The 55831-nt window shown below is 73.9% G+C and carries 51 protein-coding genes and 1 pseudogene (2 of these 52 only partly in view); 26 read left to right on the top strand and 26 right to left on the bottom strand.

The window, feature by feature from the left end:
- Positions 1–624, top strand: the 3' portion of a protein-coding gene (locus tag ACIPM1_RS15995) for a sensor histidine kinase (RefSeq protein ID WP_402434399.1). The gene continues 489 nt to the left of window position 1, outside the view; only the last 624 of its 1113 coding nucleotides appear in the window; the start codon falls outside the window, past its left edge; the stop codon is at positions 622–624.
- Positions 625–667: 43 nt separating this feature from the next.
- On the opposite strand, the gene ACIPM1_RS15990 is transcribed toward ACIPM1_RS15995, so the two are convergent.
- The 4 genes from ACIPM1_RS15990 to ACIPM1_RS15975 form a co-directional block, all read right to left on the bottom strand.
- Positions 668–1705, bottom strand: a complete 1038-nt coding sequence (locus tag ACIPM1_RS15990) for an NAD-dependent epimerase/dehydratase family protein (RefSeq protein WP_402434396.1) — start codon at positions 1703–1705, stop codon at positions 668–670.
- A gap of 176 nt (positions 1706–1881) precedes the next feature.
- The gene (locus tag ACIPM1_RS15985) at positions 1882–2394 is read right to left on the bottom strand and encodes an HPP family protein (protein ID WP_402434393.1); all 513 of its coding nucleotides are present in this window, start codon (positions 2392–2394) and stop codon (positions 1882–1884) included.
- A gap of 65 nt (positions 2395–2459) precedes the next feature.
- Complete coding sequence (locus tag ACIPM1_RS15980) at positions 2460–3056, bottom strand: isochorismatase family protein (protein ID WP_356189825.1); 597 nt, start codon at positions 3054–3056, stop codon at positions 2460–2462.
- A 163-nt stretch (positions 3057–3219) separates the two neighbouring features.
- On the bottom strand, positions 3220–3615 hold the full coding sequence (locus tag ACIPM1_RS15975; protein WP_356189823.1) for an Hsp20/alpha crystallin family protein: 396 nt from the start codon (positions 3613–3615) through the stop codon (positions 3220–3222).
- A gap of 283 nt (positions 3616–3898) precedes the next feature.
- Between ACIPM1_RS15975 and acsA the strand changes: the two genes are divergently transcribed.
- The 9 genes from acsA (at position 3899) to ACIPM1_RS15930 (ending at position 13618) form a co-directional block, all read left to right on the top strand.
- Positions 3899–5701 carry an acetate--CoA ligase gene (acsA, locus tag ACIPM1_RS15970; RefSeq protein WP_402434389.1) on the top strand — a complete coding sequence of 601 codons (1803 nt, stop codon included), beginning with the start codon at positions 3899–3901 and terminating at the stop codon, positions 5699–5701.
- Positions 5698–6723 (top strand): pyruvate dehydrogenase (acetyl-transferring) E1 component subunit alpha, encoded by a 1026-nt coding sequence (gene pdhA / locus ACIPM1_RS15965; protein ID WP_402434386.1) that lies wholly within the window; start codon positions 5698–5700, stop codon positions 6721–6723. Before acsA ends, pdhA begins: the two co-directional genes overlap by 4 nt.
- Positions 6720–7856: an alpha-ketoacid dehydrogenase subunit beta gene (locus ACIPM1_RS15960; RefSeq protein ID WP_402434383.1), complete on the top strand. Its 1137-nt coding sequence runs from the start codon at positions 6720–6722 to the stop codon at positions 7854–7856. The genes pdhA and ACIPM1_RS15960 overlap by 4 nt, the downstream gene beginning before the upstream one ends.
- 1 nt (position 7857) lies before the next feature.
- The gene (locus ACIPM1_RS15955; protein ID WP_402434380.1) at positions 7858–9519 is read left to right on the top strand and encodes a 2-oxo acid dehydrogenase subunit E2; all 1662 of its coding nucleotides are present in this window, start codon (positions 7858–7860) and stop codon (positions 9517–9519) included.
- 5 nt (positions 9520–9524) lie between these two features.
- Entirely contained in the window at positions 9525–9779 is a 255-nt protein-coding gene (locus ACIPM1_RS15950; protein ID WP_402434377.1) for an acyl carrier protein, read from the top strand.
- Between the two features lie 211 nt (positions 9780–9990).
- The gene (locus ACIPM1_RS15945; protein WP_402434843.1) at positions 9991–11670 is read left to right on the top strand and encodes a GAF domain-containing protein; all 1680 of its coding nucleotides are present in this window, start codon (positions 9991–9993) and stop codon (positions 11668–11670) included.
- Positions 11671–11916: 246 nt separating this feature from the next.
- Complete coding sequence (locus ACIPM1_RS15940; protein ID WP_356189811.1) at positions 11917–12207, top strand: hypothetical protein; 291 nt, start codon at positions 11917–11919, stop codon at positions 12205–12207.
- Between the two features lie 35 nt (positions 12208–12242).
- Complete coding sequence (locus ACIPM1_RS15935; RefSeq protein ID WP_402434374.1) at positions 12243–12458, top strand: hypothetical protein; 216 nt, start codon at positions 12243–12245, stop codon at positions 12456–12458.
- A gap of 245 nt (positions 12459–12703) precedes the next feature.
- Positions 12704–13618 carry a DUF6424 family protein gene (locus ACIPM1_RS15930; protein ID WP_402434371.1) on the top strand — a complete coding sequence of 305 codons (915 nt, stop codon included), beginning with the start codon at positions 12704–12706 and terminating at the stop codon, positions 13616–13618.
- A gap of 39 nt (positions 13619–13657) precedes the next feature.
- On the opposite strand, the gene ACIPM1_RS15925 is transcribed toward ACIPM1_RS15930, so the two are convergent.
- From ACIPM1_RS15925 to ACIPM1_RS15900, 6 genes are all read right to left on the bottom strand, one after another.
- Positions 13658–14122 carry a hypothetical protein gene (locus ACIPM1_RS15925; RefSeq protein ID WP_402434368.1) on the bottom strand — a complete coding sequence of 155 codons (465 nt, stop codon included), beginning with the start codon at positions 14120–14122 and terminating at the stop codon, positions 13658–13660.
- A gap of 91 nt (positions 14123–14213) precedes the next feature.
- A complete protein-coding gene (locus tag ACIPM1_RS15920) occupies positions 14214–14453 on the bottom strand; it encodes a hypothetical protein (protein WP_402434365.1) in 240 nt (79 codons plus the stop codon).
- 121 nt (positions 14454–14574) lie between these two features.
- A complete protein-coding gene (locus ACIPM1_RS15915) occupies positions 14575–15813 on the bottom strand; it encodes a cytochrome P450 (protein WP_402434362.1) in 1239 nt (412 codons plus the stop codon).
- A 78-nt stretch (positions 15814–15891) separates the two neighbouring features.
- Positions 15892–17286 carry an NAD(P)/FAD-dependent oxidoreductase gene (locus ACIPM1_RS15910; protein ID WP_402434359.1) on the bottom strand — a complete coding sequence of 465 codons (1395 nt, stop codon included), beginning with the start codon at positions 17284–17286 and terminating at the stop codon, positions 15892–15894.
- Positions 17276–17521 carry a ferredoxin gene (locus tag ACIPM1_RS15905; protein ID WP_356189797.1) on the bottom strand — a complete coding sequence of 82 codons (246 nt, stop codon included), beginning with the start codon at positions 17519–17521 and terminating at the stop codon, positions 17276–17278. The genes ACIPM1_RS15910 and ACIPM1_RS15905 overlap by 11 nt, the downstream gene beginning before the upstream one ends.
- 181 nt (positions 17522–17702) lie before the next feature.
- Positions 17703–19442, bottom strand: coding sequence for a multicopper oxidase domain-containing protein (locus tag ACIPM1_RS15900; protein WP_402434356.1), 1740 nt, complete (start codon positions 19440–19442; stop codon positions 17703–17705).
- A gap of 403 nt (positions 19443–19845) precedes the next feature.
- Between ACIPM1_RS15900 and ACIPM1_RS15895 the strand changes: the two genes are divergently transcribed.
- Positions 19846–21924: a DUF1996 domain-containing protein gene (locus tag ACIPM1_RS15895; protein WP_402434353.1), complete on the top strand. Its 2079-nt coding sequence runs from the start codon at positions 19846–19848 to the stop codon at positions 21922–21924.
- 357 nt (positions 21925–22281) lie between these two features.
- Here the strand turns inward: ACIPM1_RS15895 and ACIPM1_RS15890 are convergent, their stop codons facing one another.
- From ACIPM1_RS15890 to ACIPM1_RS15865, 6 genes are all read right to left on the bottom strand, one after another.
- Complete coding sequence (locus ACIPM1_RS15890; protein WP_402434350.1) at positions 22282–23019, bottom strand: SIR2 family NAD-dependent protein deacylase; 738 nt, start codon at positions 23017–23019, stop codon at positions 22282–22284.
- Between the two features lie 121 nt (positions 23020–23140).
- Complete coding sequence (locus ACIPM1_RS15885) at positions 23141–23617, bottom strand: GNAT family N-acetyltransferase (RefSeq protein ID WP_402434348.1); 477 nt, start codon at positions 23615–23617, stop codon at positions 23141–23143.
- Between the two features lie 80 nt (positions 23618–23697).
- Complete coding sequence (locus ACIPM1_RS15880; protein WP_402434345.1) at positions 23698–25197, bottom strand: NAD(P)/FAD-dependent oxidoreductase; 1500 nt, start codon at positions 25195–25197, stop codon at positions 23698–23700.
- Entirely contained in the window at positions 25194–26378 is a 1185-nt protein-coding gene (locus ACIPM1_RS15875) for an MAB_1171c family putative transporter (protein ID WP_402434342.1), read from the bottom strand. The genes ACIPM1_RS15880 and ACIPM1_RS15875 overlap by 4 nt, the downstream gene beginning before the upstream one ends.
- Before the next feature lie 43 nt (positions 26379–26421).
- Complete coding sequence (locus ACIPM1_RS15870; protein WP_402434339.1) at positions 26422–27027, bottom strand: hypothetical protein; 606 nt, start codon at positions 27025–27027, stop codon at positions 26422–26424.
- The gene (locus ACIPM1_RS15865) at positions 27024–27635 is read right to left on the bottom strand and encodes an XRE family transcriptional regulator (protein ID WP_402434336.1); all 612 of its coding nucleotides are present in this window, start codon (positions 27633–27635) and stop codon (positions 27024–27026) included. Before ACIPM1_RS15865 ends, ACIPM1_RS15870 begins: the two co-directional genes overlap by 4 nt.
- A 213-nt stretch (positions 27636–27848) precedes the next feature.
- Between ACIPM1_RS15865 and ACIPM1_RS15860 the strand changes: the two genes are divergently transcribed.
- Together ACIPM1_RS15860 and ACIPM1_RS15855 are read left to right on the top strand one after the other, a co-directional pair.
- On the top strand, positions 27849–28304 hold the full coding sequence (locus tag ACIPM1_RS15860) for a hypothetical protein (protein WP_402434333.1): 456 nt from the start codon (positions 27849–27851) through the stop codon (positions 28302–28304).
- Positions 28305–28644: 340 nt separating this feature from the next.
- Positions 28645–29868 (top strand): RNA-guided endonuclease InsQ/TnpB family protein, encoded by a 1224-nt coding sequence (locus tag ACIPM1_RS15855; protein ID WP_402434330.1) that lies wholly within the window; start codon positions 28645–28647, stop codon positions 29866–29868.
- 56 nt (positions 29869–29924) lie between these two features.
- Here the strand turns inward: ACIPM1_RS15855 and ACIPM1_RS15850 are convergent, their stop codons facing one another.
- On the bottom strand, positions 29925–30797 hold the full coding sequence (locus ACIPM1_RS15850; protein WP_402434327.1) for a trypsin-like serine protease: 873 nt from the start codon (positions 30795–30797) through the stop codon (positions 29925–29927).
- A gap of 175 nt (positions 30798–30972) precedes the next feature.
- Here ACIPM1_RS15850 and ACIPM1_RS15845 point away from each other — a divergent pair, with 175 nt between their 5' ends.
- From ACIPM1_RS15845 to ACIPM1_RS15825, 5 genes are all read left to right on the top strand, one after another.
- Complete coding sequence (locus ACIPM1_RS15845; RefSeq protein ID WP_402434324.1) at positions 30973–31287, top strand: helix-turn-helix domain-containing protein; 315 nt, start codon at positions 30973–30975, stop codon at positions 31285–31287.
- Positions 31284–32963 carry a helix-turn-helix domain-containing protein gene (locus ACIPM1_RS15840; RefSeq protein WP_402434321.1) on the top strand — a complete coding sequence of 560 codons (1680 nt, stop codon included), beginning with the start codon at positions 31284–31286 and terminating at the stop codon, positions 32961–32963. The genes ACIPM1_RS15845 and ACIPM1_RS15840 overlap by 4 nt, the downstream gene beginning before the upstream one ends.
- Positions 32964–32998: 35 nt before the next feature.
- Positions 32999–33574, top strand: a complete 576-nt coding sequence (locus tag ACIPM1_RS15835) for a transcriptional regulator (protein WP_402434318.1) — start codon at positions 32999–33001, stop codon at positions 33572–33574.
- A gap of 309 nt (positions 33575–33883) precedes the next feature.
- Positions 33884–34762 (top strand): aldo/keto reductase, encoded by an 879-nt coding sequence (locus ACIPM1_RS15830; RefSeq protein ID WP_356189769.1) that lies wholly within the window; start codon positions 33884–33886, stop codon positions 34760–34762.
- A 261-nt stretch (positions 34763–35023) separates the two neighbouring features.
- Positions 35024–37738: a SpoIIE family protein phosphatase gene (locus ACIPM1_RS15825; protein WP_402434838.1), complete on the top strand. Its 2715-nt coding sequence runs from the start codon at positions 35024–35026 to the stop codon at positions 37736–37738.
- An 82-nt stretch (positions 37739–37820) separates the two neighbouring features.
- On the opposite strand, the gene ACIPM1_RS15820 is transcribed toward ACIPM1_RS15825, so the two are convergent.
- From ACIPM1_RS15820 to mdlC, 4 genes are all read right to left on the bottom strand, one after another.
- Positions 37821–39005, bottom strand: coding sequence for a phosphatidylserine/phosphatidylglycerophosphate/cardiolipin synthase family protein (locus ACIPM1_RS15820; RefSeq protein WP_402434836.1), 1185 nt, complete (start codon positions 39003–39005; stop codon positions 37821–37823).
- Positions 39006–39332: 327 nt separating this feature from the next.
- Positions 39333–40595, bottom strand: a complete 1263-nt coding sequence (locus ACIPM1_RS15815; protein ID WP_402434315.1) for an MFS transporter — start codon at positions 40593–40595, stop codon at positions 39333–39335.
- Positions 40596–40770: 175 nt separating this feature from the next.
- A complete protein-coding gene (locus ACIPM1_RS15810) occupies positions 40771–42225 on the bottom strand; it encodes a benzaldehyde dehydrogenase (RefSeq protein ID WP_402434313.1) in 1455 nt (484 codons plus the stop codon).
- 43 nt (positions 42226–42268) lie between these two features.
- A complete protein-coding gene (mdlC, locus tag ACIPM1_RS15805; RefSeq protein ID WP_402434310.1) occupies positions 42269–43849 on the bottom strand; it encodes a benzoylformate decarboxylase in 1581 nt (526 codons plus the stop codon).
- A gap of 95 nt (positions 43850–43944) precedes the next feature.
- Between mdlC and ACIPM1_RS15800 the strand changes: the two genes are divergently transcribed.
- On the top strand, positions 43945–44880 hold the full coding sequence (locus ACIPM1_RS15800) for a LysR family transcriptional regulator (protein ID WP_402434307.1): 936 nt from the start codon (positions 43945–43947) through the stop codon (positions 44878–44880).
- A gap of 134 nt (positions 44881–45014) precedes the next feature.
- Positions 45015–45404, top strand: coding sequence for a TraR/DksA family transcriptional regulator (locus ACIPM1_RS15795; RefSeq protein ID WP_402434304.1), 390 nt, complete (start codon positions 45015–45017; stop codon positions 45402–45404).
- 29 nt (positions 45405–45433) lie between these two features.
- On the opposite strand, the gene ACIPM1_RS15790 is transcribed toward ACIPM1_RS15795, so the two are convergent.
- Positions 45434–46060: a hypothetical protein gene (locus ACIPM1_RS15790; protein ID WP_402434301.1), complete on the bottom strand. Its 627-nt coding sequence runs from the start codon at positions 46058–46060 to the stop codon at positions 45434–45436.
- A 100-nt stretch (positions 46061–46160) separates the two neighbouring features.
- Between ACIPM1_RS15790 and ACIPM1_RS15785 the strand changes: the two are divergent.
- Together ACIPM1_RS15785 and pgm are read left to right on the top strand one after the other, a co-directional pair.
- Positions 46161–46826, top strand: a pseudogene (locus ACIPM1_RS15785) (sugar-binding domain-containing protein); the annotation flags it as partial.
- A gap of 53 nt (positions 46827–46879) precedes the next feature.
- Complete coding sequence (gene pgm / locus ACIPM1_RS15780; RefSeq protein ID WP_402434298.1) at positions 46880–48520, top strand: phosphoglucomutase (alpha-D-glucose-1,6-bisphosphate-dependent); 1641 nt, start codon at positions 46880–46882, stop codon at positions 48518–48520.
- Between the two features lie 16 nt (positions 48521–48536).
- Here pgm and ACIPM1_RS15775 read toward each other — a convergent pair whose 3' ends face one another.
- Positions 48537–49742, bottom strand: coding sequence for a globin domain-containing protein (locus ACIPM1_RS15775; RefSeq protein WP_402434295.1), 1206 nt, complete (start codon positions 49740–49742; stop codon positions 48537–48539).
- A gap of 462 nt (positions 49743–50204) precedes the next feature.
- On the opposite strand from ACIPM1_RS15775, the gene ACIPM1_RS15770 reads away from it, so the two are divergent.
- Complete coding sequence (locus ACIPM1_RS15770; RefSeq protein WP_356189750.1) at positions 50205–50636, top strand: hypothetical protein; 432 nt, start codon at positions 50205–50207, stop codon at positions 50634–50636.
- Between the two features lie 96 nt (positions 50637–50732).
- On the opposite strand, the gene ACIPM1_RS15765 is transcribed toward ACIPM1_RS15770, so the two are convergent.
- Positions 50733–51212: a copper-binding protein gene (locus tag ACIPM1_RS15765; protein WP_402434291.1), complete on the bottom strand. Its 480-nt coding sequence runs from the start codon at positions 51210–51212 to the stop codon at positions 50733–50735.
- 191 nt (positions 51213–51403) lie between these two features.
- Between ACIPM1_RS15765 and ACIPM1_RS15760 the strand changes: the two genes are divergently transcribed.
- The 3 genes from ACIPM1_RS15760 to ACIPM1_RS15750 all read left to right on the top strand — a co-directional run bounded on the left by ACIPM1_RS15760 (position 51404) and on the right by ACIPM1_RS15750 (position 54490).
- Positions 51404–51556, top strand: a complete 153-nt coding sequence (locus ACIPM1_RS15760) for a hypothetical protein (RefSeq protein ID WP_402434288.1) — start codon at positions 51404–51406, stop codon at positions 51554–51556.
- A gap of 67 nt (positions 51557–51623) precedes the next feature.
- Positions 51624–53486: an ABC transporter ATP-binding protein gene (locus ACIPM1_RS15755; RefSeq protein WP_402434285.1), complete on the top strand. Its 1863-nt coding sequence runs from the start codon at positions 51624–51626 to the stop codon at positions 53484–53486.
- Entirely contained in the window at positions 53483–54490 is a 1008-nt protein-coding gene (locus ACIPM1_RS15750) for a serine/threonine-protein kinase (protein WP_402434282.1), read from the top strand. The genes ACIPM1_RS15755 and ACIPM1_RS15750 overlap by 4 nt, the downstream gene beginning before the upstream one ends.
- Positions 54491–54599: 109 nt before the next feature.
- Here the strand turns inward: ACIPM1_RS15750 and ACIPM1_RS15745 are convergent, their stop codons facing one another.
- Both ACIPM1_RS15745 and ACIPM1_RS15740 read right to left on the bottom strand, forming a co-directional pair.
- Positions 54600–55376, bottom strand: a complete 777-nt coding sequence (locus tag ACIPM1_RS15745; RefSeq protein ID WP_402434280.1) for an anti-sigma factor family protein — start codon at positions 55374–55376, stop codon at positions 54600–54602.
- Positions 55366–55831: the 3' portion of a sigma-70 family RNA polymerase sigma factor gene (locus ACIPM1_RS15740; protein WP_356189892.1), read on the bottom strand. Its footprint extends 122 nt past the window's final position; 466 of the gene's 588 nt are visible here — the last part of the coding sequence; its start codon lies off the right edge, out of view; its stop codon occupies positions 55366–55368. Before ACIPM1_RS15740 ends, ACIPM1_RS15745 begins: the two co-directional genes overlap by 11 nt.

Here is a 55831-nt window from a genome sequence, read left to right as displayed (position 1 = left end):
ACCCCGCTCGCCGGACTGCGCGCGATGTCCGAGGCGCTGGAGGACGGCGTGGCCGCCGACCCGGCCCGGTACCTGCGGCAGATCCGCACCGAGGTCGAGCGGCTGAACGACATGGTCGGCGACCTGTTCGAGCTCTCCCGCATCCACGCCGGCGCCCTCGCCCTCACCCGCTCCCGGATCTCCCTGTACGACCTCGTCGGCGACGCCCTCGCCGGCGCGGACCCCCTGGCCCGGGAGCTCGGGGTGCGCCTCGTCGGCGACCGCGTCGCGTCGGTACCGGTCGAGGTGGACGGCAAGGAGATGAGCCGGGTGCTCGGGAACCTGCTGGTCAACGCGATCCGCCGGACCCCCGCGGACGGTACGGTCGCCGTCACCGCCGAACGCGCGGCCGAAGGCGTCGTCCTCTCCGTCAGCGACGGCTGCGGAGGCATCCCCGAGGAGGACCTGCCCCGCGTCTTCGACACCGGCTGGCGCGGCACGCACGCCCGCACGCCCCCGGCGGGCGCGGGCCTGGGCCTCGCCATCGTGCGCGGCATCGTGGAGGCCCACCAGGGGCGTGCCGCCGTACACAACATCCCCGGCGGCTGCCGCTTCGAGGTGACGCTGCCCGCGGCCGAGGGCTGACCGCCGGGCTGGCCGCCGGGCGGGCACCCGGGGAACCGCCGGGTCAGCGCCCGCTCGGCTCCTTCGCCGGGGCCGGCGCCCCCTCCTCGCGCAGCCCCGCCCGGGCGAACTCGCGCATCCCGTCCGCGAAACCGACCCGCGGCCGCCAGCCCAGCTCGGCCCGCAGCCGTCCGGAGTCGGCGGTGATGTGGCGTACGTCGCCCAGCCGGTACCCGCCGGTGACGACGGGCTCCGGGCCGCCGTACGCGGCGGCCAGGGCCCGGGCCATCTCGCCCACCGTGCGCGGCTCGCCGCTGCCGGTGTTGTACGCCGTCAGCACGCCCCCGCGCGCGCCGGCCTCCAGGGCCGCCACATCGGCCGCGGCCACGTCCCGCACATGCACGAAGTCGCGCCGCTGCCGGCCGTCCTCGAAGACGCGCGGGGCCTCGCCGCGGGCGAGCGCGGAGCGGAAGAAGGAGGCCACCCCGGCGTACGGGGTGTCGCGGGGCATCCGCGGCCCGTACACGTTGTGGTAGCGCAGGGACACCGCCGACCCTCCCGTCGAGCGGGCCCACGCGGCCGCGAGGTGTTCCTGGGCGAGCTTGGTGGCGGCGTACACGTTGCGGGGGTCGGCCGGGGCGTCCTCGCCGACCAGACCGGGGGTCAGCGGGCGGCCGCACTCCGGGCACCGCGGCTCGAACCGGCCCGCCTCCAGGTCGTGGACGGCCCGGGGGCCGGGACGCACCACCGCGTGCGCCGGGCACTCGTAGCGTCCCTCCCCGTAGACGACCATCGAGCCGGCCAGGACGAAACGCTGCACGCCGGCGTCCGCCATGGCCGAGAGCAGGACGGCGGTGCCGAGGTCGTTGCGGGAGACGTACTCCGCCGCGTCGGCGACCCCGGTGCCCAGACCGACCATCGCCGCCTGGTGGCACACCGCGTCCACGCCGCGCAGCGCCCGGGCCACCGCCTCCCGGTCCCGCACGTCCGCGCCCGCGTCCGCGCGCACGTCGAACACGACGGGCTCGTGCCCGCGCTCCGCCAGCGCCTCGACGACATGGGACCCGATGAACCCGGCACCGCCGGTGACCAGTACACGCATACGGCACACGCTAGGCCCGCGGCACCGCCGCGACGCCCGTACGCGCCCGGCCCGTCACACCTCCGTAAGACGACGGGACGACGACGGGACGAGGCGGACGACGGGACAGCGAGGAGGTGGGACAACGGGACGGCGAGGAGCCGGGACGGCGAGAGGCGGGACGGCGCCCGGGCGTCTCAGGGAATCGTGATGCCGCGATCCGTCCGGCCCGGCCGCGGGGGGAGGCCGGGGAGGCGCACGGAGCGGGGCGCCGCCGACTCCTCGCGGCGCGGCAGGCCCGCGACGGCGGCGGCGACGTCCCGGGCCGTGAGCAGGCCGACCAGGTGCCCGTGCGCGTCGGTGACCGGCAGGGCGTCGGTGCCGCCCTCCCACATCGCGGCCGCGGCCCGGCGCACCGGCTCCTCGCCGTGGACGGTCACGGTCCGGCGGCCGCGGGTCAGCTCGCCCACGGTCCGGCGGGACAGCGCCGACGCCGGAGCCGCACAGGCCACGGCCAGTTCGGCGCGGTCCAGCAGCCCCGCGCAGCAGCCGTCGGCGCGGACCACCGGGAGATGCCGCTGCCCGGACCGCTCCAGGACCTCCCAGGCCAGCAGTACCGACTCGGCCTCGCCCACCGAGTACGGCGCGGGCTGCATCAGCTCTCCCACGGACAGCCGGCCGGCGAGGACGTGCTGCGGCGGTTCGCCCATGACTGCCTCCTGGGACGGGAGTTCGGGGTCGACGGGGACGTGTGGACGGAGCCGTGACCGGCTGGTCAGACGGGGATGTCGTCCGGGGCGAGGACGACGATCGAGAAGAGGTCCCCGAGCGCCGCCAGGCTCGTGTCGTGCACCGTCCGGGCCGGTATCACGGTCCCGTCGGGCCCGGTCAGGTCACGGGTGGCGGTCGCGTCCGCCACGACGGTGGACCGGTAGCCGAGCCGGAAGGCGTCGCGGGCCGTCGAGCTCACCGCCAGGTGGGTCATGAACCCGACCAGGATCAGGTCGCGGCAGGAGCCCCGGCGGATCAGGTCGTCCAGGCCGGTTCCGGCGAAGGCGCTCGCCAGGCTCTTGACGACGACCTCCTCGCCCTCGATGGGGGCGACCTCCTTGCTGATCCGGCCGGTCTCCGTGCGCACGTCGTACAGGCTCCCCGGGCCCCCGTCCTGGAGGAGGTGCACGACGGGCACGGCGGTCTCCCGGGCCCAGCTGAGCAGGCGCGCCGCGTGGGAGAGTGCCGGCTCCGCACCGGGCAGCTCCAGCGTCCCGGTGCGGTAGGTGTTCTGGCACTCGATCATGAGCAGTGTCGAGTCGCGCAGCGGAGCCGGGGCGTCACCGAGGCCCATCAGCTTGCGCAGCGTCGCGTGGTGCATGTCCGCCTCCCCGGGTGGGGTGGGTGTCCGGGACCTCCCGGCCGCGGCCGGTCAGCGGGCCGTGATCGCGGCGATCACGAGCGGGCCGGGGCGGGCGCACCGCCGCGGTGCCCTGGCACGGGTCCCGGAGGCGGTCCGCCCGTCCGGTGTCGGCCGGGCGCGCTCAGTCCTCGCCGCGCCCGATCGGAACCTTGTGCTCGACCGCCTCCGTCTCCTTCGGCAGGGGGAACGCGACGGTGAGGATGCCGTCCTTGTAGGCGGCGCGGATGTCCTCCTCCGAGGTTCCCTTCGGCAGCGCCAGCGACCGCGCGAACGACCCGTAACGGAACTCCGAGCGCTGCTTGCCCTCGATCGTTTCGCTGTGTTCCGCGCGGATGGTCAGGACGCCCTCCGACACGGAGACCTCGATGTCCTGCTCGGGATCCATCCCCGGAAGTTCCGCACGCACCAGGTGCTCGCCGCCCTGGTCGAACTCCTCGATACGGATGGCGTGGGGTCCGGTCCCGACGCGCTCGGTCAGCCAGGTGGGGATCCACGATTCGTCGATCCAGTCGAACATGTCCGGCAGGGGACGGTGACGACGAGTGGGCAAAGCAGGCATGGCCGCATCCTTCCGTTTTGTCTTGCCTCCCGCTCCTTCCACGCTCGACGCGGGCTCGCGCCCGCCATAGGGCCGTACGTCCCTGAACCGACGCTGGTGGACCCCAAGGAAACGGCGCCGGGCGCGGCTCCGCCGGGCGCGCCCGGCGGAGCCGTCCGGCACGGGCCCGGGGACGTTCGGCCCAGTGCGGGCCACCGGGCTCCGGCGGATGGTCGAAGAGAGCCGTACGAAGGGGGCCGCCATGCCCTTGGAGACGATCCGCAAGGACACCCCGCCCCGGGTGCCGCCCAACCTGGACGACTACGACAAGGAGTGCGCGACCTTCTCCTGGTCCGCCGCGCGCGGCGGGCTCCAGGGACTGCCCGGCGGCCGCGGGCTGAACATCGCCCACGAGGCCGTGGACCGGCACGCCGCCTCGAGCCGCGCCACCGGCGTCGCGCTGAGCTGCGTGGGCCGCGACGACTCCGTCACCACCGTGACGTACGCCGAACTGGCCCGCTCCACGGCCCGGTTCGCCAACGTGCTGCGCACGCTCGGCGTCGGTCGCGGCGACCGGGTCGTGACGCTGCTCGGCCGGTGCCCGCAGTTGTACACCGTGGTCCTCGGCACGCTGAAGAACACCAGCGTGCTCTGCCCGCTGTTCTCCGCCTTCGGCCCCGACCCCGTGGCGCAGCGGATGCGGCTGAGCGACGCCCGGGTGCTGGTCACCACGGCGGAGCTGTACCGCAGGAAGGTCGCCGGGCGGCGCGACGGGCTCCCCGGGCTGCGCCATGTGCTGATCGTCGGCGCGGGCGCGGACGACCTGCCGGACACCCTCCCCTACGACGCGCTCATGGCCGAAGCGGACGAGGAGTTCACCATCCCGCCGACGTCCCCCGACGACATGGCCCTGCTGCACTTCACCAGCGGCACCACGGGCACCCCCAAGGGCGCCGTCCACGTCCACGAGGCGGCCGTCGCCCACTACGCGACCGCGCGGTACGCGCTCGACCTCCACGAGGGGGACGTGTTCTGGTGCACGGCCGACCCGGGCTGGGTCACCGGCATGTCGTACGGAGTCGTCGCGCCCCTGATGCACGGCGTCACGGTCGTGGTGGACGAGGGCGACTACGACGCCCGGCGCTGGTACCGGATCCTCGCCGACCGGCGGGTCGGCGTCTGGTACACCGCGCCGACCGCGCTGCGCATGCTGATGCGGACCACACCGCGCACCGGGCCCTACGACCTGCCCGCCTCCTACGACCTGAGCGCGCTGCGCTTCGTCGCGTCGGTGGGCGAGCCGCTCAACCCGGAGGCCGTGCTGTGGGGGCGGGACGTGCTGGGACTGCCCGTGCACGACAACTGGTGGCAGACCGAGACCGGCGCCATCATGATCGCCAACTTCGCGGCCTGCGAGATCCGCCCCGGCTCCATGGGGCGCCCGCTGCCCGGAGTGGAGGCGGCGGTGCTGCGGCGCGGCGAGGACGGCCGCGCCGAGGTCAGCGGCGGACGCGTCACCGTGGTGACGGAACCCGGCGTGGAGGGCGAGCTGGCGCTGCGGCCGGGCTGGCCGTCCATGTTCCGCGGCTACCTGCACGACGAGCGGCGCACCGCGGCGGCGTTCGCGGGCGGCTGGTACCTCACCGGCGACCTCGTGCGCCGCGACGCGGACGGCTGGTACTGGTTCGTGGGCCGCGCCGACGACGTCATCAAGTCCGCCGGCCACCTCATCGGGCCGTTCGAGGTGGAGAGCGCCCTGATGGAGCACCCGGCGGTCGCCGAGGCCGGAGTGATCGGGCGCCCCGATCCCGTCGCGGGGAACATCGTCAAGGCCTTCGTCACCCTGCGGCCCGGCCACGAGGCGACCCCCGAGACCCGGCAGGAACTGCTGGCCTTCGCCCGGCGCCGGCTCGGCCCGGCCGTCGCCCCCCGCGAGGTCGCCTTCGACCAGCACCTGCCGCACACCCGCAGCGGCAAGGTCATGCGCCGCCTGCTGCGGGCGCGCGAACTCGGCCTGCCGGAAGGCGACATCTCCACCCTGGAGAGGACGGAGGGGTCCGCATGAGCACCACACGAGCGCCGCGCGGAGCCCGGTCCGCGTCCCGGCCGACCGGGCCGGCGGCCCACCGGCTGGCGCTGCTGGAGTCGATGCTCCGGGTCCGCCGGTTCGAGGAACGCTGCGTGGAGCTCTACAGCGCCGCCCGTATCCGGGGGTTCATGCACGTCTACATCGGCGAGGAGGCCGTCGCCGTCGGCGTCAACGAGGCGCTCACCGACGAGGACGCGGTCGTGTCGACGTACCGCGAGCACGGTCACGCGCTCGCCCGCGGGGTCCCCGCCGACGCGATCATGGCGGAGATGTTCGGGAAGGCGACCGGCTGCAGCCGGGGCCGCGGCGGCTCCATGCACCTGTTCGACGCCGGCCGCCGCTTCTACGGCGGCAACGCCATCGTCGCCGGCGGGCTGCCCCTGGCCGCCGGCCTCGCCCTCGCCGACCGCATGACCGGGCGCACCCGGGTCACCTGCTGCTTCTTCGGCGACGGGGCCTTCGCCGAGGGCGAGTTCCACGAGACGGCCAACCTCGCCGCGCTGTGGCGGCTGCCGGTGCTCTTCGTCTGCGAGAACAACCTGTACGCGATGGGCACCGCGCTGGCCCGCCACCAGGCCCAGACCGACCTGGCGATGCGGGCCGCCGCCTACGGCATGGTCTCCTGGGCCGTCGACGGCATGGACGTCCTCGCCGTCGAGGAGGCGGCCCGGCGGGCGGCCGAGGGCATTCACGCCGGCACCGGACCGCACTTCCTGGAGATGCGCACCTACCGCTTCCGCGCCCACTCGATGTACGACTCCGACCGCTACCGCGACAAGGCCGAGATCGAGCGCTGGAAGGAACGCGACCCGGTGGACGCCCTCGTACGGCGGATGCGGGAGGACGAGGAGCTCACCGACCGGGCGCTCGCGGACCTGGAGCACCGGGTGTCGGCCGGGATCCAGGACGCCGTCGACGCCGCGGAACAGGCGCCCGAGGAGCCGGTCGAGGACCTGCTGAAGTACGTCACCAGCCCCGTGGAGGCGAGCCGTCCATGACCACGACCCGGACCCCGGGCCCCACCCCGGGCAAGCACGCGGGCACGGCCTCCGGCACGGCCCCGGGCGCCGGTCCCGCGGAGCGTCCCGCCGTGCGTCCCGCCGAGGGGAGGACCACCTACCGGGAGGCGATGCGCGAGGCCCTGCGCGAGGCGCTGCGCACCGACGAGCGCGTGTTCCTGATGGGGGAGGACGTGGGCCGGTACGGCGGCTGCTTCGGCGTCAGCCTCGGCCTGCTGGAGGAGTTCGGGCCCGAGCGGATCCGCGACGCCCCGCTGTCGGAGTCCGCGTTCGTCGGCGCGGGCATCGGCGCGGCCCTGGCCGGGATGCGGCCCGTCGTCGAGATCATGACGGTCAACTTCAGCCTGCTGGCCCTGGACCAGATCCTGAACAACGCGGCGACCCTGCTGCACATGTCGGGCGGACAGCTGCCGGTGCCCGTCGTCATCCGGATGACCACGGGGGCCGGGCGGCAGCTCGCCGCACAGCACTCGCACAGCCTGGAGGGCTGGTACGCGCACATCCCCGGCCTGCGGGTGCTGGCCCCGGCCACCGTCGCCGACGCCCGCCACATGCTGGCCCCCGCGCTCGCCGACCCCGACCCGGTGATCATCTTCGAGCACGGCGTGCTCTACAACACCTCCGGCGACCTGCCGGCCGACGCCGGCCCGGTCGACCTGGACCACGCCGCGATCCGGCGGCCCGGGACGGACGTCACCCTGATCACCTACGGCGGTTCGCTGCCCAAGGCGCTGGCCGCCGCCGACGAACTGGCGAGCGGCGGCGTCAGCGCGGAGGTCGTCGACCTGCGCACGCTGCGGCCCCTGGACGACGCCACCGTCGGCGGCTCGGTCGCGCGCACCCACCGGGCCGTGATCGTCGACGAGGGCTGGCGCACCGGGAGCCTCGCCGCCGAGATCTCCGCGCGCCTGACCGAGCAGCACTTCTACGACCTCGACGCGCCCGTCGAGCGGGTGTGCAGCGCCGAGGTGCCCATGCCGTACGCGCACCGCATGGAGCAGGCGGCGCTGCCGCAGCCCGCCGGGATCGTCGCGGCCGCGCTCCGGGTGATCGGCCCCGCGGCGGCCGGCGCGGACGGAGCGGGGCGGGACGTGACCGGGAGGGCGGGCTGACATGGCCGAGTTCACCATGCCCTCGCTCGGCGCCGACATGGAGGAGGGGGTGCTGCAGGAGTGGCTCGTCGGGCCGGGGGACCGGGTGGCCAAGGGCGACGTGGTGGCGGTCGTGGAGACCGACAAGGCGGCCATCGAGGTCGAGTGCTTCGCCTCGGGCACCGTGGGGCGGCTCCTCGTCGAGCCCGGCACCCGCGTACCGGTGGGCACCCCGCTCGCCCTGATCGAGGCCGAGGCCCCGATGGCGGCCCCGTCGGAACCGGCTGCCGCCCGGCCCGAACCGGCCGTGGCGGAGGCCGGACCCGCCACGGCGGCGCCCCACCGCAAGCGGCCGCGCCGGGCCGCCCCCGCGCCCGCCGCGGGCACGAAGCCCGGGCGGCCCGCCGCGGCCGGACCCGCCCGGGAGCCCGCTCCGGCGCCGCTCGGGGAACCGGCCCCCGCCGCGTACGAGCCGGCCGGTGAGCCCGCGGCCGGGCCGGCCGCCCCCCGCCCGGCCGTGCCCAGCCCCGCCCCCCACCGACCTGCCGCGCCACCACCGCCCGCCCGGAAGCCCTCCCGGGGGCCCGCACTCCCGCCGGAGGCGGTTCCGGCCCCGTCGGAGACAGCCCCCCTGCGGGAACCGGAGCCGGAGGAGACCCCCGCGGGGCCCGGCCCGCTGGTGCGGCATCTGGCCGAGGACCGCGGCGTCGATCTCACGTCCGTGCACGGGACCGGGCGGGGCGGGCGGATCACGCGGGCCGACGTCGAGCACGCCGTTCCGGGAGGCCGGACGCGGGTGCGGGCCACACCGTACGCCCGGCGGCTCGCGCGCGACCTCGGCGTGGATCTGGTGGGTCTGCACGGCACGGGCGACGCCGGGGCCGTACGCGCGGCGGACGTACACGAGGCCGTGGCCGCCCGCCGCGGACCGGCGACGGGCCGGCCCGCACAGGCGGCCCCGGAGCGCCCGCACGCGCGGGAGACGGTCGCCGCGCCCCCGGAGGAACGCGCGGACAAGCGCGCCGAGACGATGCGCCGGGCCATCGGCGACCTGATGAGCCGCTCCAAGCGGGAGATCCCGCACTACTACCTGTCCACCACCGTCGACATGGCCGCGGCCGAGGAGTGGCTGCGCCACCGCAACCGCGGTCGTCCCCCCTCCGACCGACTCGTCTCCGCGGCCCTGCTGCTGAAGGCGGCGGCGCTCGCGGCACACGACGTCCCCCGCCTGAACGGCTTCTGGCGGGACGGAGGCTTCGTCCCCGGCACCGGAGTCCACCTGGGCGTCGCGGTGTCGCTCCGGGACGGGGGCCTGCTCGCGCCGGTGATCCACGACGCCGACACCCTGCCGCCCGCCGACCTCATGACCACCCTCAGGGACCTCGTCCAGCGAGCCCGGCTCGGGCGCCTGCGCGGCAGCGAGACGTCCGGCGCCACGCTCACCGTCACCAGCCTCGGCGACCAGGGCGTGGAGGCCGTGTTCGGCGTCATCCACCCGCCGCAGGTGGCCCTGGTCGGCTTCGGCACGGTCGTCGAACGCCCCTGGGCCACGGGCGGACTGCTCGGCGTACGTCCCGTGGTGACCGCGACCCTGTCCGCCGACCACCGGGCCACCGACGGTGCCGTCGGCGCCCGCTACCTCACGGCGGTCGACCGACTGCTGCAGCGACCGGAGGAGTTGTGAACCGTATGAAGTCACTGGACGGCGCGGAAGCACTGACCGTGGTGCAGGAGTCGATCACCAGGATCGTCCCGGACGCCGACTTCACCCGGGTCGGACCGCACGACAAGCTGCGCGACGTGCTGGAGCTCGACTCGCTCGACTTCCTCAGCCTGGTGGAGCTCCTGTCGCAGCGGACGGGACTGCCCATCGACGAGGACGACTACCCCGAACTCACCACCCTCGCCGACGCCGTGCGGTTCCTCGTCGACCGCACGCGCTAGCCGGGCGGCGGCAGGGTCCGAGCCGGTTCCGGTCGGGGCCGGGCCGGGGCGGGGCGACAGGTTGCCGCAGTCGCCTTCCAGTGGTGGTCTTGTCTAGTGGTGAGGCCGTTCGAGAGTGCCGACGGCCTGTGACACGGCGACCACGGAGAAGGTGGCTGCGGTGAACGACCGACCGGGCACGGACGGTGAGGGCTCTGTGCCGCACCTGAGGATGGACGCGCTGCTCAGCGAGTTGCAGGAGCACGTGCGGCGGGTGCGCGGCAGCCGGGACCGCATGCAGACGCTGCTGGACGCGGTCATGGCCGTCGGTGGGGACCTGGACCTGGAGGACCTGCTGCACCGCATCGTGCAGTCCGCGGTCGAACTGGTCGACGCCGAGTACGGGGCGCTGGGCGTCGTCGGGGAGGAAGGCCGGATCAAGCAGTTCGTCACCGTCGGCATGGACGAGGAGACCGTCCGGCGGATCGGGCACTATCCGGAGGGCCGCGGCATCCTGGGCCTGCTGATCCGCGAGCCGCACTCCCTGCGCCTGGACGATCTCCGGACCCACCTGGAGGCGGTGGGCTTCCCCGCCGGGCACCCGCCCATGCGCAGCTTCCTCGGCGCTCCGGTGCAGATACGGGACCATATCTTCGGCAATCTCTACCTGACCGACAAGCGGGGCGGACAGCAGTTCGACGAGGACGACGAGGCGGTCCTGCGCAGCCTCGCCGCCGCGGCCGGTGTGGCCATCGACAACGCCAGGCTCTACGACGAGAGCCGCCACCGCGAACGGCGGCTGGAGGCAGGCGCCGACCTGACCCGGGCCCTGCTGTCCGGGGAGCCCCCGACGGAGATGCTGCGTTCGCTGGCCGACACCGTGCGGGAGATGACCGACGCGGACCTGGTGACCCTGGCCCTGCCCGTGGACGACGGCGGCAGCCTGGTCGTGGAGGCCGCGGCCGGAAGGGCCGGCGACCGGGTCCGCGGCCTGGCGCTGTCCGCCACGACCCTCGCCGCGAAGGTGTTCGCGACGGGGGAGTGCATCAGCAGCGAGTCGATCAGCAGCGATCCCCGTTCCTCGGGCGGCAGCGCCTCCGTCGTCCCCCTGGGGCCCGCGTTCTTCGTCCCGGTCGGCGGCCGGGAGCGGACCCGCGGTGTGCTCCAGGTGGCCAACGGCCCCGGTTCCGCGCCGTTCACCGACGCGGTGCTGGACATGGTGCGCGCCTTCGCCGACCAGACCGCCCTGGCGCTGGAGGTCGCCGAGCACCGCCGGTACGCCGAACAGCTGACCCTGCTCGGCGACCGCGACCGTATAGCCCGCGACCTGCACGACCAGGTCATCCAGCGCCTGTTCGCCGACGGGCTGACCCTGCAGGCCGCGCTCGGCCGCGTCGGCGACCAGCCCCAGGTCGCGGAGCGGATCCAGCGCGTCGTGGACGACCTCGACGGCACCATCAAAGTCATCCGCACCACCATCTTCGGCCTCCAGCACCGCGACCGGCCCGGCCGGGGCACCGGGCTGCGCGCCCGGCTGCTCGCCCTCACCGACGAGGCCGGCGCGATCCTGGGCTTCGGCCCGTCGCTGCGCATGACGGGCCTGCTGGACACCGGCGTGCCCGCCGGGCACGCCGAGCACCTGATGGCCGTGCTGCGCGAGGCGCTCTCCAACGCCGCCCGCCACGCCCACGCCTCTGCGGTGGAGGTCACCGCGGAGGCGAAGGACGGGACGCTCAGGCTGACCGTGGCCGACAACGGGCGGGGCATCGACCCGGCCGTCACCCGCCGCAGCGGCCTGGCCAACCTGCGCAGCCGCGCGGAGGAGCTCGGCGGGGGGCTGGAGATCGGCCCGCGCGAACCCTCCGGCACGGTCCTGCGCTGGACCGTGCCCCTGCCCGCCGGGACGTCGTGACCCGGGCCCTGGTGACCGGGCGTCGTGACCCGGGCTGTCGTGATCCGGTCCCGTCGTGATCAGGTCCTTCGTGATCCGGGGCGTCAGGACCCGGGACCAACGGGCCCTGGGCCTCGGGACCGCTGGGCCCAGGCCCGTCGGGCCGCGCCGAGAGACCATCGGAGCAGGACTCCGGGGAGCCGGGGACGAGGCGCACCTCGACGCCTCCGCAACCCGCTCGAGCGCCCGAAAGGACGGCTGATGGCGATGGCCTGGGCATCGTGGACCACTACGGGGGTTTTCGCGGGACGCGGAGGCGTCCGTACGGAGGAGGCCGGCATCCTGACCGGTGATCTGACCGTGCACACCACCTGGGACGGCAGGGAGGCCGATGTGACGGTGCAGTACAGCGGTACCTCCCAGTGGTTCACCCTCACCGGCAGCCCGGTCTCCTGCCCCACCGAACAGGAGAGCCGCACCTTGCACCAGGGCGTGGTGGAGGCCGTACGGGCGGGCGGCGGGGCCACGGTCCCCAGCGCCACCGAGACGTACCACTGAGAACCATCCCCTGGACGACCGGGAGGACGGGAACGGTGACTCCACCCGCGGGATCCGGAGACCGGGCCGGACGGGCGGCCCCGTGCGGCGCCCGCCTGCCGTCGCACCGGCCGGCGCCCGGCGGATCCGCGCCGCCCGAGCGCGGCCGGCGCGGGAAGCGCGGCCAGGACGCGGCGGCCGAGTGGCTGCGGGTGTCCAGGACCGAGTGGCGGCGCGTCGAGACGATCCGGGTGCGCAGACTCCTCGTCTGAGGTCGGACGCATCCGGAGCCCCCTGCCGCACGGCCTCGACAACCAGTCCCGTGTGCAAGCAGGTTGACGAGGAGTCAGGACGGCGCGGTCCAGGCACGATCGACGCCCCGCCCGTCGCCCTCGGGAACCCGCGCCGCCGCCCGCCGCCGATTCGCCACGGCCCGTTCCGGGGCGCACGATGGAGCCAGGGGGCTCGGCGCGACGGGCCGGGGCACCGGCCCGCACGGTCGGCGAGGAGGCCAGCCATGACCGTTGCCGGTTCCACGAAAGCGTCCCGGACGGCGACCGCGCCCCAGCCCGGCGGGACGGAATCCGAGAGCCATCCCTGGCGGATCCGTCTCGTCGACCACCCCAAACGCTGTGAGTCGCCGTACCTCCGGGCAGCGAAGGCCGCGGCGAAGAAGATCCTCGCCGAGGCGGACGACGCCGACCTGCCCTACGGGCCCCGCCCCGTCGGCGCCGAACGGTGGGAGATGCACCACGGCGGAAGCCTGTGGGTCAAGGGGCGTGGCGGCTGGCGGATGTTCCGCGCGCGGGTCGGCATCGAGTGGAGCATGCAGTTCTGCGCCGAGCCCGGGAAGGTGGACCGTCTGCGCCGGGACGCGGCCGAACTCGTCGAGGCGTTCCCGCTCACCCTGCCCGCCCTGACGGCGCTGGGCTACGAGGAGGCCGTGGAGTTGCTGCGCACCCCGGTCACGGACGCCGACGGCGTGGAGCGTTGGACCGACTCGCTCTTCAACGCCTGCGTCCCCATGAGCCACGGCAACCACCAGGGAATCCTGCCGAAGGTGCCCGGTGAGCACCACTACCCGTGGCCCGTCAAGGGCGCGGACTTCTTCCGGTACGAGGACTTCCACCTGTGGGTGGACCTGCCGGACGGAACGCACGGCGCCGTCGCCCCCGTGGACCGGCGGGGCTCCGGCGACGGACACGTACGCCTGCTGCACGTCGCGGAGGGCAGCACGGCCGCGGACACGCTGGCCGAGGCGCAGGAGACCGGGAAGATGGCGGTTCTCCCGCCCAACAGCCCCGTGGCGCTCCAGGCGTTCAGCCTGCAGATAGAGCCCGGCCGGCGCACCGCCTCCGGCCCGCTCGTCGCCGGCCGCGCCGCGCGGCCGGACGGCGCGAGGGGGCACGGCCGCCCGAACCCCGCTCGGTGAGGGCGCGACCGTGCCGCACAGGACCGTTGCGCAGCCGCGTCAGTTCCACAGGGGGTAGCTCACCACTTGGTCGTACCCGTCCGGGCGGCCGTCCGGGAAGACGAGGACCATCCGGGTGTAGTGCTGCCGCTGCGGATGCTTCTTCCACGGCTGCGGGTGGTCGAGGCGTACGAGCACGCGGTACGAGTGGAACCGGCCGGCCGCGCAGTACGGCTTGCAGTCGTTGACGGCGTTGAGGCCCCGGGCCGTCGCGGCCCTGGACCCCCACTGCGACCAGCGCAGCGAGTACAGGCGGCTGTTGCCGTCCCCACAGGCGAGGATGAACGCGTCCGGACGCGTCTTCGGATGCCAGAGACAGTCGACGAGCACGGGCCGCTCCGGCCGGCGCACTTGCTGTGCGCCCCCGGGCGGGGCCCCCGGGGCGGCCGAGGCCGTTCCCAGCCCGGCCGCGAGAGCGGTGGCGGCACAGAGGGTGATCGCCGTCCTGACTGTGTGTCTGCGCATGGAAGCTCCCGGTCGCCGACGGCTCGCTCAGTAACGACGCTACGACCGTTGCGGCCGACCTTCCACTCGTACGGAGCGGGACCGTGCCGTCTCAGCCGGGGCGGGGCCCGGCCGGGGTGGGCTGGGACAGGGCGTCCCGCTCGGGCAGTGGCGCGCGCGGATCGAGGGGAGGATCCTCCTCGTCGGTGTCCGGCTGGCAGGTGCCGCACAGTTCGTGGTGACCGTCGCGGTTGATGACGGTTCCCCAGCCGAGGCAGCGCTGGCAGTCGCGGGCCAGGCTCAGGTCGGGGTGAGGAGGCGGGGTGGGGCTGTGGTGGGCTCCGTACGCCATGCGGGAGCGGCTCCTTGAAGTCGCGGTGGGGGTACACACCATTTTGTCGGTTTTTTCGCGTATGTCTAGAGGGTTTTCCTTCTTTGTGAAGGCGCCCTCTCCGTAGCGCTTCCGAAATGGGCTAGGAACGCACTCCGTCGACGGCGATCTGCAGGTGCCGCGGACCCCGTAGCACCGCGTTCCGGCGGTAGGGCGGCGGGTCCTCCACCAGTCGGGCGCCGTCCAGCCGGCGGGCCAGCTCGGCCAGGGCGATCTGTGCCTCCAGACGGGCCAGGGGGGCGCCGAAGCAGCTGTGGATGCCGCTGCCGAAGCCGAGGTGCTGGATGTCCGGGCGGTCCGGGTCGAACCGGTCGGGGTCCTGGAAGCGCTCGGGGTCCCGGTTGCCCGCGCCGAGGACGAGCCAGATCCGCGAGCCCCTGGGGATGGTGACCCCGCGCAGTTCGACGTCCGCGACGCAGGTGCGCTGCGGTACGAGCTGGACCGGCGGCTCGTAGCGCAGCAGCTCCTCGACGATCCTGACGGACAGACCGGGGTCCTCGCGCAACCGCCCCAGGACCTCCGGGTGGCGCAGCAGGGTGAGCATCCCGTTGGCGATGAGGTTGACCGTCGTCTCGTGGCCGGCGATCAGCAGCAGCACGGCGGTGCTGAGCACCTCCATCATCGACAGCGTGCCGTCCGCGCCGTGACCGGTCGCGAGGTCGGACAGCATGTCGTCCCGCGGCTCCCTGGTGCGCTGCTCCACCAGTCCCGCCAGGTACATGCCCAGCTGCATCCGCGCCTCCTGCGCGGTGTGCTGGAAATCGGCGCCGGCGTTCCTGCGGGTGTCCGGGTCGAGGCTCGCGACCAGCGGGTCGACCCAGGCCCGGAAGCGCGGCTCGTCCTCGCGCGGCACCCCCAGCAGCCGGCAGATCACGGTCACCGGGAACGGGTGGGCAAACCGGTCGACGAGGTCGATCTGCCGGTCCTCGCCGAAGCCGTCGATCAACTCCGTGACGATCCGGGCGAGTTCTCCGCGCATGCCGTCGATCCGGCGGGGGCGGTGCGGCGGCCCGAAGGAGCTGTTGGCGATCCGCCGCAGCCGGTCGTGCTCGGGCGGGTCGAGCCGGATGAAGCTCGGCGGCAGTCCCGTCGCCTCCGGCCCCGACAGCTCGTCGTCCCCGGCGGCGACCAGATTGGCCGCGTCGGAGCTGATCCGCGGATCGTGGAGCAGGCCCAGGATGTCGTAGTACGAGCTGACGACGTACGGGCCGCCCTCCTCCTCGTGCAGCACCGGCGTCCTGCGGAGCTCCGCGTACAGCGGGTAGGGGTCGGCGCGGTTCGCGAAGTCGGTGATGCGGCTGAGGAGCGAGGCTTGCGTCATCGGGGGTCCTTGGGGCGTGAAGGCCCGTGGCGGTGGGCGGGCGGAGGCGGGAGCGGGGGCGCGCGCGGTCGGCGCCGGTCAGTGGCGGCCCGGGGTGAACACCAGGTGGCGGTCGGCGGGCGAGTAACCGCTGAGGGTGACGGTCGGGCCGTGGGTGGGCAGCGACGGGTCGGGGAAGTCGGCCGGGACCGGCTGCCGGCCCTCCGGCCGGCGGTCCACGGTCGGGAAATCCAGCGGGAACGGCGCACCCGTCTCGATGAGCCGCTGGTAGAAGTCCAGCCACCGTGTGTTGTCGAAGCTCACCGCGGCGATGACGCGGCCCTGGTAGCCGTACACCCCGATGAACCGGCGCTCCGCGAGCGACCCCTGCGTGATCATGACCTGGTCGCCCATGGAGGGGACGCCCACGGACTTGATGTTCACCCCGAACTGCGAGGACCAGAAGGCGGGCACCCACATGTGCGGGCGCCGCTCCGCGCTGGTGCTGATCATGTTGTGGGCGGCGACCTCGGCCTGGGCCACGGCGTTGCCCCAGTGCTCCAGGGACAGGAACTGGTAGCCGAACAGCGGGTTCGGGGAGCGGGCGACGTCACCGGCGGCGAAGACGTCGTCGGTGACGATGCCCCGGATGTCGAAGGCCCGGCAGCCGGCGTCGCAGGCGATGCCGCGCGGACCGGCCCCGAGCCCGGAGCCCGCCAGCCACTCGGTGTTGCGGGTCGCGCCGAGCGACACCACCACGACATCCGTCTCGACGACGCTGCCGTCGGAGAGATGGGCGGCCCGCACCCGGCCCGCCGAGTCGCCCTCCAGGCCGGTCACCATCACCCCCGTGCGCAGGTCCACCCCGTTGTCCCGGTGCAGGTCCGCGGCCACCGCCCCGATGACCCCGCCCAGGGCTCCCACCAGCGGCGCGCCCGCACGCTCCGCCACCGTGACCGCGATGCCCCGGTCGCGGCAGGCCGAGGCGATCTCCGAGCCGGTGAAGCCGGCGCCGATGACGAACACCCGGCGCGGCCCGGCCCTCATCCGCCGGTGCAGCCGGACCGCGTCGTCGCGGGTGCGCAGCACGAGGACCCCGTCCAGCTGGGCCTCCGACTCCTTCGGCCAGGGCCGGGCACGCACCCCGGTGGCGATCAGCAGCCGGTCGTAGGGCACCTCGTCCCCGTCGGCCAGCCGCACCCGCTTGGCCGCCATGTCCAGCCCGGTCGCGGCCACCCCCAGACGCCAGGCCGCCCCGACGTCCCGGCGCCGCGGCAGCTCGGTGTGGTCCGGGGAGGCCCTGCCCAGCAGCACCGCCTTGGACAGCGGCGGCCGGTCGTACGGCTCGTACGGCTCGTCGCCGATCATGGTGAGCGAGCCCGTGAACCCCTCGGCGCGCAGCGTCTCCGCGGCCCGCAGACCCGCCAGCGAGGCCCCCACGATCACGATCCGGCCCTCCCGCCGGAGCCACTCGTGGAACTCCTCAGCGGCCATCGGACACACCCCGGGCGGCCTCGGCGGGCGAGCCGCCCACGCCGTCAAGACCCTCGACGGTGATCGCCTGGACGGGGCAGGCCGCGACGGCGCGCGCCACGGCCTCCCGCTGGGCCGCCTCGGCCCGGGGGCTGTAGACGAGCGACTCCTCACCGTGCAGGGTGAAGACGTCCGGCGCGAGGAACGCGCACTGCGCGTATCCCTGGCACTTGTTGAGATCGACGACAAGCCTCATCAACGCTCCGCCCTTCCGGCGGCCAGGCCCGTGGGTCCCCACCCGCTCACGGCACCCTCGGACGGCGGTCACCTCCCCCCGCCAGCATCGGAGCCCCGGCCGCCCTCGCGCGCGCCGGGGCACGCCGAAGGGGTGACCGGCCGGGGCGGGCCGACCGAGCACTGCCGTCCCGGGCGAGCCGTCACTTCCGGTAGCCGAGGATGGTCATCATCCCGGACTCGGAGTGGTACTGGTTGTGGCAGTGGAGCATCCACAGGCCGGGGTTGTCGGCGTAGAAGTCCACCACCAGCTTGCGGTGCGGCAGCACCGCGGCCGTGTCCTTGCGGGCGCCGGCGGCACCGATGCCGGTCATCGCGAAGGTGTGGCCGTGCAGGTGGAGGGGGTGCCACATGTTCGTGGCGTTGATCAGGGTGAGCCGCACCCGTTCGTTCTCCCGGATGGGATGGCGCTGTTCCAGGGAGTAGGGCCGGTGGTCGAAGTTCCAGTCGAACTTCTTCATGCTCCCGTGCAGCCTGATCCGGATCTCGCGGTCGGGCTTCCGGTTGCTGAAGGCCACGGACTCGTGCGGGACGAGACGCCCGGCGGGTACCAGCCTCCCGTCCAGCTCCCCCGGATACACGGACGCCGAGGGGACACCGCTCCCCTTGCTGGTGCGCAGCACGGCCAGCGCTCTGGCCTCCTTGCCCTCGGCGAGCGCGACGAGGGGGAAGACCCCGTCCCCGGCGGTGACCAGAACGTCGTAGCGCTCGGCCATGCCGATCAGCAGCGCGTCCGTCCGCTGGTGCTCGACGGGGTAGCCGTCGGTGTGCGTCACCGTCATCGGGTGGCCGCCCAGCGCCACCCGGAACGCGGTCTCGGCCCCGGCGTTGATGATCCGCAGCCGGATGCGGTCGCCGGGGCGGGCCCGGAACACCGAGGGGGCGTGCGGCAGCCGGCCGTTGATCAGGTAGTACGGGTAGTCCACGTGGCCGCCCGGTCCGCCCAGCAGGCGGCTTTGGGAGTACCGCAGGATGCGCGAGGGCCCGTCGGTGCCGTCGAACGACGCGTGCCCGTGCCGGCCGGCCCCGCCGCGCCCGCCGGCCTTGCCCGAGTCGTCGTTCCCGCCCATGTCCATCCCCGGCATGCCGCCGCCCAGCGACCTGAGCACGGCGTCCGGGGTGGAGCCGTCCACCCCGTCGACCCAGTCGTCGAGGATGACGACCCACTCCTTGTCGTAGGACAGGCGCTCCCTGGGGTCGTCCACGATCAGCGGGGCGTACAGACCGCGGTCGAGCTGCATCCCGAGGTGCGAGTGCAGCCAGTACGTGCCCGGGTGGGAGACGGTGAAGCGGTAGCGGAAGTCCTCACCGGGCCGGATGGCCGCCTGGGTCAGATCCGGCACGCCGTCCATGTCGCAGCGCAGGCGCACCCCGTGCGAGTGCAGGGTCGTCCCCACGGGAAGGTGGTTGGCGAGCGTGAGGTCGAGGATGTCGCCCGCGGTGACGCGGACCTCCCGGCCGGGCACGGAGTCGCCGTACGCCCATGACCTGACGGTCCGTCCGCCGAGGTCGAGCAGCGTCTGGGTGGCGGTGAGCCGGAACCGGCGCACCGCACCGCCCTCGCGCTCCCTCTCCACGGCCAGCACCTCGGGATCCGACGGGTTCACGTATCCCCCCGGCCCGTCGGGCACGAAGCGGCGGTCACTGAGGCCGGTGCTCCCGGGCGCCGGGGCGGCTGTCGGGCGCGCGGAGGAACTCGGGTGCGCGGGGGTGCTCGGTCGCGCGGGCGAGCCCGGGTGCGCGGAGGAGCCCGGTCGCGCGGGGGAGCCCGGGCGCGGAGCGGTGTCCGCGTCGGGCTCGGCACCGGTGCAGGCGGCCAGGGCCCCCGAGCCGGCGGCCATGAGCGAGGCACTGAGCAAGGTACGCCGCGAATACTTGTGCATGACGGAATAACACACGTTTTGGGGCGTAATGTCCTAGACCTGGTGCGGCGCGTCCGATGATGTGGGTCCGCAATTTTGCGTGTTCCTGAAACTGGACGGGCGCGCGACTTCCGGCGCCAGGGCCGGACCTCTCGCCCGCGGCGGGCTTCCGGCTCGGGCGGCCCCGACCGCCCCGGCCGTGACATGCGCGCCCCAGGCGGCAGCCGCGCTGCCGGGGCGTCAGCACCCATGAGATCGCCATGAATTCGTGAGGCGCTTGAACACGGCGGGGCCCCACTCCGTATGGGACCGAGGGGAACCCATACCCGGCCGGCCATGACCGCGTAGGAGTAGTGCCTTGAGACGCAATACGCGCAGACGACCCACAGGCCCAAGACGTGCCACCTTCGCGGCGGTCGCGCTCATGCTGGGCGGGGGTGGACTGGTCGCGGCCAACGTCTACGCCTCGGCCACCGAGGGCACCTGGCCGGGACAGTCCACGGTCCGGACCGACCAAGCCGGGCAGGGCTGGGCCTCGGGGGGCGCCACGATCGACTGCCCGGACGTCGGCACCCGCCTCACCGATGTGCCCGAGGGCGCCCGGGAGGCGGTGGACGAGCAACTCGCCGCTCTCGACGGGCAGATCGCCAAGGCCTACCAGCAGGTGCAGGCCTCCGCCCAGGCCGGGCAGCAGGACGAGGGCGCCGTGCAGAGCGCGATCATGGACCCGCTGAAGGGGGAGCGCGCGGCGACCATCGCGCGCATCGCGGACGCCATCGGAGGCTCCGGGGACCGGCCGCAGGGGCTGGAGGAGCTCGCGGCCTGCACCCTGCGCACGTCCCCCGGCCAGGGCGACGGCGCGACGCCCGGCCAAGGCGACGGCCAGAGCCAGGGGCAGGACCCGAGCCAGGGGCAGAGCCAGGACCCCAGCCAGGGCCAGGGACAGGACCAGGGGCAGAACCAGGGAGGCGGGCAGCAGCAGGGAGGCAACGGCGGACAGGCCGGCAACGGCCCCGTCGCGGCGGACTACGCGGACATCACCACCGTGCAGCCCAACGTGCCCGGCCCCCGCGACCAGGCGGACGCCTCCACCGGCACCTTCTCCTCCGCCTGCGGGGTGAACGCCAACGGCCGGTTCAACTCGGACAACGTCATCGTCGCCCCCGGCGTCACCAACGGCGCCCACCACTTCCACGACTACGTCGGCAACCAGGCCAACAACGCCTTCGCGAGCGACGACGACCTCGCCAAGGGCGACACGACCTGCGAGGACAAGGGCGACCGGTCCACCTACTACTGGCCCGTACTGCGGCTGCAGAACGGAACGCGTGAGCGGGACGCCGACGCGCCGGGCGGCGGCACCGAGGGCAACGCGGGGCGGATCGTCACCCCCAAGCAGGTGACGCTCACCTTCGTGGGCAACCCGCGCGGCAAGGTCACGGCCATGCCGCGGCTGCTGCGCATCATCACCGGCGACGCCAAGGCCTTCGTCAACGGCCCCGCCAACGCCAACGCGTCCTGGAGCTGCACCGGCTTCGAGGACCGGCAGTTGAAGGACAAGTACCCGCTCTGCCCCCAGGGCAGCGACGTGGTGCGCACCTTCAAATTCCAGAGCTGCTGGGACGGCCGGAACATCGACAGCGCCAACCATCGCACCCACGTGGCGTTCGCCGACGCCGAGGGCAATTGCCCGGGCGGATTCCAGGCGATCCCGCAGCTGGTGCAGCGCATCGTCTACGCCGTCGACGCCCCGAGCCTCCAGGACGGCGGCCGGACGACCCCGCTGTTCGCCGTGGACTCCTTCCCCGAGCAGCTGCACAAGCCGGTCACGGACCACGGCGACTTCATCAACGTCTTCGACGAGAGCCTCATGCGGGAGATGGTCGACTGCATCAACGGCGGCCGGAAGTGCGGCGCCGGGGCCGGCCAGGCCTCGCCGTCGCCCACCGAGGACCCGCAGCAGTCTCAGCAGCCCCAGGACCCGCAACAGTCGCAGAACCCGCAGGAGCCGCAGCAGTCGCAGAACCCGCCGGACCAGCCGACGCCGGCTCCGGGCGCAACGGCCGGTGGGAGCAACGGAGATATGGCCGGCGGCGGTGACCACGGCGGCACGGGGGACAAGGGCGGCAACGGCGGCACCGACGACAAGGGCGGCAACGGCGGCGGCACCGGGGACCAGCAGACCGCGCGGCCGCCGGCCGCGGAGCCGGCGGGCGGCGACGCGTCCTCCGCGCCCGCCACGGCCCGGCCCAAGGCCTACACCACACCCTCGGCGTCCCGGACGGCCGAGGGGGCCGGCGCGCAGGGCGGTTCGGGCGGCGACGGCGGCAGCGCCGTCGGCAGCGCCACGCAGGCCCCGCCCCCCGGAGCGCAGGCCGCGCCGCAGACGGTCGGCGGAAGCCTCGCCGAGACCGGCGCCCAGCTGTGGCCGGCCGCGGCCGGAGCACTGCTCGTGATCGCGGGCTTCGTGCTGCTGCGCCGGATCAGGCGCACCGGCATGTGACGGCGCGACGGCGGCGGGACCCGTGAGGCGGGTCCCGCCGCCGTCGCGTGTCTCAACGCATCGCCGATCTCCGGGCGTTGTTGTAGAGGCGGAGCAAGTGCTTGGCCACAGCGCACGGAACGGTGTCCGCATTGCACTGACGGCACGTGCGCATGTGCTCCTCGTAGTCGGCACGCGCTTGCTGCAGGGCGTCGCCTTGAGACGGCATCGGAAACCTCGCACTGGGAGTGTTGGAAGGCACACGGAGCGCTCAACTTGACTGTGGGGAGCACCCAGTCACGAGAGTTGATCATGTTACTCGCGGTACAGGGAAGCTGGCGGACGACGGGATTCCGCCCCGGTCCTGAGACCGCCCGATCAGGCGGCCGCGCCGTCCGTCAGGCGGCGGAGAAGCGCGGGCAGAGCGGTGCCGATCGGCTCCCGCACGACCTCGTCGGCCCGTTCGTCGTACGGTGTGGGCTCGGCGTTGACGATGACGAGGCGGGCGCCGTGGTCGGCGGCGAGGCCCGCGAGCCCGGCGGCGGGCTGCACCTGGAGACTGGTGCCCACGGCGATGAACACCTGGCACGCCTTGGTGACGGCCAAGGCCTCGCCCAGCACCACCGGGTCGAGCCGCTCGCCGAACATGACCGTCGCGGACTTCAGGATCCCGCCGCACGCGCGGCACGGCGGATCCCCCTCACCCGCCTCCACCCGCGCCAGGGCGTCCTCCATCGGCCCGCGGGCGTGGCACCGGGTGCACACCACGCTCCGCGCGGTGCCGTGCAGTTCGAGCACCTTGCGCGCGGGCAGCCCGGCCAGCTGGTGCAGCCCGTCCACGTTCTGCGTGATGACCCGGACCGGCACCCCGGAGCGCTCCAGATCGGCCACCGCGTGGTGCGCGGCGTTCGGCTCGGCCAGCAGGGTGCGGTTGCGGCGCCGCATCTGCCAGGAGCGGCGCCGGATCTCGGGGTCGCCCATGTAGTACTCGTACGTCACGAGCTTCTCGGCCTCCGGGTCCCGCCGCCAGAGCCCGTTGGGTCCGCGGTAGTCCGGAATCCCGGAGTCCGTGCTGATGCCGGCTCCGCTGAGGATCGCGACGAGGGGCTTGGCCATGGCACCGAGGGTAGCTCCGGGCCCGAGGCCGCCGCACCCGCGTTTCCGCCGCCCCTCCCGCCCCGTCCGTCGCGGGAGAGGCCGGCGCCGGCCGCACGCCGACGAAGCCGGCGTCGCGCCGTCACGCGCGCACGGCCAGGTCCTTCAGCGCCCCGTCCGTCAGCCGGTACACCGTCCACTCCTCCTGCGGGCGGGCGCCCATGGCCTGGTAGAAGTCGATCGCCGGGCTGTTCCAGTTCAGCACCGACCACTCCAGGCGCTCGTAGCCGCGCTCCACGCAGATGCGGGCCAGCTCCGTGAGCAGGGCCTTGCCGTGACCGCCGCCGCGGGACTGCGGGCGGACGTACAGGTCCTCCAGGTAGATGCCGTGCACGCCCCGCCAGGTGGAGAAGTTGAGGAACCACAACGCGAAGCCCACGACCTCGCCGTCGGCCTCCTGCGCCACGTGCGCGAACGCGGCCGGGCGCTCGCCGAACAGCGCCTCCGTGAGCTGTTCCGGCGTCGCCCGTGCCTCGTCGAGCGCCTTCTCGTACTCGGCGAGCTCACGGACCAGGGCGTGGATGACGGGGACGTCTGCGGGAGTCGCGGTGCGGATCATGCCCGCAGTGTCACACAACCGGAGGAAGACGCGGCCCCCGGTCCCGGCCGGAGGACGGCCGGGCACCACGGGCCGGACGCCTACCCGGGCAGGCAGGACAGGGTGATCCCCGCCTCGCGCAGCAGGCGGCGTTCCGCCGGGGTGAACTGGGGGTGGGCGAGCGGCGGGCGCAGGGGGCCGCCCGCGGCGGACAGCAGCACTCCGGGCCGCAGCAGGGTGGCGGGGGAGGCCTGGAGGGTGAGGACGTCGGTCAGGGCCGTGGCGGCGCGGTAGGAGCCGGTCGCGGTCCGGGAGAGACGGCTCACATAGCGGTCGAGGAGCCGGTCCGCCGGGTTCGGGTCGCGGCCCACGGTGGCCGGGTAGTGGATGTCCTGCCCGGTGGCGAGGGCCCACGCCACCTCGACGGGCCGGGTGACGGCGCGCTGCGCCCTGCGGGCCAGTCCGGCGCGCGGACCGGAGGCCAGCGAGGCGCGCAGCGCCAGGGCGCCCTGCGCGGCCACCGACATACCGTGGCCGTAGACGGGGTTGAAGGCGGCGACCGAGTCGCCCAGCGCGACCAGCCCCTCCGGCCAGCCGGGCAGGCGCTCGTAGTAACGGCGCCTGTTGGCCGTGCTGCGGGTGACCGTCACGCCGGTCAGCGGCTCGGCGTGGGCCAGCAGCTCGGCCACCACGGGGTGGCGCAGCGTGCGGGCGTACGGCTCGAAGGCGTCCGGGTCACGGGTGGGGTGCGCGCCCGGCGGGCCCCACAGGCTGACGTGCCAGCGGTCGCCCTCGATCGGCAGGATGCCGCCCGCCGTGGCCGGACCGGGCCGGCGCGGGTCGGCCGACACGTTGATCACCGGCCAGTCGCGCGTGGGCACGGGAGCGCGGTAGACACGGCTGGCGTAGGCCAGCCCGGAGTCGACGCGGTCCTCGGCGAGACCGGTGACGCCCAGTCCGGCCAGCCAGTGCGGGGCGCGGGAGGACCGGCCGGAGGCGTCGACGACGAGGTCCGCGGCCAGGTCCGCCTCGGCGCCGTCCGCGGCGCGCAGGCGCACCCCGGTGACCGCGCGACGGTCCCCGAGGAGCGCGGTGACCCGGGTACGCGGGCGCACGCTCACCCGGGGGTCCCTCAGGACCTGCCGGCGGACGGCGAAGTCGGTCAGGTCCCGGCCGGCGGAGACGAGGAAGTGGGTGTCGCGCCGCCAGCGGCGGTACCAGCCCTCGGGGGAGCAGTAGACCATGTTCGTCGTCATCGGCACCCGGTGGGCGCCGTGGGCCAGGAGATGGTCGACCGTGCCGGGCAGCAGGGCGTCGATCGCGTCCGCGCCGCCGGAGACGAGGGTGTGGAAGTGCGCGGCCTGCGGCACGCCCGGACGGGGCTCGGGACCGGCGGGCAGGTCGTGGGCCTCGACGATCTCCACGGCGTCGAACCGGTCGCGGACGGCGGCCGCGGCGAGCATCCCGGCGATGCTGCCTCCGACGACGACGGCCCGCGTGGGCGCGCGACGAGGTGCCGCTTCCCGCCCGCCGGTCCTGGTGACGGCCGTGGGGACGTCCTCCGTGGCGGCTCGTGCGAGGGCTCTCGTGACGTCGTTCATGACCGGCTGCTTTCTGCGGGGGCACGGTGGTGCGCGCGGAGGTCCGACAGTACGGGCGAGGCGAGCGCCTGGGACAGCAGGACCAGATCGCGGGGGCGCCACGGAGGCACCTGGGCGTCCGGTGAGGGCCCGGCGCCGGTGCGGCGCCGGCGGGCGCCGGCGAGGACGAGCATGACGGCGTCGGCCGTGGCGGCGGCGGACCGCGCGTCCTCGCCCCGGTCCAGGGCGGCGGTGTGGGCCCGCTCGCGCACGCCGAGGTCGCAGTACGGGGCCAGGGCGAGCAGCGCGTCGTGGATGGCGGTGCGCCGGCCGGTCAGACGCACCGCGGGCGGGGACCACCACGGCAGCGAGGTGCGGACGGCGCCCGGAGTGGGCACCTGCCGCAACTCCCGCCACAGCGGGCGCAGTTCACGCAACTGCCTTACGTTGTGCGCGACCTGGGCGATGCGCGGCCCCGCCAGGGGGAGCGCGAACCCGGTGCAGGCGAGCAGGGCGGAGGGAGCCGCGGTCTGCGGAGCCACCCGGTCGATCAGGAAGTCCAGGTCGTGCCCGGTCCAACGGGCACCGATCGCGACCAGTTTGAGGACGTCGTAGCACACGTGCAGCAGATAGGCGGGGGCCAGGATGCGCAGGCCGGCCCGCAGCGAGCCGTGGACCTCCGTCGACCAGCGCCAGCACAGCACACTCGTCGCCATGGTCGCCACGCCGTGGGCCACCAGGTAGGTGAGGATCATCTCCCTGATGAACGGGGTGCGCGCGTAGTAGCCGTCGAAGAGGGTGAGTTGCTCCACCGGGGCGTCGCCCCACCAGAACAGCACGTTGATCGCGGCGATCACGAGACCGTACGCGGTGACGCACACCCGGGACGCCCGCCGGGTCTGCTCCGGGGGCGCCGGGCGCCAGTTGATGATCAGCAGCAGGCTGGCCCCGGAGAACGCGATCAGCGCCGAATACGCCAACGGGGCGGCGAAGTTGGGTATCCCGGTGAGCCGGTTGATCGCGGCGATGGAGTCCGGGGCGGCGAAGAAGAAGACCAGCGCCCCGGCGAACAGCAGCAGGCACACGGCCCGCAGCAGCATGTCGTGGGGCCTGCGGACGAGCGCCGGGAGCTTGAGCAGGCAGACCAGCAGGAGCAGGCTCCCGCAGAGGTAGAAGGCGGTGTTGCCGGGACCGTGGCTCACGGTGCGGTGCGTCTCCTCGGGGGGCGGCGGTTCGTGAACCGGGTCAGGAGCGGATGCGGTGCGCCAGGGAGAACCGGATGCGTCCCGCGAGGTTCCTGAGGTCCACGCCGGACCGGGCCTCCGTCCGGGCGGCATCCACCGCGGTGGCGAACCGCACGCCGAAGAACTCGGCCTCCTCCTCCTGGTGCACGGTGCTGGCGTCGGCCCGCAGGGCGACATGGAGACTGACCTCCAGGGGCCGCTCCGGGGGAGCCCCGGCCACGTCCGCCGCGCAGACCGCCGCCACCACGTCCCGCACCGCGTCCGCCGCGCCACCGTCAGCGGCGCGCGAGGCGGCCGGTCCGTGGGCGGTGAGCGAGCGGCAGTGCCCCTCGAACATGTGCCAGACCTCGTGGCCGACGATCACCAGCTGGTGCTCCAGGTCCGTGTGCGCCTCGTAGGCGATCACGTCGTGGGAGGGGCGCTGGATCCACAGCCCGCTGGCGATGTCCGGCGGGAACGGCACCGCGTGCAGGCGGACCGGACGCCCGCGCACCTGCTCGACGGCCCTGCCGACGGCCGGTAAGAGACCCTCGTCGCCGTCGGGCAGTTCGAGGGCGGCCAGCAGCCGGGCGGTGAGCCGCCGCATGGCCCGGGCCGGCGCACTCACCGCGCCCCTTCCTTCACGTCCAGCTCCAGCAGCGCCTTCAGGGTCGCGTTGAGCACGTTCCAGCGCTCCTCCGGCAGGTCGCGCGCCTGCCGGAGGGCGACGCCGCGGACGTCGTCGTACCGGGACAGTGCCTCGGCCAGGGGGCCGGTCTCGTGCTCCAGCCGGGCGAGGACCGGCTGCAGGGCGGCGTTGAGCGCCGGTACCGCCTCCGCCGACAGGAACCCGTTGGCCTGGCCGAAGAAGAACTTCTCGATGCCGGCCTGGGTGGCCGCGAGCGGACCGCACTTGCTCCGGCCGTTGACGATCGCGGAGAGCGCCGCGCCGGACGCGCCGAACGACGCGCCGATCTCGCTGCAGGAGTACCGGGAGCCGTCCGGCCGGCGGCGCGTCCGCCGCAGATGCAGGATGCGGGTCCGGATCCGGTCGCCGAACCCCTCCTCCGGGACGTCCTGTCCGCCGACCAGCGCGGCGACGACCGGCGCCGGGACCCCCGTCTCCCACGACAGCCGGTCCGCGTCGAGCACCTCCGCACGCGTCCGGCCGGACTTCACGAGGAGGGCGTCGACCCGGCGCAGGGTCTCGGTGAGGGCTGCGTGCGGGGGTCTCACCCAGGGATCTCCCTCGTCTCGGCGGGCGCTGCGTTCAGGACGATAACCGGCCCGGAAGCCCCCGAACCAGAGCACCACAAGACAAGTTGAGCCCGAGGACAAGCCGGTTTGCCCGGCGGTACAACCCCCCGGCCGGTCCGAGAGTCTCATCCGGTGTGCGGGATCAATCGGATGTTCTCGCGCATTACCGCCCCAACCGACGGGGGATCACTCATGAGCACCACCCGCAACCTGACCCGCCGTGGCACGGCCGCCGCCCTGACCGCGCTGCTGGCGACCGGTCTCACCGCCGCCGGCGCCTCGGCCGCCCCGTCCGGCGCCCGGGCCGTTCCGCCGCAGACGCGGCAGATCGCGTCCTCCGTGCTCGGCAGGGACTACAGAATCACCCTCACCGCGATCCGCTCCACCGACGACGAGTACGCCGCCACCGTGCGGCTGCGGGTGGACACGCTGAGCGGCGGCGCCTGGAAGGAGTCCGACCGGGCGACCGTGGGCGCGGTGGACGGCTGGTTCTGGTACCCGCTCACCGGCAAGGGCGCCGTCTGCCGGTTCTCCACCTCCGGCAGCGAACCGGCGCCCGTCGAGGTGAGCCTGCTGATCACGCCGTCCATCGGCTGCTCCGAGCCGCAGCGCTTCGTCGTCGAGGACGGCCGGATCCACGCCGGCTGATCCGGCCTCCCGATGCGGGACGGGCTCTTGGAGCGGTACGGCGTGCGTTCGCGCCGCCCGCCCCCGCCGTTTCCCGCCGTGCCGACGACGGTCGCCGTCGGCACGGCGGGGCTCGTCCCCGGGCCGGACCGTCGCTCGTCGGCGAGGCCCGCTACCGGGATTGAAGTCCGCGCACATCGCCTGCGCGATCTCCTTCATGCGCGTGAGATGAGCATCCGTGAACGCCTGGTGCCGGAACTTGGTCACGAAGGAGAAGTGAACGTGCATCACGAAAAGACAGTGCCGTCCAGTCCTGATGTTCTGCATGTCAGCCATCACCCGAATTCGTAGGGTAGTCCGTATGCAGCTTCGGTACGGCTTCCGCCTGTACCCGGCACCTGGCCAACGCGCGGCGCTGGCGAGGGCGTTCGGGTGCGCGCGGGTGGTGTTCAACGACGCGGTGCGTGCCCGTGAGGACGCTCGCGCGGCGGGCAGGCCGTTCCCGACGGCGGCCGAGCTGTCCCGCACCCTGATCACCCAGGCCAAGCGGACCGCCGAGCGGGCTTGGCTGGGCGAGGTCTCCGCGGTGGTGCTGCAGCAGGCGCTGCGCGACGGCGAGGCGGCCTACCGCAACTTCTTCGCCTCCCTCAAAGGCGAGCGCAAGGGCCCCAAGCTGGGCGCGCCGAAGTTGAAGTCGCGCAAGGATTCACGGCAGTCGATCCGGTTCACCGCGAATGCCCGGTGGTCCATCACGCCCGGCGGACGGCTGAATCTGCCGAAGATCGGTGAGGTACGGGTGAAGTGGTCCCGCGCCCTGCCGTGCGTGCCGTCTTCGGTGACCGTCATCAAGGACGCCGCGGGCCGGTACTTCGCGTCCTTCGTCATCGACACCGACCCGGAGGCGGACGCGCAGCGCATGCCCGACGCCGAGGCCAGCATCGGGGTCGATCTCGGACTGACGCACTTCGCGGTGCTGTCCGACGGCAGGAAGATCGGCTCCCCGCGGTTCCTGCGCCGCGCGGAGAAGAAACTCAAGAAAGCCCAGCGGGAGCTGTCCCGCAAGCAGAAGGGATCAAGGAACCGCGAGAAGGCCCGCCGGAAAGCCGCCCGCGCCCACGCGAAGGTGGCTGACGCGCGCCGCGAGTTCCACCACCAGCTCTCCACCATGCTGATCCGCGAGAACCAAGCGGTCGCCGTGGAAGACCTGGCGGTGGGCGGACTCGCGCGCACCCGGCTGGCCAAGAGCGTGCATGACGCGGGCTGGTCGACGTTCGTGCACATGCTGGAGTACAAGGCGCAGCGGTACGGGCGCACCTTCGTCAAGATCGGCCGGTTCGAACCCACCAGCCAGGTGTGCTCCACCTGCGGCCACCGCGACGGCCCGAAACCCCTGCACGTGCGGGAATGGACCTGCACGGCCTGCGGCACCGTCCACGACCGCGACCACAACGCCGCGAAGAACGTGAAACAGGCCGCCGGACTGGCGGTGACAGCCTGCGGAGCGCCGGTAAGACCAGAACCCCATCTGGCACAGCGCGACGAAGCAGGAAGCCACGGAAGCCCGCCCGATGCCCGTGCCGCCTAGCGGCACAGCACCAGGCGAGCAGGCCAAAATCTCCCTCCTTCAGGAGGGAGAGCAAGTCAAGGCAGCTTCGCGAACGGCGACAGGAAGGCCCGCGCCCCGGGAGTGTCCAGCCGGTACGAGACGTTGGTGGCGTAGCAGGGGCCGTCACCGGTGATGGTCGTGGCCGCGAGGATGTTCCTGCCGCCGATGACCGCGAAGTTGGGGCCGCCGGAATCGCCGTAGCAGGCACCGCCGTTGCCCTGGGGTGCGGTCATGGCGAGGCGCACCCAGGCGTCGTTGAGCGCGTCGAAGGTCACGGGCGCCTTCATCCGCACGCCGCCGCCCGGATGGGTCTGGCCGCCCGGCCCGTTGACGGCCTCCTGGGTGCCGTACCCGGCCACGAACCAGTCGGTGGCGTTCAGTTGCCGGGGTCCGAGAGTGCCGAGCTGGTTCGCGGTCGGCAGGGTGGCCGGGGTGAAGGACCAGCGGGCCTTCATCTTCGCGGCGGGCAGTTCGATGACGGAGATGTCGTGCGGGTCCGAGGCGGGGCCCGGGTAGTCGGGGTGGCTGTGGGCCGTGCCCTGGACGGCGACGGCGTCCGCCTGGGCGGCCGGGTCCCCCGGGAACCGCTTCGCTGCGGCGTCCAGGCCGGCCTGCACGTCCTGGTCGAGGGACACGTAGAACTTGACGTTGTCCGGCCAGTCGGTGGTGCAGTGGGCCGCGGTGAGGAACGTGTCCGCGTCGATCATCGTGCCGGAGCAGACCCAGTCGACGCGGTCCGGGGTCGCCGGGTCGTCGTCGTTGTCCCAGGTGGCCACGAGTGCCCCGACCTCGGTGCGTTCGGGCGCGGGCGTCGCGTTGTAGCTGTTGATCGCGGACGAGGGCAGAGCGGTGGCGAGCACGGTGGCGCAGGCCGCTGCGGTGACGGCGGTGGCGCGTACGGCGGTCAAGAAGAACCCCTTCGATGGGTGTGGGACGGGTGTTCTCCTGCGGGGGTGAGGGGTATTGAAGCGCCTGGGGTCGTCAAGTACAAGAGCGCTATCAGGCTTCTCCTCCGGTTCCGGTCGGCCACCGGGTATGCGTTCCGCGCATGGTTCATGGGATGTGGGTGGTAGGTTCGGCGTCATGCGGATGACTCTGGCGGACCGGGTCCGGTCGGCGGTGGCGGCTCTGCTGCACGCCACCGGCGAGTCGCAGACCGGCCTCGCGGCCGCGCTGGGGGTGAGTCAGGCCCAGGTGAGCCGCCGTCAGTCGGGCACCGCGGCCTGGAGTCTGGACGACTGCGAGGCGGTCGCCGCGCACTTCGGCATCGACGTACTGGACCTGCTGGCCGGACCCACCCGGGCGTCGGAGTCCCTGCCGGACGCCCGCCGCCGTCCGGCCGGGCGGCGGGCCCTGCCCGCCGCTGCTCCGGGGACGCGGGAGGGGCTGCCGCGATGACGGACTTCGAGGCGATCGACGCGCTGCTCGCCGCGGCCGGGCCGGAGGTCCCCCTGCCGCCGGCGGCCGAGCGCCGCGCGCTGCGGGAGGGACTGAACCTCCCGCGCGCCCAGCTCGCCCAGGCCCTCGGGGTGAGTCCGTCCACGGTCGGCGGCTGGGAGTCGGGGCGGGACCCCTCGGGGGAGGTCCGCGAGAAGTACGCCTACTTCCTCGAAGGAGCCCGCACCAAGCTGGAGGTCCCGCAGGACGGGGCCGCCGGGGCGGTCGAGGACCGAGCCGCCGATGTGGGAACCGCGCCGGCCACCGCCACGGCCTCCGGGGTGGGCACCGACACCGGGACCGGAATCGACGCCTGGGCCGAGGCCGAAGCCGGGGCCCCCTCGGCCGAGGCCCAGGAGGGTGGCGCGGACGACGTGGAAGCCCTCGCGGCGCCCGAGCCCTGCGTGCTGTGCGGCGCCCCGGCCCGCCATCAGGTCGCGGGCTTCCCGCAGCACCTGGACCCCGCCGAGTGCGGCACACCGGCGCCCGCGCCGCGGCCTTCGCAGCCCGCAACCCGCGGGACGGAGCGGGTCGTCCCGGAGCGGCGGCCCGTGCCTCCCGCGCCGGAGCGGGCCGCACCGGAGCCGCTGCCCGCGTCTCCCGCCCGGCCGGGCCACCACAGGCGTGGTCCCGGCCCGCACGAGCCCGTACCGGTCGTCCCCGCGGGGCGCCGCCTGCGGGCGGCCTCCGACACCCCCGACCTGATCGGCCGCGCCGTCGCGGCCGCGCTGGCCGAGCACGGGGGCGACCTGGCGGAGGCCGGCGCGGCGCTGGTCAAGCGGGCCATTCCGGATGCCATGGCCCTGCTGGACGAGACACGCAAGGGCGGGCGCTACGACGTGGTCGCGCACCCCTGGATCCCGGACGTCCTGCGCAAGCAGAGCGCCCGTGGCGCCGACCGGATCTGGGAGGCCCGTCCGAAGTGGGCACGTCGCGAACTCCCGCCCGGCGCACACGAGGTGACGGCGCTGGACGTCAACGGCGCCTATCTCTCCGCGCTCAAGACCCACCTCCCCATCGGTCAGCTGGAGCACTCCACGGGCTTCGGCCACGACCGCCGCCGGGCGGGCGTCCACCTGATCACCCCGCCGGACTGGGAGCACGACGCCCACCTCCCGAACCCGATCGGCAACCGGGACGAGCCGGGCCCGCTCTGGGTCACGGAACCGACGCTGCGGCTGCTGCTGCGCCTGTCCGGGCCGAAGTACGGTCTGTGCGAACCGCCGCGGATCCACGAGTCGTTCACCTCGGGCGCGACGGAGAACCTCCTGGAGAAGTTCCGGGTCGCGCTCAAGGACGCCCGCGACCGGGCGATCGCCGAGGACGACGAGGTGACGCTGGAGTACGTGAAGGCGATGTACTCCAAGTTCGTCTCCACGATGGGGGAGTCGAACTACAACCGGGAGCTGTACCGCCCCGACTGGATGCACCTCATCCGCTCCCAGGCCTTCGCCAACCTCTGGATGAAGGCGTACAAGGCGCACGAGGAGGGGCTCACGCCCGTCCGCGTGATGGGCACCGACGAGCTGCACGTGATCGGGGACTGGCGGAGCGTCTTCCCGGAGGGCCGGGGAGTGGCCGAGGTGAAGATCAAGGACACGTACACCGTCGGCGGGGACCCCGGTCCGACCCGGTGACCCGGTAGATTGCGCGCGGAGGAAGGAGGCCTCAGGTGCCTGAGCACAACATCGAGTTCGGGCGGTACGGCGCCCGGGGCGTCAAGGGCCACGAGGCCGTGGCGCGCCGGCTCGACGCCCTCGCGGGTTACGTCGCCACGCCGATCACGGTGCGCCGCGGGCTGCTCGCCCGGCTGCACTACCTCACCCGCACCGGGCACTCCCGCCGGGCGGCGCGCGAGGCGGGCCTGACGGTCACCGACCGTACGCTCAAGGCGTGGCTCGAGGGCAGGCGCCTCCCGTCCGCGGCGAACCTGCACCGGATCGAGACGGCGTACCGGACCGTGCGCCGGCACAACGTCGCCCGCTATCTGCTGGCCCGCCTCAACCGCGAGGGCCGCGGCACACGGGTGGAGTTCCATCCCCTCAACCAGTCGCAGGTCCCGCGCCCGCGTCAGCGGGTTCTGGAGTACCGCACGCTCAACGTCCGCCACTGGGACCGCATCGTCCGGGCATGGGCCGAGGACGACGAGGCCGCGCTGGCGGACGCCTGGGTCACCGACGCCGTCGTGGACCTCGGCTCCGAGTGGGGCCAGTACGAGTACGTCACGAGCATCGGCTTCGCCGCCTGAGCCGATCCCCTTCCCTTTCCCCTTCCTATTCCTACGCGCCTGCGCCCGCTCCCTTTCCCGCACGTCGGAGTCCGCTCCCCTTCCTATTCCTATTCCTACGGCGCCCCGGAACCGAGCGGCCGCCGGTGGACACCGTCGGTGACCCGTGACCCGTGACCCGTGACCCGTGACCCGTGACCGGTGGCCGGTGAGGGGAGCGGATGGCGGGCCCGTGGGCCGACAAGCCCCTCCGTGACCCGCTTGGCCCGCGCCCCGGAAGGGCACCCGGGAAACCTGCGAAGCAGCTCCCTCTTCCACGAAGGGCACACCATGAGCACCCCCTCCCCCTCCCGCCCCGCCGAGGCCTCCGGCACCTTCTCCCTCGGCGGCGACCTGCCGGTCCGCCGCCTCGGCTACGGCGCCATGCAACTGACCGGTCCCGGCATCTGGGGCGAGCCCAAGGACCCGGACGAGGCCGTGCGGGTGCTGCGGCGCGCCGTGGAGCTGGGGGTGAACCTCATCGACACCGCCGACTCCTACGGCCCCTTCGTCAGCGAACAGCTGATCCACAAGGCGCTGCACCCCTACCCCGACGATCTCGTCATCGCCACCAAGGGCGGTCTGACGCGCTCCGGCCCGGACGACTGGCGCCCGGTCGGCCGGCCGGAGTACCTGCGCCAGCAGACCGAGCTGAGCCTGCGCCACCTGGGCCTGGAGCGCATCGACCTCTACCAGCTCCACCGCATCGACCCCAAGGTGCCGCTGGCCGACCAGCTCGGCGAACTGGTGCTCCTGCAGCAGGAGGGGAAGATCCGGCACATCGGCCTGTCCGAGGTGACCGTCGAGCAGATCGGGCAGGCGCGCGAGATCGCGGACATCGTGTCCGTGCAGAACCTGTACAACCTCGCCAACCGGGACGCCGAGGACGTCCTCGACCACGCCGAGCGCGAGAACCTGGCGTTCATCCCGTGGTTCCCCATCGCCACCGGAGAGCTCGCCCGCCCCGGCGGGCCGCTGGACAGCGCGGCCAAGCAGCACGGCAAGAGCCCCTCGCAGCTCGCCCTGGCCTGGCTGCTGCGCCGCTCCCCGGTCATGCTCCCGATCCCGGGCACCTCCCGGGTGGCGCACCTGGAGGAGAACGTCGCGGCGGCCGAGATCACCCTGACCGACGAGGAGTACACCGCGCTCGCCGAGAGCGTCGGCGCCTGACCTCGCCGCCCGCCCGGCGGGGTCCCGCGGGCTCCGCGTCGCAGCGACCGTGGACGGGCCCGCCCCGGCGTCCGCGACGTGTCGTCGATCACCGCCGCGCGGTGCCCCAGGCCCCCTGACGGGCGCCTCCCCGAGGGCCTCCGGCGGCTTTGCCGGGCGGCGCCCCTCGGGGGCATGGGGGTGACGGCTTGGGTGGGGTGGTGTTAGAAAGGCGAGATGGCAGAGCGGTTTGCCCGGCTTCGACGTATATCGCTGCGCTCGATGGTGGGGAAGAGTCCGCGGAGCGTTGCCGGGCAGGTGTTTGTCCTGCAGGTGGCGTTGGTCGTGCTGCTCGTGGCCTTCGCCGTCTTCGCTCTCGTTCTGCAGTCCCAGCGGGACACCGATGCCGAGGCCAAGCGCCGCTCCATCGCCGTCGCCCAGACCTTCGCGCACTCCCCGGGTGTGAACGCCGCGCTGCGCACTCCGCATCCCACGAAAGTGCTGCAACCGCTGACCGAGGCCGGGCGCAGGGCGGCGGGGGTGGACTTCATCGTCGTCATGGACACCCACGGCATCCGCTACACCCACCCGCTGCCCGACCGGATCGGCAAGCGGTTCGTGGGCACGATCGGGCCGTCCCTCGCGGGGCGGGTCTACACGGAGAGCGTGCACGGTCCGCTCGGACACGAAGTGCAGGCCACCGTGCCCATCCGCGACGGCTCCGGCAAGGTGGTGGCCCTCGTCTCGGCCGGCCTGAAGGTCAAGAACGTGACCAACCAGGTGGACCGGCAGATCCCGATCATCCTCGCCGCCGGCGCCGCCGCGCTCGGGGTGGCGACCGGCGTGACGGCCCTGGTCGGCAGGCGGCTGCGCCGGCAGACCCACAGTCTCGCCCCGCACGAGATGTCCCGTATGTACGAGCATCACGACGCGGTCCTGCACTCGGTCCGCGAGGGGGTGCTCATCATCGGCTGCGACGGACGGCTGCTGCTGGCGAACGACGAGGCCAAACGACTCCTCCAGCTCCCCGAGGACGCCGAGGGCAGGAAGGTCGGGGACCTCACGGTCCTGGAACCGGAGACGGCCGCCCTGCTCACCTCCGGGCGCGAGGCCACCGACGAGGTGCACGTCGCCGGCCCCCGGCTGCTGGCCGTCAACCAGCGGCCCACCGGCCGCGACGGAGGTGGCCCCCGCGGATGGGTCGTCACCCTGCGCGACTCCACCGAACTGGAAGTGGTGTCCGGCCGCGCCGAGGTGGCCCGCGAACGCCTCAAACTGCTCTACGACGCCGGACTGGGCATAGGCACCACCCTCGACGTGGCGAGAACCGCCGACGAGCTGGCGCTGGTCGCCGTGCCCCGGTTCGCCGACTTCGTCACCGTGGACCTGGCCGACGCCGTGCTGCACGGCGAGGAGCCGACCGCCACCGGGAACCCCACCGGGATGCGGCGCATCACGGTGTACGGGATACGGGACGACCACCCGCTCTACGAGAAGGGCCGGCTGATCGACTTCCTGCCGTCCACCCCCCAGGCCCGCGGCTACCGCGCGGGCCGCGCGGTGCTGGTCGGCGACCTGTCGGGCGCCATGGGCTGGCACGCCCAGGACCCCAAGCGCACCGCGGAGATCGTCAATTACGGGATCCACTCCCTGATCGTTGCGCCGATACAGGCCCGCGGTGTCGTCCTGGGCATGGCCAACTTCTACCGCTCCAAGGAGCACGGCCCCTTCGAGGCGGAGGAGCTGTCACTGGCGGAGGAGCTGGTCGCCCGCGCCGCGGTCAGCATCGACAACGCCCGCCGGTACACCCGCGAGCACGCCCTGGCGGTCACCCTCCAGCGCAGCCTGCTGCCGCGCGCCCTGCCGGAGCAGACCGCCCTGGAGGTCGGCTACCGCTACCTGCCCGCCCAGTCGGGCGTGAGCGGGGACTGGTTCGACGTGATCCCCCTGCCAGGCAGCCGGGTGGCGCTCGTCGTGGGCGACGTGGTCGGCCACGGCCTGCACGCCGCCGCCACCATGGGCCGGCTGCGGACCGCGGTGCACAACTTCTCCACCCTCGACCTGCCGCCCGACGAACTGCTTCAGCACCTGGACGACCTGGTCGGGCGCATCGACCAGGACGAGGACAGCAGCCAGATCGCCGCGGCCGTCGTGGGCGCCACCTGCCTGTACGCCGTCTACGACCCCGTGACCCGGCGCTGCGCCATGGCGCGCGCGGGACATCTGGCGCCCGCGCTGGTCGGCCCGGACGGAGAGGTCACCTTCCCCGAACTGCCGGCCGGCCCGCCGCTCGGGCTCGGCGGCATGCCGTTCCAGACCGCCGAACTGGACCTCGCCGAGGGAACCCAGCTCGTCCTCTACACCGACGGCCTCATCGAGGACCGCAGGCGCGACCTGGACGTAGGCATGGAGATGCTGCGGCGGGCCCTGGCCGGCCACCCGGACCGGCCGCCGGAGGAGAGCTGCCGGGCCGTGCTGGAGGAGCTGCTGCCAGAGCGGCCCCAGGACGACGTGGCGCTGCTGATCGCCCGCACCCGCGGGCTGCCGACCGACCGGATCGCCGACTGGGACGTGGCGCCGGAGGCGGCCGCCGTCGCCGGGATGCGCGCCGAGGCGAGCGCCAAGCTCGACGAGTGGGGTCTGACCGCGCTCGGCTTCACCATGGAACTGGTGCTGAGCGAGCTGGTGACCAACGCCATCCGGTACGGGGGCGAGCCGATCCATGTGCGTCTGATCTACGACCGTTCCCTGATCTGCGAGGTGTCCGACGGCAGCAGCACCTCGCCGCACCTGCGCTACGCCGCCACGACCGACGAGGGCGGCCGGGGCCTGTTCCTGGTCTCGCAGATGACCGAGCGCTGGGGCACCCGGTACACGCCGCAGGGCAAGGTGATCTGGGCGGAGCAGGCCCTGCCAACGGGCGACGAGGACCTGAGCCTGCTCGCCTCCGTCCTCGCCGACCCGGACGCCCCCGACGTGGACTCCCTGACCGCCTGACGCCCCGACGGCCGCCGAGAGAGTCCGCGGAATCCCCGACGGCCGCCGAGAGAGTCCGCGGAATCCGCGACGGCCGCGGGATTCAGAGGAAGCGGCGGATCGGCAGCACCGCGGCCTCCCGCACCCGCTGGCCCAGCGGACGGCGCCGCCAGCGCGTGGGATCGACCGCCTCGCTCCGTTCGAGGTCGTGGTCGAAGTCCCGGTCGAGGGCCGCGGTGAAGTCCTCGTCCAGGACGGCGAGCATGACCTCCTCGTCGTGCTCCATGGACCGCCGGTTGAAGTTGGTGGAGCCGATCAGGGACGCCACCCCGTCCACGGTCATGATCTTCGTGTGCAGCATGGTGGGCTGGTACTGGCGGATGGCGACGCCCGCGTCGAGCAGGGTCTGGTAGTGGTGCTGGCCCGCCAGCTGGCACGCCCGCTGATCGGTGTACGGGCCGGGCAGCAGGATCTCCACCGTCACCCCGCGCCGGGCCGTGGCCGCCAGCAGGTCCACGAAGTAGACGTCCGGGGCGAAGTAGGCCGTGGACAGGCGGAACCGCTCCTCGGCGGAGGTCAGCATCACGCGGATCAGCGTCTGCATGTCCTGCCAGCCGAAGCTGGCCGATCCACGGACCACCTGGACGGTGGCGCGCCCCGGCTGCTCGTGATCGGTGAACCGGTCGTGCTCGTCGTAGAGCGTGTCGTGGCACTCGGCCCAGTTCTGCGCGAAGGCGGCGGCGATGCCGTCGACGGCCGGGCCGCGGACCTGGACGTGGGTGTCGCGCCACTCGCCGGGACCGCGGGCGTCCCCGGACCACTCCTCGGCGATCCCCACACCGCCGGTGAAGGCCACGGACTCGTCGACGATCAGGGCCTTGCGGTGGCAGCGGTGGTTCTGCTTCAGCGGGGACAGCCGCGCCGGCTTGCGGAACCAGGCCACCTGCACGCCGGCGGCGTCCATGTCGTCCAGCAAGTCCTGCTCGATCTCCTTCGCGCCGAACCCGTCGAGCAGCAGGCGGACCCGCAGCCCGGCCCGCGCCCGCTCGGCGAGGGCCGCCGCGAACTCCCGGGCGATCTCGCCGCGCCAGTAGACGAAGGTCATCATGTCCACGGTGTGCCGGGCCGAGCGGATCGCCTCGAGCATCGCCGGGAAGATGGCGACGCCGTTGCGCAGCGGCACGAGCTCGTTGCCCTCGGTGGCGGCTATGCCGAGGAGCCGTTCCAGCCGTCTTCGCAGGCGCTGCTTGCGGGCGTCGGCATCGGCCCCCGTCTCCCCGCCGGGCATGGGTTCGACGCGCGCGACGAGCCCGGTGTGTCCGCCGGCCTCCCCGGCACTCGTGAGATCCGAGGGGCGTGGGGTCTCCACGGTCCTCGGATCGTCCGCGGTCTTCGTGTCCTCGGCCGCCGGTCGCATGTTCCGCCTCCCGCTGTACGTGCCTGTGGCGCTGGCTCGCGTACGTATACCAGGCAGACCCCTGCCGCAATCCTCACGAATCCGGCTTCCGCGCCCGGTACGCGGCCACCGCCACGGACGACGCACGCGCGACGGCGGTACGAGGCCCCGGAAAGGGCCCGTGCCGCCGCCGCTGGATGCTGCGCGATGCCGCCGGGATCAGACGGCGGGCTCGACCGCCTGCGCCCGCGCGCTCTCCGCCCGCGTGTGCTCCGCCTCGCGCGGCAGGGTCAGCACGGCCAGGAATCCGAGGACCGCGACCGTGGCGAAGAAGTAGAAGCCCCAGGGGTGGCCGATCCCCGCGGCGACCAGGGCGCCGGTGATCGTCGGGCCGACGATCGAGCCGATGCGGCCGATGCCCGACGCCGACCCGAGGGCGGTGCTTCGCACGGAGGCCGGGTAGTAGTGGGTGACGTAGGCGTACACGAGCACCTGGGCCGAGAAGACGAACACGCCGGTGAGGAAGACGACCACGTCCAGCAGGAGGTCGCTGCCCATCTTGACGCTCAGGGCGGCCAGCATCGCCACGGCGACCGCGAACCAGCAGAGCGTGGTGCCCTTGATGCCGCGCCGGTCGGCGACGAACCCGCCGAGGATCAGGCCGACGACGCCGCCGAAGTTGAGCACGAGGAGCTGGGTGACCGCGGTCGGGACGGGGTAGCCGGCGTCGTTCATCAGCTTGGGCAGCCAGGTGTTCAGGCCGTACACCAGCAGCAGCCCCATGAAGGAGGCGACCCAGATCCCGATGCCCGCGCGCAGGTAGGCGGGCTTGAGCAGCTCGGTGAACGGGACGCGCGGCGAGTCGGCCGCGCCCTTGGCGCTGACGAACGCCTCGGACTCGGGCAGGCGGAACCACTGGACGGCGGCGACGACCAGGCCGACGACGCCCAGGACGTAGAAGAGGACCTGCCAGTCGTCGGTCACCTGCAGCGCCAGGAGCGAGGTGATGACGGCGCCGGTGTGGTAGCCGGTCATCGTCAGCGTGCTCGCCCGTGCCCGTCTGGCGGCCGGCATGTGCTCGGCCATCATCGTGAGCGACACCGGCATGCACGCGCCGAGGCCCACGCCGGCGATGAGGCGGAGCACCGCGAACATCGTGACGGAGCCGGCCAGCGGCACCAGGAGGGTGAAGACCGAGAACAGCACCACCGACCCGATGAGCAGGATCCGCCGGCCGAGCCGGTCGGCCAGCGGCCCGACGCAGACCGCGCCGATGGCCACGCCGACGAGCGAGAGCGTCGCGACGGTGGTGGCGTCGGCGGCGGTCATGCCGAGATGGTGGGTCTTGAGCAGGGTCGGGATGATGGCGCCGAGGACGACGAGGTCGTAGCCCTCCAGCAGGACGGTGATCCAGCACAGGACCACCGTCCAGGCGTTGCGGCCGGTCTGCGCAGGTGTGGTGGACGGGACAGCGGGTGCCATGAGCTTCCCCCCAGGGACGGGAGAGCGGGGGTGACATCACCCCCGGGGACGGGTGCGACGGGGTGCGGATGAACCGGCGTGGGGTCCACCCCGGAACGGACGGGGGCGCGGGCCGGCCGCGACAGCGGGGGCGGCGCGCCGGAGCGTGGGCGCGGCGGACGCGCCGGCCGAGGGGTCAGAAGGGGTAGTCGGCGATCTCCGGACGGACCGTGACCCACTGGGTCTCGGTGAAGGCCTCGGCGTTGGCGGCGGCGCCGCCGAAACGGGATCCGGTGCCGGAGGCCTTGACGCCGCCGAAGGGCGCGTTCGGCTCGTCGGCGACGGTCTGCTCGTTGATGTGGACCTTGCCGGAGTCGATCCGGTCGGCGAGCTTCATCGCCGTCCCGACGTCCCCGAGGATGCCCACGGACAGGCCGTACTCGCAGTCGTTGACGATCCGCGCGGCCTCCTCCAGCGTGGAGAAGGCGATGACGGGCGCCACCGGGCCGAAGATCTCCTCGCGCCAGGCCGGCATGTCCGTCGTCAGCCCGACCAGCACGGTGGCGCGGTAGCCGGCGCCGACGGGCTCTCCGCCCGCGGCGACCCTCGCGCCCGCCGCGACGCTCTCCGTGACGATGCCGTGCACCCGCTCCAGCTGACGCCGGTCGATGAGCGGGCCCAGCGCCACGTCCTCGCGGGCGGGGTCGCCCACCGGCAGCGCCTCGGCCTTCGCCGCGAGCGCGGCCGTGTACTCCTCGAGCAGCGACTCGTGGACGATGTGCCGCCCGGTCGTCATGCAGATCTGGCCCTGGTGCAGATACGACCCGAAGGCGCCGGCCGAGGCCGCCTTGGCCAAGTCGGCACCCGGCAGCACCACCAGGGCGTTGTTGCCGCCCAGTTCGAGGTGCGCCCGCTTGAGCAGGCGTCCCGCCTGCTCGCCGATCGCCCGCCCGACCGGGGTGGAGCCGGTGAAGGAGACGACCCGGACCTCGGGGGCCTCGATCACCTCCCGGCCGACCGAGCCGTCGCCCGGCAGCACGTGGAGGACACCGGCCGGCAGTCCGGCCTCCTCGAGGATGCGCGCGATGACGACACCGCCGCTCACGGCGGTGCGCGGGTCCGGCTTGAGCAGCACCGCGTTGCCGAGGGCGAGCGCGGGCGCCACCGAGCGCAGGCCGAGGATCAGCGGGAAGTTGAAGGGCGCGATCACGCTCACGACCCCGGCGGGGCGGCGGCGGGCGAACGACCAGCGGGCCTCCTCCGAGGCCAGCACCTCGCCCTGGGGGTGGGTGGGCAGCGCCGCGCACTCGAAGCACTCGCCCACGGCGAGCTGCACCTCGAAGCCCGCCTTGGCCCGCACCGAGCCGGCCTCGCGGACCAGCCAGTCGGCTATCTCGTCGCCGTGCTCGGTGAGGAGCTCGCCCGCGCGCCGCAGCACGGCGGCCCGCCGCTGCGGGGCGGTGGCGGCCCACGCGCGCTGGGCCTCGGCGGCGCGGGCGGCGGCGCGACGCACGTCCTCGGCCGAGGCCAGGCCCACGGTGGCGAGCCGGCCACCGGTCGCGGGCTCGACCACGGGGTGCTCGAGGGCGGAGTCCGTCCAGCCGTCGCTGTAGAACCTCTTGCCCCAGACCTCGTTGTCCAGGAGTGTCATCGGATCGCCTTTCTGCGGTTGCGGGAGCGGGAGCGCCGGGATTTCAGGAGGGTGTCGTGAGAGCCGTGTCCACCTGGATCAGCCGCGGGTGGCCGGGGCTTTCGGAGAGGACGGCCCGCAGCTCCTCGGCACCGGTGACGTGCCGGGCCCGGACGCCGTAGCCCTCCGCGATGCGGGTGAAGTCCAGGCCGGGGATGTCCAGGCCGGGCGCGTCCGGCACGCCGAGCAGGCCGCCGAACCAGCGCAGCGCCCCGTACGTCCCGTTGCGCAGCAGTACGACGGTGAGCGGGACGCGCTGCTGGGCGGCCGTCCACAGGGCGGTGATGCCGTAGTTGGCCGAGCCGTCCCCGATCACGCCGACGACCGGCCGGCCGGGCTGCGCCATCGCGACCCCGACCGCGCCGGGCAGGCCGAAGCCGAGCCCGCCCGCCGCCGGGAAGTAGTAGGAGCCGGGCCGGCGCAGGTCCATCTGGCGCCACCACGACGCGTTGGTCGAGGTCGACTCGACCACGTACGCGGTGTCCCCGGGCAGCTCGTCGCGCAGCGCGGCGAAGACCTGCTCGGGGTGCAGGCGCGACCCGTCCGCGGCGGGCGGCTCGGGCACGGGCCGGTACGGGCCCCGGGGCGCCTCGGGTGCGTCGAGCACCTTCACCAGCAGTTCGACGACCGCTCCGGGATCGGCGACCAGCGCCTCACCCATGGGCGCCCGCGCGGCGGCGGAGGCGTCCTCGGTCACCTGGATCAGCCGGGTGCCCTCCGGCAGGTACCGGCCGGGGAGGTGCTCGTGGTAGCGGAACACCGGTGCGCCGAGGACCAGGACGAGGTCGTGGTCCTCGAAGGCGGCGCTGACGGGCGCGATCCCGGCGGGCAGCACCCCGCGGAACTGCGGGTGGCGGTTGGGGAAGGGCAGCCGGAACAGCGACGGCGCCGCCCACACCGGAGCGCCCAGCCGCTCCGCCAGCCGTACGGCCTCGTCGAAGTGGCCGTCGGAGTCGATGTCGCCGCCCAGCACGAGCGCGGGCCGCCGGGCCGAGGTGACCTGCTCGACCAGCCACCGGGCCTGCTCCCCGCCGGGCGCACCGGCGCGCCGCACCCGCCGGTCCAGCACCGCGAGGCTGTTCTCCCCGGCCTCGGCGTCCCAGTCGTCGTAGGGGACGGACAGATACGTGGGCCGCCGCTGCAGCCGCGCCTCGAAGACGGCCTGTGCCAGGGCGCGGGGCACGTCCTCGGCGCAGGCCGGTTCCGCGGCCCAGCCGACCAGGGGCTTCATCAGCGCGGGCGCGTCGACGCTGGCGAGGTTCGCCTCCGGGCCCACGGCGGAGCGCACCTGCTGGCCCGCCACCACCACGAGCGGGGTGCGGGAGGCCACGGCGTTCGTCAGCGCGCCCATCGCGTTCCCGGAGCCGGAGGCGGCGTGCAGGTTGACCAGGACGGGCCGGCCGGTCGCCTGGGCGTACCCGTCCGCCATGCCGAGCACCGCGCCCTCGTGCAGCCCGAGGACGTAGCGGAAGCCGTCGGGCAGGCCGGCGAGGAAGGGCAGCTCGTTGGAGCCGGGGTTCCCGAAGACGGTGGTGAGCCCCTGGCGCTCCAGGAATTCATGGGAGACACGACGCACGGATGGCACGGCGTTCCTTTCCGGTTGTGACGCCCGACACGCTAGGCAGGCCGCCACATGGACACCAATAGATGTTCCGGCCTGGCGATATAGACTGCCTCTATATGAGGAACTTCGACCTCAATCTCGCCCGTGTCTTCGTGCTGCTCTACGAGACCGGAAGCGTCACCGCCACCGCCGAGACGCTGCACGTCACCCAGCCCACCGTCAGCTACAGCCTGGCCAAACTGCGGCGGCACTTCGACGACGAGCTGTTCCGGCGCAGCGGCCACGGGCTGACCCCGACCGCCGGGGCCCGCCGGCTGTACGAGCCGCTGCAGCGGGCCCTGGCGGACATCGACGGAGCCTTCCGCCAGGCCGACGACTTCGACCCCGCCGTCATGCCGGGCCGCTTCACCCTCGCCCTGTCCGACCTGGGGGAGGCGACCCTGCTGCCGCGCCTGCTGGCCGCGGCCCGCGAGCGGGCGCCGCAGGTGTCGTTCACGGTCCGTCCCCTCGACGTGGACGACGCCGAGCAGCAACTGCGCCGCGGGGATCTCGACGCGTTCGTGGCCACCCCGGTGCTGACCTCCCACCGGACCGTGCGGATCCCGCTCTTCAACGAGCGCTACGTGGGCATGGTCGCCGCCGACCACCCGCGCGTGCGGGGCGAGGCGGTCACGCTGGCGGAGCTGGCGGCCGAGCACCACGCCACGGTCTTCGGCCCCAGCGGGCACGTGGTGCCGCGTGCCGTGCTGGCCGCGCACGGCCTCCTGGACCGTGTGGCACTGGACGCGACCCGCTTCTCCCTGCTGCCCTACCTGCTGGAGCAGACGGACCTGATCGCCATCGTCCCCGAGTTCGTCGGCGAGGTCTTCACCGCATCCCACCGCCTCCGCCTGGTGCGGCTGCCGTTCGAGACCGAGCCGATCGAGGTGGCCCTCTACGCCCGGCACGAGTCCTCGCGCACCCCCTCGCAGCGCTGGCTGGTCCAGTTCATGGCCGAGGTCCTGGGCGAGCGGGTCAGCCCGGCCCAACTGCCGCCGTACGCAGCGCAGTAGCCGCGGACCCGCGGACGCGAACCGCCTCGTGCGGCGGATCGGCTCGCGTGCGGCCCGGACCGGTACCACCTGCCCCGAGGCCCGGGCCGCGGCGGGTGCGGAATTCCGGCCCGGGCGCGGACGTTTCCACCGACATGACCGATTCATCCGCCGGCAGCCCGCACTCCGCGCCCCACGGGGCATCGGCGCGGGAGCTGCTGGCCGCCGAGCGCGGTGACACGCTCGCCCGGATCGCCGCGCTGAGCAGGGAGTTCGACGGGATCGTGGAGGCGAACGCCCTCGTGGCGATCGACGACGAGCACGACCCGGAGGGGTCGAGCACCGCCTTCGAGCGAGCGCACGTCGCCGCCCTGCTGGCGCAGAGCCGTGAGCACCTGAGCGAACTGGACCGCGCCCTGGAGCGCCTGGACCGGGGCGAGTACGGACGGTGCGCCGGGTGCGGCGAGCCGATCCCGGCCGCGCGGCTCGAAGTCCGCCCCGCGGCGACCACCTGCGTCCGCTGTGCCGCCGCGGCACCCCGCTGACGGGGTCCGGGCTCCGGCGGGACGGAGGCTCAGTAACGCTCGGCCTTGGCCAGGTAGGCGGTCAGCCTGGGCTCGGCCGGCGCCCGGCTGAACGCAATGGGCTGCTCCTTGTGTCCGGGCTCGAGGTTCTCCGCGCCGACGAAACGCGTCTCGACGACACGGCCGGAGGGGTCCTTGAAGTCGACCTGCACGGCGTACGACGCCTTCTGGCCGGTCTTGTTGGCGATGGTGACCAGCACGGCGAGCACGCCGCCCGTGCGCTCCTTCGGCAGCCCCTGCATGGACACCTCGGAGAGCGCGTTGCCGCGGCCCGGCACGTTCTTGAGCTGCCGCTGCGCCGTCGCCGCCGCCCGGACGGTGTCCGCCGACACCGACGCCTCGAACTCCGAGGCGCGGGCCGAGGCCGACGAGGCGCGGGCCGAGGCCGAGGCCCGCGCGGACGCGGCGGCGGACGCGGCGGACGAGGCCAGCGCCGACGGCGGCGTGCCCGAGAAGGAGGCGGTGTCCGGGGAGGCCGGCGTCGAGCGGGCCGGAGTCCCGGTGCCCGAGCCGCCGCCGCATCCGGCCAGCGCCCCCCACGCCACGACGCAGAGCAGGACGGCCGCGGCCGTCCTGGAGAGCGGCCCGCGACCGCGCGGAAGGAAGGAGCAGGGCATCGCGACGTCCTCTGGTCCGGGAGCACCTGCGCCCATCATCGAGCGGGCGCCCCCGGGGCGCGATCCGGCCCGGGCATCCGGGTCAACCGGACCGGACGGCACCTTCACCGTCCCGCCGGCCTGGCGGATCGGCGACGGCAGGCGCCTGCGGCTGAACTTCGGCGCCGTCGACTGGCCGTCCGAGGTCTACGTCAACGGCGCCAAGGTCGCCGAACACAGGGGCGGCTGCGACAAGTTCGGCGCCGACATCACCGACGCCCTCCGGCCCGGCCGCACCCAGGAGCTGATCGTCGGCGTCTGGGACCCGACCGAGATGTGGGTCGTCTTCAACGAGGGCCGGGGCCAGTACGACGTCGGCCGCGTCGCCGCTCAGGCCAAGTCCTGGGACCCCACCCGCCTGGTGAACAACATGTCCGGCCTCGGCCTCGGCGCCGACGGCGGAGCCGGCGACGTCATGGACGGGTACGGCGACCCGAGCCCCGCCCTGCCGCCCCACGCGGACGGCGAACGCGCCCTGGTCAGCGGCGAGTACGGCGGACTGGGCCTCGCGGTGCCGGGCCACGCCCGGTCGGTGCGGCAGTCGTACGTGGACGTCGACCCCTCGGTCTGCACGGACGACTACCTGAAGAAGCCGGCCGAGGTGCACGCCCCGGCCTGCCGCGGCGGCAACGGCGCGGTGGGGGAGGGAGCCGGCCGGCCGCGCGCCCGGCCGGCTCACCCCGGGGTGACGCGTCCCGCACGGTCCGCTCGCATACAGCCGTGGTGAGGAGGAAAAATGACACGGCGAGCGAAGGATCGACCGAGCGGAGGAACGGACCCATGCCGCACGAGCGAGCGGGCGAACCGGCCGGACCCGAGGACCTGGTGGACGTCGCCCGGCTGGTCACCGCGTACTACACGCTGCACCCCGATCCGTCCGACCCGGGACAGCGGGTGGCGTTCGGGACGTCCGGGCACCGCGGATCCTCGTTGGCGAGCGCGTTCAACGAGGACCACATCGCCGCCACCAGCCAGGCCATCTGCGAGTACCGCGCAGTTCAGGGTGTCGACGGCCCCCTCTTCCTGGGTGCCGACACCCACGCCCTGTCCGAGCCGGCGAAGGCCACCGCCCTGGAGGTCCTCGCGGCCAACGGCGTCACGGTGCTGATCGACGGCGAGGACGGCTACACCCCCACCCCGGCGGTCTCCCACGCCATCCTCACCCACAACCGGGGCCGCACCACGGGCCTGGCGGACGGGATCGTGGTGACCCCCTCGCACAACCCGCCCGCCGACGGCGGCTTCAAGTACAACCCGCCGAGCGGCGGCCCGGCGGCCTCCGAGGCGACCTCCTGGATCCAGGACCGCGCCAACAGGATCATCGAGGGGGGCCTGAAGGAGGTGCGGCGCCTTCCCTACGCGAGCGCGCTCGCCGCCGCCACGACCGGGCGGTACGACTTCCTCGGCACCTACGTCGCCGACCTGCCCGCTGTGCTGGACCTCGACGCGATCCGGGCGGCCGGGGTGCGCATCGGCGCCGACCCGCTGGGCGGGGCGTCCGTCGCCTACTGGGGCCGCATCGCCGAGCAGCACGGCATCGACCTGACGGTGGTCAACCCGCACACCGACCCGACCTGGCGGTTCATGACCCTGGACTGGGACGGCCAGATCCGCATGGACTGCTCGTCGCCGTACGCGATGGCCTCGCTCATCGGGCAGCGCGACCGCTTCCGCATCGCCACGGGCAACGACGCCGACGCCGACCGGCACGGCATCGTGACGCCCGACGCGGGCCTGATGAACCCCAACCACTACCTGGCCGTCGCCATCTCCTACCTCTACACGCACCGTGGGCAGTGGCCCGCCGGCGCGGGCATCGGCAAGACCCTGGTGTCGTCCGGCATGATCGACCGCGTCGCCGCCGACCTCGGCCGCGAACTGGTCGAGGTCCCGGTGGGATTCAAGTGGTTCGTGGACGGCCTGGCCGGCGGAACCATCGGCTTCGGCGGTGAGGAGTCGGCGGGCGCCTCCTTCCTGCGCCGGGACGGGTCGGTGTGGACGACCGACAAGGACGGCATCCTGCTGGCCCTGCTCGCCTCCGAGATCACGGCCGTCACCGGCAGGACACCGTCGGAGCACTACGCGGGCCTCACCGCCCGCTTCGGCGACCCCGCCTACGCCCGTATCGACGCCCCGGCCACCCGCGAGGAGAAGGCCCTGCTCGGCAAGCTCTCTCCCGCGCAGGTCACCGCCACCGAACTGGCCGGGGACGAGGTCACCGCCGTGCTCACCGAGGCGCCGGGCAACGGCGCCCCCATCGGCGGCATCAAGGTGACCACCGCCGACGCCTGGTTCGCCGCCCGCCCCTCGGGGACCGAGGACGTCTACAAGATCTACGCCGAGTCCTTCCGCGGACCCGACCACCTCGCCCGGGTGCAGGAGGAGGCCAAGGCGGTGGTCATGACGGCCCTGGGCGGCTGACCGCCCGGCGCCGGTGTCAGCCCTCGCCGTGGGCCAGCCACAGGTCGGGGCCGAACACCTCGTAGCGGACGCGCCGGGCGGGGACGCCGGCGTGCAGCAGCTGGGTGCGCACGGCGCGCATGAACGGCAGTGAACCGCAGAGGTAGACATCGGCGTCGGCGGGCAGGTCCAGGCCGGCGACGTCCATCAGTCCGTCACGGGCGCCGGGCTCGTCGGCGGCGTCCTGCTCGTACCAGAACCACGCGGTGGCGTCGGGGAGTTCGCCGACGAGGCGGTGGGTGTCCGCGCGCAGCGCGTGGTCGGCGGGGGAGCGGTCGGCGTGCAGGACGCGGACCGGCCGGGCGGAGCCGGTCGCCGCGAGCTGCTCCAGCATGCCGACCATCGGGGTGCAGCCGATGCCCGCCGAGACGAGCAGGAGCGGGCGGTCGGAGTCGGTGAGGACCACGTCGCCGAACGGCGCCGACAGGGTGAGTTCGTCCCCGGCGCGGACGGCGTCGTACAGCCGGCTCGACACCTCGCCGTCGGGCGCGTCCGCCACGCCCGCGACCCGCTTCACGGTGATGCGGCGCAACCGGTCGCCGGGGGCGTTGGACAGGCTGTACTGGCGGGTCTGGCGGACCCCGTCGGGCATGGCCACCCGGACACTGACGTACTGCCCGGCACGGGCCGGCGGCAGCGGCGCGTCGTCGGCGGGGCGCAGCAGGAACGAGACCGTGTCGGGGGTCTCCTCCCGCCGCTCCACCACCGTCCACTGCCGCCACGGGCTGCGCGGGTCGACGCCCGCCTCCTGGTAGAGACGGGCCTCCTGGGCGATGAGGGCGCCGGCCATCAGCCAGTACACCTCGTCCCACGCGGCCGCCACCTCCGGTGTGACCGCCTCGCCGAGCACGTCCCCGATGGCCCGGAACAGGTACTTGTGGACGATCGTGTACTGGTCCTCGGTCACGCCGAGCGCCGCGTGCTTGTGCGCGATCCGCGCCAGCAGCGCGTCCGGCCGCGCGTCGGGATCGGCCAGCAGCGCCTGGGCGAAGTACGCGATGGACCCGGCCAGCGCCTTGCGCTGCTCGCCGCTGGCCTGGTTGCCGCGGTTGAACAGGCCGTCCAGCAGCTGGGGTTGATCGGCGAACATGGTGCCGTAGAACCGCGTGGTGATCTCGTCAAGGGCGCCGCCGACTGCGGGCAGGGTGGCGCGGACGACGGCGGCCGACTCGGGCGAAAGCATGACACTCCTTGGGTGGTGCGGGCGGGTGCGGGACGGCGCCCGCATCACCACGGGACGAGTGATGGGGGCCGACGAGCCCGACGATCATCCCGTCGGCACCGGCACGTGCCATAGGGCCGAACATCCCCCCGCTGGGGGCCCATCGGGCCGGTACCGGGACCGGGCGGGTCGTGGGGGCTCGGTGCGGCCAGCGGTGCGGAGACACGCGGGGCTGCGTGCGAGACCGTGGTGCGAGGAAGCAGGCGAAAGCGCTGGAAAAGCCGGACGTTCCCCTGATGGGAGCGGCAGCATGGACCCGAGGGACACCGTCTACGGACACCGGGGCGATCCGTTACCGGCCCGGCCGGCCCGACGGGACGGCACCCGGGGAGTGACCGTTCCGCGTGGTGCGCGCCGTCCGCCGGGCGCGCCGCCAACTCATCGCCGTGAAGGGTGTTTGCGGACGCGGTGAAGGGCAACGCGATGTCCATGAGTGAAGCGAACAGCGGAACGAACGAGAAGACCGGCGCCAAGCGGACCGCGGCCAAGGCCCGGCAGACCGCCGACAAGGCGACCGCCCCGGCCTCGCGGGCCGCGAACAGCGCCGCGGGGAAGGCGGGTGACGTCGCGTCAGCCGCCAAGAACGGCGCGGGACGCGCGGCCGAGGTGGCCAGCGGCGCCGTGCAGAGCGCGGCCCAGGGCGTCGAGAAGGGCCGTCAGGTGGTCGTCGCCACGTCCGGTCAGGTCGCGGCCACCGCGAAGACGGCCTGGACGGTGATCGCCCAGCGCAAACTGGTCGCCGCGGGCGTAGGCGCCGGTGTGGCCGCCTTCGGCGCGGCGACGTACGCGGTGGGCCACCGCGCGGGGCGCCGCGTGCACGGTCCCATCACCCGGCTCACCGGTGGCCGGATCTGACGTCCGGGAGGGAAGGTCCCCCCGGTCCGTCGCACACCGCGAAGGGCCGTGCGGGCCACCGGGGCCGAAGAGGCGGGGTGCGCAGAGGCCGGCCGGTCAGTGGCCGGCCTCTCGGCCTGCGCGGGACGACTCGCCCCGGGCGACGCCGCCGCCCCCGACGGTGATCTCCGTCTTCATGCCGAAGCCCTTGTGCCCGTCCACCGGGCAGTACAGCTCGTAGGAGCCGTCCTTCAATGTGATCCTGAGCCGCGCCGACCGGCCGGGCTCGACCCCGTGCGCCAGGTGGGCGTCGCCGCCCCTGCCCTCGATCTCCAGGGAGTGCAGGGTGTGCCCGTCGTTCTCGGCCACGAAGGTGTAGGCACCGGGCCTGAACGTCGTCGTCGACAAGGCCAGCCGGTACTCGGTCATCCGCACCGTCACCGTCGTGCCCGCCGCCGCTCCGCCGCCCCCGGGGGCCGGGTCCGGCCCCGCGCCGACGCCGCCCGCCCCCGGGCCCCCGCACGCCGCCAGCACCGCGCCCAGGGCCACCGCGCCCGCCCCGGCCGCCGTACCGCCGCGGCTCGACCGTCTGGCCATGCCGAACCTCCTCGCCTCCCGCGGCCCGCCCCTCCAGGTTGGGGTACGCGCCGCGCGCGCTCCGCGGGGAAGCGCTCTGCACGCTGTACGGCCGGGAGCCGACCAGGGATTTCTCCCTTCTCCCGCGAAACGCCATCCGATCGGGGCCGTGCGCCGTATGTGAAGACGAGAGATGTTCCAGGAGGCACACGATGGCGATCTTCAGCGATCTCTTCCCTGCCAAACACCGTGATCACAACGACGAAAGGACCTCCCGGCACGACGACACCTCGATGAGGAGGCGCCGTCACCATCGCCGCCGTCACCACGACGACGACGACCACGAGTTCTACGACCACTACTGAGGGCCGGGCGGACCGGTTGACCGGGGGACCGGTCCGCCCCACCGCCGAGCCGTGAGGGACGTCCGCCATGGAGCGTGGCCCGCGGCACGGCCTGCGGCATCCGCTGTCGGTGCGCGGGGACGGCGATGCCGTGGTCGCGGCCGCTCCGCCGTTGTCGCCGCGCGAGGTGTTCGGGCGGTTCTGGCCCTACACCCGCGGCCGCCGGCGCTGGCTCGCCCCTCTGGTCCTGTTCAGCCTCGCCGGTCCCCTCATCGACGCGGCCGAACTCTGGCTCTTCAAGACCGTGGTGGACGAGGTGCTCGTCCCGCGGGACCTGGGGCCCTTCTTCTGGATCGCGCCGGCCTACCTGGGCCTGGTCGTCGGCTCCGGCCTGCTGGGGTTCGCCGACGACGTGACCTCCGCCTGGGTGAGCGAGCGGTTCCTGCTGGCGCTGCGCTCCGACGTGTTCCGGCACGTCCAGGGTCTCTCCCTCGGCTTCTTCGAGCGGCGCCGGCTCGGGGACGTGCTGTCGCGCGTCACCGGCGACGTGGACGCCGTCGAGACCTTTCTGCTCTCGGGCGTGGCGGACGGGCTCTACCACGTGGTCCGGCTGGGCGTCTTCCTCGGCCTGCTCTTCTACCTCCGCTGGGACCTCACCCTCCTCGCGCTCCTCGTCGTGCCGCTGTTCTGGTCCGCCGCCCGGCACTTCTCCCGGCTGATCAAGGAGGCGTCGCGCGAGCGCAGGCGCCGTAGCGGCGCCCTCAGCGCGGTCGCCGAGGAGTCGCTCGGCAACATCACCCTGGTGCAGGCGTACAACCGGCAGGACTGGGAGGAGCGCCGCTTCGAGCGTGAGAACCTCGGCAGGTTCCACGCGGCGATGGCGTCCACCCGCATCCGCGCCGTCTACGGATCACTCGTCGAGGTGGTCGAGGTCTCCGGCGCCCTCGCCGTCATGGGCCTCGGCACCTGGAAGCTGGCCGAGGGTCAACTCACCCTCGGCGGGCTGCTGGTGTTCCTGGCCCTGATCGGCAAGCTCTACAGCCCGATCCGCGATCTGACCCGCCTGGGCACCAGCTTCTACGCGGCCTCCGCCTCCGCGGAACGGATCGTCGAACTGCTGGACCAGCGCCCCCAGGTCGCCGAGACCGCCGGCGCCCGGCGGATCGGCCGGGCCCGCGGCGAGGTCGCCTTCGAAGGAGTGTCCTTCCACTACCCCGGCCGGCCCCACCCGGCGCTGTCGGAGGTGTCGTTCCACGTCGCCCCCGGCGAGACCCTGGCCCTCGTCGGTGCCAGCGGCGCGGGGAAGTCCACGGCCGCGAAACTGCTGCTGCGCTTCTACGACCCCGACCTGGGCGCGGTCCGCCTGGACGGGGCCGATCTGCGCGGCCTGGCCCTGTCCGACGTGCGGGAGAACGTGGCGGTGGTCCTCCAGGAGACCCTCGTCCTGCACGGCACCGTGCGGGAGAACATCGCCTACGGCCGGCCCGGAGCGACCCAGGCGCAGATCGTCGCGGCGGCCCGCGCGGCGGACGCGGACGCGTTCGTCGAGCGGCTGCCGGAAGGCTACGACACCCTGGTCGGCCAGCGCGGCCGGACGCTGTCCGGGGGCCAGCGCCAGCGGCTGGCGATCGCCCGCGCGATGATCCGGGACGCCCCCGTCCTGCTGCTGGACGAACCGACCACCGGCCTCGACGCCGAGTCCGGCCTGCGGATCATGGAGCCGCTGCGCCGTCTCATGGCCGGGCGGACCACCATCGTCATCTCGCACAACCTGCTCACCGTCCGCGACGCCACCCGGATCGTGGTGCTCGACCACGGCCGCGTCGTCGAGTGCGGCACGCACGACGAACTGCTCCTGCGCGCGGGCGCGTACGCCCGGCTCCACCGGCTCAACGCCGTGCACGATCCCGCACGGGCGGGCGTCACGCCCCCGGGGAAGGTGCTGTCATGACCGGCCCGCGGACCGAACCGCCCCCCACCCTGGCCCCGGGCGCCCGCCCCGCCCCCGGCTACGCGATCCTGGGCCACCTGGCCCGCACGGGATGGCTGGACGTGTACGACGCCTGGAGCGAGGAGCGGGCCTGCCGCTGCGTCGTCAAGGTGGTGCGGCCGGACCGCCTCGACGAGGCGCCGCTGCGCGCGCGGCTGCTGCGCGAGGGCCGCTGGCTGCGGGGGTTCACCCATCCCCATCTGGTGCGCGCCTACGAGACCTTCGACGCGCCCGAGCCGCTGGTGGTGCTGGAGACGCTGACCGGGGAGACGCTGTCCCACCTGATCCACCGGCTGCGGCGCCGGCCGTCCGCCGCCGACGTGGCCCTCCTCGGGGTCCAGCTGTGCTCCGCGGCGCACTACCTGCACGGGCAGCGACTGCTGCACCTGGACCTCAAGCCGTCCAACGTCGTGGTCGACCGCGGCCACGCGAAGGTGCTCGACCTGAGCGTGGCCCGGCCGCCCGGGCCAGCCCCGCCCGGCGTGGGCACGTACCGCTACCTGTCACCCGAGCAGGCGCGCGGCGGAGCGCTGTCGGCCGCGGCGGACGTGTGGGGCATCGGCATCACGCTCTACGAGGTGGCCGGGGGCGAGCTGCCGTTCGACTACGGCGAGACCGTCGACGGCACCTACGGCACTGACGGCACCTACGGCACCTATGGGACGGGCACCCCGGGGAAGGACGACGACCACGCCGCGGCGGACCCCGACGAGCGGTGGCCGCGACCGGAGGCGGACGAGTGGTACCCGCAGTTGGAGGACAGCGCCCGGCCCATCACGACACGCCGCCGCCTGCCCTCCGCCCTCGCCGCGACCGTCGACGCGTGCCTGCGCGAGGAGCCGTCCGCCCGCCCCACGATCCCCGCCCTGGCCGAGGCACTGGCCGCGACGCTGGGGACGCCGCTCCCGCGGCGGACGCCCGGCGCTTCTCCCGACCGGGATCCGGCCGGCGCTCCCGGCGCGTGACCGGCCGGGCGGGTGGCGCGCCCGTGCGCCCGCCGCCCTCGCCGGGAAGACGGCGTCCCGCACCCCGAGCAGGCGCCCGCCGCACCCGTTTCCCCGCGCCCGGCAGGTGCTACGCCCCGCTCGACACGTTCGGCGCTCCGCCGGCCGCGGGGAAACGGGCGGTCGCCAGGACGGTTCCGTCGGACGAGGCCAGCCGGACCTTGGAGAGCGCCGAGGAGTCGACGGGGGAGGGGCCGCCCCAGTAGCCGTACCCCCGGCGCAGGGCGAAGCTGCCGGCGCGGACCGTGCCGCCGTCGCCGCGCTCCAGGAGGCAGTCGACCCGGCCGGTGTACGGCGTGCCCGCGTCGGCGAGGTCGACGTACATGTAGAGCCAGCTGGGCGAGCCGGGGTGCACGTAGACCTGTCCGGTCGGCCGGCCGGCGGCGTGCGGGGAGACCAGCTGGGCCTGCACCAGGCCGGTCTGCTGCTCCGTGGGCCGGGCCGGTCCCGCCACCATGCCCTCGATCGCCGTGCCGACCGCCCAGCCGCCGAACCCGAAGGCCAGCGCGAAGGCGGCCGCGGCGGCGGCCCACCGCACGCGTGTCCGGCCGCCCGGGCTCCTGCGCCTCAGGCCGAAGCCGCGGCCCTTCCGGCGTCCCTCGCGCGTCGACGACTCCCTCGTCAGCGCCTGCGCCACCCGGGCCTCGAAGCCGACCGGCGGCTCGCTGCCCGGCAGCAGCCCGATCAGCCGGTCGCCCAGGAGGGTGAGCTGCTCGACGTACTCGCGGCACTCCGCGCACCGGTCCAGGTGGGCGAGCGCACCGGACCGCTCAAGGCCGGGCAGCACCCCGAGAGCCAGCTCCGCCCCGATCTCCCGCAGCTGCTCGCAGGTCACGTCACTGGTCATGGTCGCCTCGCTTCGGAGACGCGAGCGTGGTCCGCAGCTTCCCCATCGCCGTCCTGATGCGCGTTTTCGCGGTGCCCAGCGGGATCGCCTCCCACGCGGCGATCTCCCGTGCCGTCATGCCGTAGATGCCCGCCATCACCAGCGCACGGCCCTGTTCGCGCGGCAGCTGGGCCACCGCGGCCCGCAGCCGGGTCGACGCCTCGTCGGCCAGCGCGTGCTGCTCCGGCGTCTCACTGATCACGCCGAGGATCGCGTCGAGGTCCTCCGGCGCCACCGGCTCCGGCCGCCGCGCGCGGACCGCGTCGATGGCGAGGTTGCGGGCGATGGTCGTCAGCCAGGTCGTCACCGAGCCGCGGCGCGGGTCGTAGATCTGCGCGTGCCGCCAGGCCCGCTCGAAGGTCTGCTGTGCGATGTCCTCGGCGAGCTGCGGATCGCCGGTCACGGCGATGGCGACC

Origin of the sequence: Streptomyces sp. NPDC086766, assembly GCF_044746005.1 — a bacterium.
Taxonomy (GTDB): Bacteria; Actinomycetota; Actinomycetes; order Streptomycetales; family Streptomycetaceae; genus Streptomyces.
This window is presented reverse-complemented; position numbering and strand designations above follow the sequence as displayed.

Bases quoted from the DNA above. Each gene is read 5' to 3' on its own strand.
- ACIPM1_RS15990 (WP_402434396.1), bottom strand. From the start codon at position 1,705: ATGCGTGTACTGGTCACCGGCGGTGCCGGGTTCATCGGGTCCCATGTC.
- ACIPM1_RS15985 (WP_402434393.1), bottom strand. From the start codon at position 2,394: ATGGGCGAACCGCCGCAGCACGTCCTCGCCGGCCGGCTGTCCGTGGGA.
- ACIPM1_RS15980 (WP_356189825.1), bottom strand. From the start codon at position 3,056: ATGCACCACGCGACGCTGCGCAAGCTGATGGGCCTCGGTGACGCCCCG.
- ACIPM1_RS15975 (WP_356189823.1), bottom strand. From the start codon at position 3,615: ATGTTCGACTGGATCGACGAATCGTGGATCCCCACCTGGCTGACCGAG.
- acsA (WP_402434389.1), top strand. From the start codon at position 3,899: ATGCCCTTGGAGACGATCCGCAAGGACACCCCGCCCCGGGTGCCGCCC.
- pdhA (WP_402434386.1), top strand. From the start codon at position 5,698: ATGAGCACCACACGAGCGCCGCGCGGAGCCCGGTCCGCGTCCCGGCCG.
- ACIPM1_RS15960 (WP_402434383.1), top strand. From the start codon at position 6,720: ATGACCACGACCCGGACCCCGGGCCCCACCCCGGGCAAGCACGCGGGC.
- ACIPM1_RS15955 (WP_402434380.1), top strand. From the start codon at position 7,858: ATGGCCGAGTTCACCATGCCCTCGCTCGGCGCCGACATGGAGGAGGGG.
- ACIPM1_RS15950 (WP_402434377.1), top strand. From the start codon at position 9,525: ATGAAGTCACTGGACGGCGCGGAAGCACTGACCGTGGTGCAGGAGTCG.
- ACIPM1_RS15945 (WP_402434843.1), top strand. From the start codon at position 9,991: ATGGACGCGCTGCTCAGCGAGTTGCAGGAGCACGTGCGGCGGGTGCGC.
- ACIPM1_RS15940 (WP_356189811.1), top strand. From the start codon at position 11,917: ATGGCCTGGGCATCGTGGACCACTACGGGGGTTTTCGCGGGACGCGGA.
- ACIPM1_RS15930 (WP_402434371.1), top strand. From the start codon at position 12,704: ATGACCGTTGCCGGTTCCACGAAAGCGTCCCGGACGGCGACCGCGCCC.
- ACIPM1_RS15925 (WP_402434368.1), bottom strand. From the start codon at position 14,122: ATGCGCAGACACACAGTCAGGACGGCGATCACCCTCTGTGCCGCCACC.
- ACIPM1_RS15920 (WP_402434365.1), bottom strand. From the start codon at position 14,453: ATGGCGTACGGAGCCCACCACAGCCCCACCCCGCCTCCTCACCCCGAC.
- ACIPM1_RS15915 (WP_402434362.1), bottom strand. From the start codon at position 15,813: ATGACGCAAGCCTCGCTCCTCAGCCGCATCACCGACTTCGCGAACCGC.
- ACIPM1_RS15910 (WP_402434359.1), bottom strand. From the start codon at position 17,286: ATGGCCGCTGAGGAGTTCCACGAGTGGCTCCGGCGGGAGGGCCGGATC.
- ACIPM1_RS15905 (WP_356189797.1), bottom strand. From the start codon at position 17,521: ATGAGGCTTGTCGTCGATCTCAACAAGTGCCAGGGATACGCGCAGTGC.
- ACIPM1_RS15900 (WP_402434356.1), bottom strand. From the start codon at position 19,442: ATGCACAAGTATTCGCGGCGTACCTTGCTCAGTGCCTCGCTCATGGCC.
- ACIPM1_RS15895 (WP_402434353.1), top strand. From the start codon at position 19,846: ATGCTGGGCGGGGGTGGACTGGTCGCGGCCAACGTCTACGCCTCGGCC.
- ACIPM1_RS15890 (WP_402434350.1), bottom strand. From the start codon at position 23,019: ATGGCCAAGCCCCTCGTCGCGATCCTCAGCGGAGCCGGCATCAGCACG.
- ACIPM1_RS15885 (WP_402434348.1), bottom strand. From the start codon at position 23,617: ATGATCCGCACCGCGACTCCCGCAGACGTCCCCGTCATCCACGCCCTG.
- ACIPM1_RS15880 (WP_402434345.1), bottom strand. From the start codon at position 25,197: ATGAACGACGTCACGAGAGCCCTCGCACGAGCCGCCACGGAGGACGTC.
- ACIPM1_RS15860 (WP_402434333.1), top strand. From the start codon at position 27,849: ATGAGCACCACCCGCAACCTGACCCGCCGTGGCACGGCCGCCGCCCTG.
- ACIPM1_RS15855 (WP_402434330.1), top strand. From the start codon at position 28,645: ATGCAGCTTCGGTACGGCTTCCGCCTGTACCCGGCACCTGGCCAACGC.
- ACIPM1_RS15845 (WP_402434324.1), top strand. From the start codon at position 30,973: ATGCGGATGACTCTGGCGGACCGGGTCCGGTCGGCGGTGGCGGCTCTG.
- ACIPM1_RS15840 (WP_402434321.1), top strand. From the start codon at position 31,284: ATGACGGACTTCGAGGCGATCGACGCGCTGCTCGCCGCGGCCGGGCCG.
- ACIPM1_RS15830 (WP_356189769.1), top strand. From the start codon at position 33,884: ATGAGCACCCCCTCCCCCTCCCGCCCCGCCGAGGCCTCCGGCACCTTC.
- ACIPM1_RS15825 (WP_402434838.1), top strand. From the start codon at position 35,024: ATGGTGGGGAAGAGTCCGCGGAGCGTTGCCGGGCAGGTGTTTGTCCTG.
- ACIPM1_RS15820 (WP_402434836.1), bottom strand. From the start codon at position 39,005: ATGCCCGGCGGGGAGACGGGGGCCGATGCCGACGCCCGCAAGCAGCGC.
- ACIPM1_RS15815 (WP_402434315.1), bottom strand. From the start codon at position 40,595: ATGGCACCCGCTGTCCCGTCCACCACACCTGCGCAGACCGGCCGCAAC.
- ACIPM1_RS15810 (WP_402434313.1), bottom strand. From the start codon at position 42,225: ATGACACTCCTGGACAACGAGGTCTGGGGCAAGAGGTTCTACAGCGAC.
- ACIPM1_RS15800 (WP_402434307.1), top strand. From the start codon at position 43,945: ATGAGGAACTTCGACCTCAATCTCGCCCGTGTCTTCGTGCTGCTCTAC.
- ACIPM1_RS15795 (WP_402434304.1), top strand. From the start codon at position 45,015: ATGACCGATTCATCCGCCGGCAGCCCGCACTCCGCGCCCCACGGGGCA.
- ACIPM1_RS15790 (WP_402434301.1), bottom strand. From the start codon at position 46,060: ATGCCCTGCTCCTTCCTTCCGCGCGGTCGCGGGCCGCTCTCCAGGACG.
- pgm (WP_402434298.1), top strand. From the start codon at position 46,880: ATGCCGCACGAGCGAGCGGGCGAACCGGCCGGACCCGAGGACCTGGTG.
- ACIPM1_RS15775 (WP_402434295.1), bottom strand. From the start codon at position 49,742: ATGCTTTCGCCCGAGTCGGCCGCCGTCGTCCGCGCCACCCTGCCCGCA.
- ACIPM1_RS15770 (WP_356189750.1), top strand. From the start codon at position 50,205: ATGTCCATGAGTGAAGCGAACAGCGGAACGAACGAGAAGACCGGCGCC.
- ACIPM1_RS15765 (WP_402434291.1), bottom strand. From the start codon at position 51,212: ATGGCCAGACGGTCGAGCCGCGGCGGTACGGCGGCCGGGGCGGGCGCG.
- ACIPM1_RS15760 (WP_402434288.1), top strand. From the start codon at position 51,404: ATGGCGATCTTCAGCGATCTCTTCCCTGCCAAACACCGTGATCACAAC.
- ACIPM1_RS15755 (WP_402434285.1), top strand. From the start codon at position 51,624: ATGGAGCGTGGCCCGCGGCACGGCCTGCGGCATCCGCTGTCGGTGCGC.
- ACIPM1_RS15750 (WP_402434282.1), top strand. From the start codon at position 53,483: ATGACCGGCCCGCGGACCGAACCGCCCCCCACCCTGGCCCCGGGCGCC.
- ACIPM1_RS15745 (WP_402434280.1), bottom strand. From the start codon at position 55,376: ATGACCAGTGACGTGACCTGCGAGCAGCTGCGGGAGATCGGGGCGGAG.